Source organism: Solirubrobacter deserti, assembly GCF_027587175.1.
GTDB classification, from domain to species: Bacteria; Actinomycetota; Thermoleophilia; order Solirubrobacterales; family Solirubrobacteraceae; genus Solirubrobacter; species Solirubrobacter deserti.
In genome coordinates, this window is sequence record NZ_JAPCID010000013.1 from 1 (window position 1) to 56,383 (window position 56,383).

Here is a 56,383-nt window from a genome sequence, read left to right on the forward strand (position 1 = left end):
CGGCCGCCGCGCGGAGGCCCGCGCCCCGCTGCGCCACGCCCGCGAGCGGGCGCTCGCGATCGGCGCCCGCGGCGTCGAGCGGATCGCCCACGACGAGCTCGTGATCGCCGGCGCGCGGCCGCAGCGCGTCGCCCAGTCCGGGCCCGAGGGCCTGACGCCGTCCGAGCGCCGCGTCGCCGAGCTCGCGGCCGCGGGCCGGCGCAACCGCGAGATCGCGGAGGAGCTGTTCGTGACGCCCAAGACGGTCGAGGTCCACCTCGGCCGCGCGTACGGGAAGCTCGGCATCAACTCCCGCTCGCAGCTCGCTGATACCCTCAGGGGGTATGCAGCATGACCAATCACTGACCGGCTGGCCTTCAGGCTGATCTCACGCGGCAAGGGCCACGCGGTGGTCCACGAGCATCACTGAGCCAGGACGTGGACGGTCCCGAACTCGGGATCGCTCGCCCCGTGCAACCGCGCCCCGACCGCCTTCAGTGAGCGTAGGTACGCGACCACCTCGTCGGTGATCCGCTCGCCCGGCAGCAGCACGGGGATGCCGGGCGGGTAGCCGGCGATCGCCTCCGCGCTCACGCGCCCCACGGCGTCGTCGACCCCGACGATCTCCGACGCCCCGAGGAACGCCTCGCGCGGCGCGACCACGACCTCGTTCTCGAACGTACCCGTGGCGAGCGTGACCTCCTCGGTCTCGCCCGGCCGCTCCATCCGGCGCGCGATCCACGTCAGGTCGTGGATGAAGCGCTCGAGCTCGCGCGGCGGCTCGTCGAGCCCGAGCACCAGCACGATCGTCGCCTGCGTCGCCAGCTCCACCTGCGTGTCGAAGTTCGAGCGCAGCGCCGCGGCCATCTCGTAGCCGGTCGCGCCCGTCCCGCGCACGTCGATGACGATCCGCAGCGGGTCGCGCCCGGCCACGCCCGGCCGCCCGACCTGCTCGTCGCCGATCACGCGACAGCCGGGGATCTCGTCGATCGCCGCGCACGTGCGCCGCGACAGCGCGATCGTGTTCCCGAGCAACGCCTCGCCGTGCAGCACCAGCTGGCGCCGCGCGCCGTCCAGCGAAGCCATCAGCAGCGACGAGGGCGACGTGGAGCGCACCAACCGCAGCGTCCGGGCCACGGCCTCCGGGTCCACGCGCCCGGACGAGCTCACGTGCAGCAGCGCGGACTGCGTCAGCGACCCCGCGATCTTGTGCACGGACGTGAGCATCGCGTCCGCGCCCAGCTCCAGCGCGCCGGCGGGCAGCTCCTCGTGGAACCCGAGGTGCGGCCCCCACGACTGGTCCACGACCAACGGCACGCCGGCCGCGTGCGCCACCCGTGCGCACTCCTCGATGTCCGCCGCCATCCCGTAGTAGGTGGGGGAGACGATGAACACCGCTCGCGCGCCCGGTGTCGCCTCCAGGGCGCGCGCCACCGCCTCGGCCGTGACGCCGTGCGCCATGCCGAGCACCGGCTCGTACTCCGGCGCCACCCATGTGGGCAACCCGCCCGAGAGCACCAGGCCGTCGACCACCGACGCGTGCGCGTTGCGCTGTACCACGACCGGCGCGCCCAGCGGCGCCAGCGCCAGGCACAGCGCGTGGTTGCCCTGCGTCGCTCCGTTGGTCAGAAACCACGAGCGCTCGGCGCCGTAGGCCTCGGCGGCGAGCTCCTCGGCGCGCTCGTACGGCGTCGGGGACGGCCCGAGATCGACGCCGTGGATGTCCTGCGGGATGTCCAGCCGGTGCGTCTGCCAGCCGAACGCGGTGCGCACGCCGAGGTCGGCGGCGTTGCCGGCCTTGTGCCCCGGCACGTGGAAACGGGTGGAGCCGCGGAACCCGTACGCCACGACGGCGTCGAGGTAGGGCGCGGTCGGTTGGTCGGGGGAGGCCATGGCGCGCGTCAGCATGGCAGGATGCGAGCGTGGTCGTCACGCGCGAATTCGTCGACATCCCGGTCGCAGAGCGCAGCATGCGCACGTTCGTCACCGCCCCCAAGCCGGAGGGGCGCTGGCCGGGCGTCGTCTTCTACACCGACATCTTCCAGCTCACCGAGTCCTCTCTGCGGTGGGCCGTACGGCTCGCGAGCTACGGCTTCCTGGTCGCCGTGCCCGAGATCTACCACCGCGTCGAGCCGCCGGACACCGTGCTGGCCTTCGACGACGAGGGCAAGGCGCGCGGCCAGGCCGACGCCGAGGCGATCACGACGGCCGAGTTCGACGAGGACATCCGCGCCGCTGTCGACTGGCTCGCCGCGCGCGACGCGCGTGTCGGCGCCACCGGCCACTGCACGGGCGGCCACCTCGCCTTCCGGGCCGCCTTCGATACCCGCGTGGCCGGCACCGCGCTCTGGTACCCGACGGGCCTGCACGACGGCAAGCTCGGGAAGGACACGTCGGACGCGCTGCAGCGCGCGGCCGACATCCAGCACGAGCTGCTGCTGATCTTCGGCACGCGCGACCCGCACACGCCGCCGCCCGGCCGCGCCACGGTCAAGGACGCGCTGGACGCCGCCGGCTCGCGCTACCAGTGGCACGAGTACGAGGCCGAGCACGCGTTCGGGCGCGACGTCGGACCGCGCCACGACCCCGAGGCGACCGACCGGGCCTTCGCCGAGACCGTCACGTTCTTCAAGCGGGTGCTGCGATGAAGCTCTACGACCATCCGATGTCGGCCAACTGTCTCAAGCCGCGGCTGCTGCTCGCGCAGCTCGGCACGCCGTACGAGCGCGTCACCGTCGACATCTTCGACCGCGACCGCCACGGCCAGCTCGCACGCAACCCGACCAAGCTCGTGCCGGTGCTGGAGACCGACGACGGTGCGTTCATCCCGGAGTCCGGCGCGATCATGCTCTACCTCGCGGAGGGCACGCCGTTCCTGCCGCCGCCCGGCGTCGCGCGGGCGCGCGTGCACCAGTGGCTGTTCTTCGAGCAGAACCAGCTGGAACCGGGGCTCGCCGTCGCGCGCTTCATGAAGCTGATGGGCCTCGACGACCACGCGCCCGAGGTCTACAAGAACCGCCTGCAGCAGGGCCAGCGCGCGCTGAACGCGATCGCGCACGGGCTCTCGGACGGGCGTCCGTTCCTCGCGGGTGAGGACTACACCGTGGCTGACATGCAGGTCTACGCCTACTCGCACACGGCGGCCGACGTGGACCTCGAGCACGAGCCGGTCGTCGCCGACTGGCTGGCGCGCGTAGAAGCCACGCCGGGCTTCGTCAACGACTTGGAGCCGATTCCTCCGCGCGGCGCAGGAACCTGAACCAACGGCGCGGCGACTCGGGCTGCGGCTCGGCCTCCACCGGCTCGGGCTCCGGAGCCAGCAGGCTCTCGAGCCAGAGCGCCTCGTCGACTTTGCCTTGACTCATGCAGTCGAAGGTAGGCGGATGTCCGGCGACCGCACCTACCCGAGCGGTCAGTTCGTGCCCGCCACGAGCCGCTTCAGATGCGGCGCGGCGACGCCGAGCACAACCACGGCCAGCGCGCCGGAGGTGACGACGAGATCCCAGTTTCGAGTCAAGCGATTCATGTCGCGACACAAAGTGACACGGCGTCATTGGCGCAACCTTGGGGGAACCCCAATTTTCCGGGGTGTGGCTCTCCGCACGAAAGCTCGCCGGTTGCGCGCCGTCGGGCCACTGGGTGACCGCCATGACCGGGGTCCGGGCGGCCCGTAGCTTGCCCAGCCATGCGCTTCCGCCCCCTGCTGACGCTCGCTGCAGTTTCGACACTGATGACATTCGCCGCCGCTCCGGCGGCCAACGCGAACTGGCTCGGGCTTCCCGGGCTGAACTCCGGCGCTGCCAACTGGGTACGCGAGTACGCCACGGACAGCACGCTGAGCACGATGTACGCCGCGACCGAGGACGACGGCGTCTTCCGCTCGGTCACCAACGGCCTCACCTGGGAGGCGTTCAACGCCGGCCTCGCCGGCGTCCCGGGCGCCATGAACGTGCGCACGGTCTTCACCAGCGGTACGACGGTCTACGCCGGCACCACCGCCGGCCTGTTCAAGTCGGTCGCCGGCGGCGCGTTCCAGCCCGTTGCGCAGGGGCCTGAGCAGGACCCGAAGAACCCGAAGAAGCTCAACCAGGCCGTCCAGGCCGTCTTCACCGGCGCCCTGCCGGGAAGTCCGATGCTCGCGGCGGTCGCCAGCGGCGGCGTGTACCGCTCCACGGACGGCGGCGCGACGTGGCAGAAGCCCGCCCCGGGCAACGGCATGCTGGCCTCCGAGACGGTGTGGAGCCTCGGCTCGTTCAAGGACAACGGTGCCCTGATCTACGCCGCCACGCAGAGCGGGATCTACCTCTCCGTCAACGGCGGATCCACGTGGACGCTGTCCAACGACGGCATCACCGGCCAGACCATGCGCGCGTGGGCCGACGAGAAGTACCCGAACATCTACTACGCGGGCACCACCGACGGCCTGTACCGCTCGATCAACGCCGGCCTCACCTGGACCCGGATCAGCGAGGACACGACGGTCCGCGCGATCACGCAGTTCAACGGCGTCGAGAAGAAGCGCCTGTACATCGCCACCGACAACGGCGTGATCGCCGGCCAGACGGACCTGCACCCGGTGCCGGGCAAGCCGACGTGGCGCAAGCTCCCGCTGGACGGCCTGAGCCCCAACTCGGAGATCTGGGGCCTGAACAGCTACATCAACACGCCCGGCACGCTGCTCGCCGGCACGCACGGCGGCGGCGGCAAGGTCTTCACGATCACCCCGCCGGTGTGGGCCGGCGTGCTGCCCACGATCAACGACACGACGCCGCACAAGTCCCAGAAGCTGTGGGTCACCTCCAACGGCACGTGGGCCGGCTCCCCGACCGAGTTCACGTACCAGTGGGAGGACTGCACCGAGGCCAAGTGCGTCCCGATCACGGACGCGACCGACGCCACGTTCGTCGTCCCCGCCAAGGACCGCAAGTACCGCGTCGTGGTGACCGCGCACAACGACTTCCCGAACAGCCCGCTGCTGCCGGCCGAGAAGGCGAGCCTCACCACCGGCGCCGCGGCCGCCGAGCCCAACTCGCTGCCCGGTGACATCGGCGGCACCAGCACCGGCTCGATCAAGCTCACGCCCGCCGGCCAGCCGCAGCCGGGCGTGGTCCTGACCGCGCAGGACTGGAAGTTCAACAACCCGAACGCGACATCGGTCAGCTGGCAGTGGTACCGCTGTGTCGGCGTCAACAACTGCGAAAAGCTGCAGGGCGCTGACGAGATCAACTACACGCTCACTGACCAGGACGTGGGCAAGTACCTGTGCTTCAAGGCGACCGGCCACAACGCGTCGGGCTCCAAGACGCTGGACTGCTCGGGCCAGACGACGGAGGTCCTCGCGCCGGACCCGAAGCAGACCGGCCCGCAGTCGATCTCGGGCAACGCGTGGGTCGGCCACACGCTGCTGTCGGGCTCCGGCACCTGGGCCTACTCGGGGATGCGCTTCGAGCGCCGCTGGATGCGCTGCAACGCCGAGGGCGGCAGCTGCGAGTACATCTACAACGAGAAGAGCTCGACCTACGTGATCAAGCCTGCTGACCTCGGCAAGCGCATCAAGGCCGAGATCACCGCTGACTCGAACATCGCCAACAAGAAGCCGGACCCGGCCTTCGTCTACACGGCGCTGACCGCGGTCGTGACCGAGGCGCCGCCGGAGCCGGAGCCCCCGGCCCAGCAGGGCGGCGGCGGGAACGACAACGGCGGCGGTGGCGACGGCACGGGCGGCGGCGGCACCGGTGGCGGCGGCACGGGCGGCGGCGGCACGGGCGGCGGCCAGACCCCGCCGCCCCCGCCGGGCGACAAGATCGCGCCGGTGCTGTCGCTGAAGTCCGGCGCCCCCACCTCGATGAAGGTCACGCTGTCCGAGGCGGCCTCCCTGTCGGTCGAGTACCAGCGCGTCCGCGCGGGCCGCAAGGCCGGCAAGAAGTGCAAGGCCGGCGGCAAGAAGGGCTTCAAGTGCACGGTCGTGACGAAGGTCGCGACGGTGAAGGTGGCCGCGGCCGCCGGCTCGGCCACGGTCAAGCTCCCCAAGCGCAAGCTCGCGAAGGGCGAGTACCGGCTGGTGGTCACCCCGGTCGACGCCGCCGGCAACAAGGGCGCGGCGAAGACGGTGAAGTTCAAGGTCAAGAAGTAGGCAGGGCGGCGAGCCGGTCGCGCAGGAGCGCGCGCTCCGGCTCGCCCTCCGTCAGCTCCAACGCGGCCTGCAGCGCCTGACGCGCCTCGGCTCTCCGGCCGAGGCGCGTCAGCAGTTCGGCCCGCACGGCGTGGAACAGGTGGTAGCGCTCGAGCGCGAGCTCGTCCACCAGCGCCAGCGCCGCCTCTGGCCCGGACACCTCGGCCACGGCCACCGCCCGGTGCAGCGCCACCACCGGCGTCGGCGTGAACATCAGCAGCTGGTCGTAGAGCGCGACCACCTGCGGCCAGTCCGTCACGCCCTCGCCGTGGACGGCGTTGATCGCGGCCTGCACCTGGTAGGGACCGGGCTGGTTGCGGGCCAGCAGGCGCCGGACGATGGCCTGCCCCTCGTCGATCATCGCCCGGTCCCACAGGCGGCGGTCCTGGTCGCGCAGCAGCACGCCGCCCGCCCGCGCCTCCCGCCGCGCGTGCACGAGCAGCATCAGCGCGAGCAGGCCCCACACCTCCGGCTCGTCCGGCATCAGCGTCGCGAGCGCGCGGCCGAGCCGGATCGCCTCTTCGCACAGCTCCGCCCGCGGGCCGACGTAGCCCTGGTTGAAGATGAGGTAGACGACCGCGAGGACGCCGCTGAGCCGCTCGGGAAGATCGGCCTCGCGCGGGACGCGGTACGGGATCTTCGCGTGCCGGATCTTGCCCTTGGCTCGCACCAGCCGCTGCGCCATCGTCGGCTCGGGCACGAGGAACGCGCGCGCGATCTCGGCCGTGGACAGCCCGCCGAGCAGCCGCAGGGTGAGCGCCACCCGCGCCGGCATCCCGAGCGACGGGTGACAGCAGGTGAAGATCAGCCGCAGGCGGTCGTCCTGCACGGGACCCACCTCCTCCACAGGGCCGTCCTGCTGGGCGGCCAGCAGGACCGCCTGCGCGTGCCGGTCCTCGCGCGAGGCCTCACGGCGCAGGCGGTCGATCGCCTTCCGGCGCGCCGTCGTGATGATCCAGCCGGCCGGGCTGGGCGGGACGCCGTCCACGGACCAGCGCTCGAGCGCGACCGCGAACGCCTCCTGGACCGCTTCCTCGGCGACGTCGATGTCGCCGAAGACGCGGACCAGCACGGCGACGGCGCGCCCGTGCTCGGCGCGGAAGGCATGTTCGACGTCCGCGCTCACCCGTAGAAGGGGCGGACCTCGATCGGCAGGCCGTTGATCACCTGCGCTGACTTGCGGCCCCATTTCAGGGCGGCGTCGAGATCGTCGACCTCGATCACCGTCAGGCCGCCGATGTGCTCGTGGCCCTCGGGGTACGGGCCGTCGGTCGTGATCAGCTCGCCGTCGCGGACCTGCACGGTGGTGGCGGTGCTTGCGTCGTGCAGGCCGCCGGAGAACACCCACACGCCGGCGTCCCGCATCTCCTGCTCGAGCGCGCGCACGTCGCGCGTGATGCCGTCGAGGTCGAGATCGGCGGGCGGCGGGCCGTCGGGCTGGTGGACAATCAGTGCGTACCGGGTCATGGAGAGCCTCCTTCGGGGATGGTTTCACCCTCTACACGAACGGGATCCGCCCATATCGACATACGACGACCTGAGCTCGGTCTACGAGCAGCTCACGCCGGAGGGGCTGCGCACGCCGGAGGGCAACGTGGCGGCGTTCGCGGCGTTCATCGACCCCTTGCCCGAGGGCGCGCGCGTGCTGGACGCAGCGTGCGGGATCGGGCTGCTCGCGACCGGCCTCGCGCTGCGCGGGCTGCGCACCGAGGCCACCGACGCGAGCCCCGGCATGGTGGCGCGCACGCGCGCCACGGCCGCGCGCCACGGCGCCGAGGTTCGCGCCGGCGTGTGCGCCTGGGAGGAGCTTCCGCCCGGCCCGCGCTTCGACGCCGTCTTCTGCGTCGGCAACTCGATCGGCCACGCGCGCGAGCGCCGCCGGGCGATCGTCGCGCTCGCGAGCACGCTCAAGCCCGGCGGCGTGCTGGTCCTCACCACCCGCAACTGGGAGCGCGTGCGCGCGCTCGGCTCGCACACCGACGGCACCCACACCTGGGAGGTACCCGAGGCCTGGGACGCGCCGCACCACGTGACAGTCACGGTCGGCGACGTCTGCGAGCGCCTGACGTACTGGCCGTTCACGCACCAGCAGCTGGGTGAGGATCTGGCCGCCGCCGGCCTGGCCGTCCGCGAGGACACCTACACAGCGGAGCAGGATCGCTACCTGGTGGCCGGAACCGGGTACCCTCGGGACTAGATGCCCTACGTCCTCATGGGTCTGTCGCCGGGTTGGCTCGCGCTGGGCGTGGTCCTGCACCTGCTCAACCAGGTGGCCCGCGGACGCGGCTGGTGCGCGGTGATCCGCCGCACGAGCGAAGCGCCGCCGCGCACGCGCGACGCCGTCGCCGCGTGGGTGGCCGGCGCGGGCGCGGGCGGGATCGTGTCCGCGCGCGGGGGCGACGCGGTGCGCGTGCTCCTGCTCGCCCGAAGGATGCCGGGGCGCGGCAACCGCGCCCTGTTGACCGGCACGCTCGTGGCCGAGGCGGCGGGGGAGACGGCGTTGGGCCTCGGCCTGCTCGCCCTCGCGCTCGCGATCGGCGTCGGCCCGGACGTCTCACCCGGCGCGCAGACCGGGCTCATCGCCGCCGCGGCGCTGCTGACCGTCACCGGCGCGGTTCTCATCGGGCGCCGGCATGCGAAGACGCGCCGCTTCATCGCGCGCGTGAAGACGGGCTGCTCCGCGCTCAAGTCGCCGCGGGCCTACGCGCGCCACGTGCTGCCGTGGCAGCTGCTCAGCCGCGTCCTGCGGCTCGCCGCGCTGGGGTGCTTCCTCGCGGCGTTCCACCTGCCGGCGACGCTCGCCGCGGTCCTGCTGGTCACCTTCGCCCAGTGCAGCGGCCGGATCGTGCCGTTCTCGCCCGCGAGCGTCGGGACCGGCGCCGCGATCCTCGCCGCCACCTTCGGCCCCGTCACCGGCCAGCACGTGCCCGCGGCGCAGCTGGCCGCGTTCTTCGTCGGCACCAGCACGGTGCTGACCGTGGTCGGTACCGCGCTCGCGCTCGTGCTGTGCGCGACTCAGGCCTCGGCGAACGCCGGGCCCAGGCTGGTGCGCGTCGGGCGCTTCGCCCGCATCCGCACCGCCATCACGGCGAAGCCGTAGCCCGCGGCGCTCGCGGCCAGCCCGGCGACGGCGTCGAACAGGAAGTGGTTGCCGGTGGCGACGACCGCCAGGCCGACGATCGGGCCCCACAGCAGCGCCACCCAGCGCAGCAGCGGGTTCTTCAAGGCCCTGAACAGCGCGAAGCCGACCGCCACCGCGAACCCCACGTGCAGCGACGGGACCGCCGCGAGCTCGTTGAAGAAGCTCGTGGAGAAGTTCGAGGTCAGGCTCATGCTCGTCTGCGACGTGATCGTGTCCTCGATGCCGAGCCCGGCCAGGCGCGGCGGCGCGACCGGGAACAGGCCGTAGACCGGCACGGAGATCAGCCACGTCGCCAGGATCGTGTTGCGCAGCGTCGCGTAGATCGCCCACGAGCGGTTGTAGAGGAAGATCAGCACCGCCGGGATCACGCCCAGCTGCGCGATCAGGTAGAGCCGGTTGAGCACCCACATCGCCCAGCTGCCGTCGAGCGCGCTCTGGACCGAGGCCTCGACGCCGACGCCGACCGCGTTCTGCAGGTCGACGATCCAGTGCGCGTTGGCCGTCGCGTCGGCGAGGTCGCCGATGGTGAAGAAGCGCGCGACGGTGTAGACCGCGTAGGCGAGCAGGAAGAGCCCGATCTGCACGCGGGCCCGCCGGGAGAAAGGCAGCCGCAGCGCGCTCGTGGGGCGGAAGGTCGAGGCGGCGAGCATGCAGTGCAAGTTACGCGCGCCTCCCGGCCGCCACAGCCGTGGCTCCACCAAACTGCAGGTGGGGTCCAGAGCCGTTTCGCGGGGGGTTAACCCCACTCGCAAGTCGCTGACGCTTCATGAGCGACTTACTTTATACAAGTGGCACCGTGGGGCCCGCGCGAACGCGGGCCCCTCAGCGAATGATCTACGGCGCCGTCGTCGACAGCGTGAAGGTCAGCGTCTTGGCGTACGTGCCCGTCCGCAGCGGGTCCGTGCGCTTGATCAGCTGCTTGAACCGCACGTCGACCGTCTCGTTGGACACCGGAGCGGTCCAGGCGGCCTTCGAGAACTCGACGCGCAGCGGCTCAGCGAGCGTGAACGCGCCGTTGGCCAGGTGGCCCGGGGCCGACACGCTGAGCGCGGCGTTGCCGGCGGTGCTGACCACGGTCGCGGTCGTCTCGGCCGTGTAGTCCTGCTCGACACCCGGGACGAACGGGTCGAACCTCGCGGCGGCGCCGAGCGTCAGCGCCAGCGTCGCCGGCACGCTGCCGCCGACCGGGACGTCGACCGGCACGTCGTGGCGGACGACGACCTTGAACGTCTTCGGCGCCGACGCGTTGCCGTTGGCGTCCTTGGCGACACAGGTCACCGTCGTCGTACCGACCTGGAACTTGGAGCCCGAGGCCGGGTCGCACGTGACGAGCGGGCTGGGGTCCTCGTTGTCGGTCGCGGTCGGGAGGGTGTAGGTGACGGCCGCGCCGCTCGCGTCCGTGGTGCCCACGAGCACGTCGGCCGGGACGTCACCCAGCGTCGGGGCGACCGTCTCGGCGTCCGTCAGGCCGGCCGAGGCCGCCGCGGCGTAGCCGCCCTGGATCGGCAGCGTCACCTTGGAGGTGCGCGTGTCCAGCGTCACGTTGACGTTGTCGTTACCGCCGGCCGCGCCCATGAAGCTCGTGTTCGAGCCGCCGATGACGATGCCGATCTGATGCCCCGCCTTGAAGATGTGCTCGGTGGGGATCGTCGGGAACTTGAAGCGGTTGGTCTCGCCGATCTTGACCGCCGACGCGTTCGCGAACCACAGCGTGTCGCGGTTCGAGGAGTCGAGGATGCCGCGCGACACGCGCCATTGCGCGACGTTGGTGGTCGGCTTGCTGATGTTCTGGTAGCACGCGTGCTCGACCTCACGGGCCGGCGCGGTGCATGGGTCGCCGACGTTCGCGTTCTGGCAGGTCACGCCGTCGGACGACACGCCCCAGCAGGAGCGGGCGGCGACGAGATCGACGCCCTCGCTGCTGCGCGAGGTCTGGGTGAAGTTCTGCCGGGTGCCGTTCGCGTTCAGCACGCCGTAGTCGACGATCGTGACGCTGACGTTGCCCTGCGTCTTATCGAGCGCGGCGGCGACGTCGGCGAGCGGCGTGCCGGACAGGCGCACGTCCTTGGTCAGCGGACGCGAGAGGAACACGCGACGGTTGGTCTGCGCGCCGGTGGGCGAGTTCATGAGCGTGTTCTCGCTGCTGTTGTTGCGGGCGAGATACGTCAGCGAGTCCGCCGCGCCGCCGCCGGCCAGGCCGCCGAGCGTGCCGGCCGCGGCCGGGTTGTCGGTCGCGCGCAGGTACAGGTCCACGTCCTGCGTGCCGTCGATCGGCCAGCTCCCGTAGTCCTTCCAGACGTCCTTTTCTTCTTCGACCGTGACCGGCTTCTCGCTCATGATCCCGTTCTGGACGCCGTAGAGCCAGTGGTCGAACCAGCGGTGCAGGGTGTCGACCCACTCGGCGCGGCGCGACTCGAACGGGTCCTCGTGGCCCGCACGCAGCAGCCACAACTTGGTCGGGACGTTGTTGGCTCGCAGCGCGCGCCACCAGACGTCGACCTGGTCCATGCGGACGTTGTCGTCCTGGAAGCCGTGCGCGATGAGGACGGACGCCTTGACCTTGCCCGCATTCTTGACGTAGTCGCGCTGGTCCCAGAACGTGTTGATGTCGCCGTGCCGGTCTCCGTCGCCGGTGTCGATCTGGTTGTCGTCGTCGATCTCCGCCTGGTTGATGGGCGTGCAGACCGCGCGGCGGTTCGGCAGGTTGTAGACCGCGCCCGCGTGGCCGGTCGGCGCCGTGCCGGGGAACGTCACGAGGTTGTTGAGGTAGGCACCAGGATAGTTGGTGCTCTGGACGGTCCCGCCGTTGCGCGAGTACGTGTACCACTGGGAGATCGCGCTGATCGGGACGATGGTCTTCAGGCCCTCGACGCCCGTCGCCGCGACGCCGTTGGCCAGCGTGCCGTCATAGGACTTGCCGATCATCGAGGACGCGCCGTTGTGCCAGGCGGCGGTCACTTCCTCGGAGGTGAGGCTGGTGGACTTGTAGGCCTTCACGCGGCCGTTGAGCCAGTCGACGATCGACTTCTCGCCGGCGATGTCGCCGGTGCCGCCGTGCATCGGGCAGCCGTGCACGGACATGCCCGTGCCGTTCATCTGGCCCAGCACGTACGCGTAGCCGCGCGGGACGAAGTAGTTGTCGTAGAACAGCGGCCAGCGGTCGTTGACCCCGTCGCCGTCCCAGTCGGCCATGCACTGGCTCTCGGCGCCGCGGCAGAGCGTCGTGTAGTACGGGCTCGGGTCGATGATCGCCGGCATCTTGTTCGTCGCCGACGCCTCGGCGGGCCGGATGATGTCGACCGTGACCCAGTCGTCGGCGCCGTTGCGGTCCTGGTCGATGCCGGGCTGCGGGATGAAGACCCGTTCCTTGACGGCCTTCGTGTAGTCGTAGACGGCCTTGGTCTTGCCGTTCTCCAGAACGGGACCCTGCGCCTGCGCGGCGCCCGTCCCAACCGCGAGCATCGCCAGCGCCAGCACGCCCGCGATCAGCCCTCTCACCCCAATCCTCATGCAACCCTCCGTTGCCGTAGACCCGTGCCGTCCTCCGTTGACGGCGGATCAGGCAACGCTACGGCCTTCCACGCGCAAGCGCCCTGGACTTTGGACGCATTGCGCGTGGATGTGCCTCAACGTGCTACGGCTGCGTGGTGCTCAGCGTGAAGGTGAGCGTTTTGCTGTAGGTGCCGGTACGGAGCGGATCGTTGGCGCCGATGGCCTGGGTGAACGTGACGTCCACCTCGTCGTTGGAGACCGGGCCGTTCCACGTCGACTTCTCGAAGGCGACCTGGAGCGGGTTGGCGAGCGAGAACGCGCCGTTGGTCATGCGGCCCGGGTCCGAGACCGACAGCGTCGCGTTGCCCGCGGTGCTGATGACGTTCGCCGTCGTGGTCGCCGTGTAGTTCTGGGCGACGCCCGGGATGAACGGGTCGAACGTCGCCGCGCCGCGCAGGCTCAGCGACAGGGTCGCCGGCACGGTGCCGCTGACCGTGGTCTGGGGATCGGTGAAGGCGCCCGCGTCGAACAGCGCGACCGAGCCGCCGACGATCGGCAGCGAGATCTTGCTCGCCCGCGTGTCGATCCGGATCTCCTGCGCCGGGCTGATCGCCGACCCCACGTACCCCGGCGTGTCCGGCGTGCCGATCGTCCGGAACTCGCCGTACAGGTTCGCGGTCACGATGATCGAGATCCGGTTGCCGGCCTTGAAGATGTGCTCGGTCGGCTGCAGCGGGATCGTGTAGTCGTTGAACTGGCCCGGGACGACCTCCCCGGCCTTCGCGTCCGCGTACCAGTACGAGTTGCGCTGGCGCGAGTCCAGCGTGCCGCGCGTGACGCGCCACTGCGCGACGTTGGTGGAGATGTTCTTGCTGACCTCGAGGTAGCACGCGTTGTCGACCCCGATGCCGGTGGTCGTGCACTCGGCGCCGAGCGTCGGGCACGCGTTGTCGTCCGTGCTGGTCGCGCCCCAGCACGTGCGCTTGGTGGTGTCGGTCACGCCGTCCTGGTTGCCGCCGCGCAGGATCTGCGTCGTCGTCCCGATCTCGGCGACGACCGCCGAGAGGTTGCTGCGCTCGAGGCCGAGCGCGGCCCGCAGCTTGAGCACCGCGGTGCCCGAGAGCCGGACGTCCTTCTTGAGCGGCGGCGTGATGAACACGCGGCGGTTGGTCTGCTGGCCCTCGGGCGTGCCCATCAGGGTGTTCTCGGAGATGTTGGCGCCCGTGTTCTGGAACGTCAGCGTGTCCGCCATGCCGCCGGACATGCCGCCGATCGTGCCGGCGCCGGCCGGGTTCGCCCCAGCGCGCAGGTACACGTCGGTGTTCTGCGTGCCCGGGATGGGCCAGTCCGCGTAGTTGCCCCAGACGTCGGGCGCGTCCTCGATCGTCACCTTGGGTTCGCCGTCGATGCCGTTGGCGACGCCGTGGAGCTCCTGGTCGAACCAGCGGTGCAGCGTGTCGACCCAGACGGCCCGGCGCTGCTCGAACGGATCGACGTGGCCCGTGCGCAGGAGCCACAGCTTCGTCTTGACGCTGTTGGCCTTCAGCGCGTCCCACCACAGGCCGACGTGATCCATGCGGACGTTGTCGTCCTGGAAGCCGTGGACGATGAAGACGGACGCCTTGACCTTGTTCGCGTCCTTGTTGTGGTCGCGGTCGCGCCAGTACTCGTTGATGTCGCCGTGCTCGTCGCCGTCGAGCTGATCCATCGCGTCGCGCACCGGCCCGCACAGGGCCTGGCGGGTGACCGGCCCGGTGGGCGTCTGGACGAGCGGCGGCTTGACCCCGACGTCGTCGCGGACGCCGGCGATGCCGTTCGAGAGACCGCTGGGGTAGTTGTTGTTGTGACGAATACCCGCGGTGCGCGAGTAGTTGTACCAAGCGGAGATCGCGCTGATCGGGACGATCGTCTTGAGGCCCTCGACGCCGGTCGCGGCGACGCCGTTGGCGAACGTGCCGTCGTAGGACTTGCCGATCATCGACGAGGAGCCGTTGTGCCAGACGGCGGTGTTGGCCGTGGTGCCGTCCACGGACGTGTAGCCGGGCACGCGGCCGTTGAGCCAGTCGATGACGGCCTTGAAGCCGGCGATGTCGGTCGGGCCGCCGTGGTTGACGCAGCCCGTCGAGAACGCAGTGCCGAGCGAGTGGGCGGCGATGAACGCGTACCCGCGCGGGACGAAGTAGTTGTCGTAGTAGAGCGGGAAGCGGTCGAGCGTCCCGTTCTCGTTGGTGATGATCCGCTGGCCCTCGTTGCCACGGCCGTTCGCCGTGTAGTACGGGCTGGCGTCGATGATCGCCGGAACCTTGACGGTCGGCCCGGACTCCTTGGGCCGGACGATGTCGATCGCGATGCGGTCGATCACGCCGTTGCTGTCGGTATCGGTGTTCGCCACCGGGATCCAGACGCGTTCGCGGGTCGCCTGCACGTAGCTGAAGACCGGCGCGGTCTTGCCGTCGGCGCCGATCGTCACCTGCTGCGCCTGCGCGACGCCGCCTCCCGAGCCCAGCGTCGCAAGCGTCAGCGCGCCCGCGACGAGGCCCTTCACCCCAATTCTCATGAACCCTCCGTCGGTGGACCTGCTCCTCCGTGAGCAGACATACGGGAGGGCGCCGCGGAAGTCCACCCGCGGGGCGTGGAGACGCCTAAACGGCGCTAGTCGTCAGCCGGGGGCGGAGCGAAGACGATCTTCTTGAGCTCGTCGACGACCTTGCCGCCGAGCCGCAGCGACGTCATGAAGCCCTCCTGGCCGAGCTCGCCTGCGTCGAGGCGGTTGCGCAGCTCGGTCAGCGGCGCGCGATCGTCCTCGGCGACGCTGTCCTTGCCGGCCTCGACGAGGATGATGTGGCGCGCGCGGCGGTGCGCGGCCGCGAGCCGGACGTAGTGCTCGCGCTCCTCGGCGGAGAGCGTCGCGAGCGGGATCACGACCGAGGCGCCCGCGGCGAAGCGCTTGGCGACCGCGGCGTCCAGCAGCGCCTGGGCCTTCGCCTCGATCTCGTCCTCGGCGACCTTGCCCACGAGCAGCGTCTTGACCTTCTCGAGCGAGAAGATCGTGCTCTGCTCCTCGATCACGCGCTTGACGAACTTGTCGCGCAGCTCGTGGTCGGCGCACGCGACGACCAGCAGCGAGCCGGGGTTGTAGCGCATGCGGAACGCGGGGGAGAGCACCCGCCCGCGGACCGAGACGTCCTGCTTGCGCGGCGGCCGGTCGGGCTCGCCTGCGCGGCGCGGACGGTCCGAAGACCAGCCGCCCCGCTCGTTATCACCGATCTTGACGCTGCGCGGCTGGGACATGCGGGGTATTAAACGACCCCGTCCGGCGCGGCTAGTTAGAAAGTTGGACCAGGGCCCCGTCGGTCCAGTCCAGCGCCTCGCCGTACGCGTGCGCGATGTCGACGAGGCTCACCCCGGTCTGGACGCACTTGTCGAACTCGCCGGCCTCGTAGGCCAGCACGCCCGCGAGCACCTTGCCCTCCGGCCCCTCGTGCGCGCCGAGCGCGCGCGTGGTGCGCTCGTCGAAGGGCAGCTCGCCGAGCAGGTCGGGCATGCGCATGCCCATCAGCGAGTCCACGACCGAGAAGAGGCCGACGGTGAACCCGCGCTCGGCCTCGGCGCCCGCGGTGCGCGCCGCCACCAGCTCGCACAGGCGTGCGCGCAGCAACCCGGTCTCCAGCAAGTGGCTGGGCCGGTCGTTGACGCCCGCGAGCGCGAGCAGCGCGGCCCAGCGGCGGACGGTGGCCGTGCCGAGCGCCATCAGCGCCTGGCGGATCGTGCCGACGGGGTGGCGGCCGCCGTAGAACGCCGAGTTCGCGAGCTTGACGAGCTTCAGCGAGAGCCCCGGGTCCTCGGCGATCACGCGCTCGAGCTGTTCGAAGGTGGCGGCCTCGCCGGCGGCCAGCATGGAGAGCGCGCGCAGGCGGTAGGTCGGGACGGACGCGCCCTGCACGATGACGGGCTCGGCGAAGTACTGGCCCTGGAAGGCGTCGAACCCGAGCCCGCGGCAGAAGCCGTAGACCGCGCGGGTCGGGACGCCGTTGGCGATCACGGCCAGCCCGCGCCCGCGGGCGGCGTTGACGTCGGCCTCGATCTCCTCCTCGGAGCGGCCCGCGACGTCGATCTTCACGCTCTCGGCCAGGTCGAGCAGCGCGTCGTCCGCGCGTCCGGCGCGAAAGCTGTCGAGCGCGATCCGGAAGCCCGCGTCGCGGGCCTCGCGCAGCACCGCCACCAGCTCGGCGTCGGCGTGCTCGTCCGACGGGAGCTCGAGGACGACCCGCGCCGGGTCGAGCGGAAGCGGCGAGACGAGCACGAGGAACTCGCGCGTGACGTCGACGTGCGCCGGACGCTCACCGACGAGCCTGTGCAGCCCGATGTCCGCGATCGCCTGCGCCAGCACGCTCGCCGTGGCCTCGTGCGGGTGGGCCTCCGGCGGGGTCAGCAGCTCGAAGCCGACGATCCGCTCGACATTGTCGAGGATCGGCTGGCGGGAGACGACCACCGCGGCGGCGCCCTCCGCTTCCCTGGCAAAACGAGTGCTGTGGGACATGAACCACCTATCGACCGGTCGAGAAGTGGCCAGTGTAGGGTGCGGACCCCATCAAGCGGTCCGCACCCTTGATCCCCGACTACGGGTTGCTGGTCGCCAGCGTGAACGTGAGCGTCCGGCTGTAGGTGCCGGTGCGCAGCGGGTCGGTCCGCTTGATCAGCTGGTTGAAGGTCACGCCGACCTTCTCGTTGGAGACCGGGGCGCTCCACGCGGTCTTCGACAGCGCGACGCGCAGCGGCTCGGCGAGCGTGAACGCGCCGTTGGTCATGTGGCCAGGATCGGACACCGTGAGGCTCGCGTCACCCGCCGTGGAGACCACCGACAGCTGCGACGTCGCCGTGTAGTCCTGCTCGACGCCGGGGACGAACGGCTCGAACGCCGCCGGCGGGCCCTCGATCGCGAGCGACAGGGTCGCGGGGACCGAGCCGCCGACGGTCTCCTCGTCCTGCACCTGCACGATGCCGCAGGCGTCGTCCGGGACGACGCCCGCCGCGACCTTCAGGCCGCCCAGGACGTGCCCGAGGAAGACCGGGTCCAGATAGGAGGCCTCGGTGTGGCCCATGCCCGTGTACCAGGAACGGCCGCCGTCGAAGCGCCGGCACCAGGAGATCGGATGGTCGTCGTCGAGCGTGTTGCCGTCGGCCTCGTTGTAGGTCGTCTCGTCCATCGTCAGCAGCACGTGGACGCCGCTGGTGCGGGCGCTGTAGTCGATGCCGCCGCCGTTGACGACCGGGTTGATCGGGCTCTGGTAGTTGTACCACTCGTCAACACGTGTCCACCGCGCAGGGATTCCCGCGTTGGTGACGTGGTCGGCGTCCTCGTTGACGACGGTCGCGGTCGGCGTGCCGGTCGGATGGTTGCGGAAGTACGCGCCCACGAGCTGCCCGTACCACGGCCACGCGTACTCGGTGTCGGCTGCGGCGTGGATGCCGACGTAGCCGTTGCCGGCGCGGATGAAGCGCTCGAACGCCTCCTGCTGGGCGACCGCGGGCAGCGTGTCACCGGTCGTGGAGAGGAACACGACCGCGTCGTAGCGGGCCAGGAACGCGTCCGTGAACAGCGTCGGCTCCTCGATCGCGTCGACGTTGAAGTCGTTCTCGGTGCCGAGCTTCTTGATCGCCGCGATGCCCTCGTCGATCGAGGAGTGGCGGAAGCCCGCGGTGCGCGAGTACACCAGCACGTTGAACTTCTTGGACGGATCGACCTCGGGAGCGAGCACGGTGACCGGCACGACGCGGTTGGTCACGCCGCCGAACGGGTCGGTGACGCGCAGCGTGGGGGCGTGGGTCCCGGGCTGCGCGAAGGTGAACGAGCCTTCACGGCCCGCGGTCTCGAACGTGCCGTCGCCGTCGAGGTCCCACGCGTACGAGACGGTGTGGCCGTCCTGATCGTTGGCCGTGGCGGTGAAGCTGGTCGTCAGCGGCGCGATGCCGGCCGACGGCGTGGCGGTCGCGACCGAGATGCTGGGGTTGCGGTTGGCCTGGACCACGACCGGCAGCTCCGCCGTGGCGGTGCTCGTACCGTCGGACACCGTGACCTTCACCGTGCGCGTCGCGGCGGCGAGGAAGGTGTGCGTCGGGTTCTGCGCGGTCGACGTGTTGCCGTCACCGAAGTCCCACGCGTAGGTGAGCGTGTCCCCATCGGCGTCGGCGCCGGTCGCGGTGAACGCGATCGGCACACCGACGCGCACGTTGCCGGCCGGCGTTCGCCCGGCCGTGACCGTGGGCGGCGCCAGGGCGGCGGCCGCCTGCTCCTCCGAGGTCCCTGTGGCGTGTGCCACGCCGCTCCATCCGGAAGCGACCAGCATCGACGCCGACATCGCGGCGACCGCTGCTCTCATGCACCGACCCATATAGCTTGCTCCTTGCCATTGACTGGACACGCCTCGTGCAAAGGTCGGCCGGCCGCGACAGGTCTACGTGCGAGATGATACCTGCTGTCGGACTGTCAGACAAGCAGAACCGCCGGGTTCAATGGGTACTCTTGTGCGGCTGTGAGCGGACTGGCCGTCACTCCGATCTCTACGACCGAAGCCGTCGTGGCGTCGCTGCGGGAGAAGATCCTCGACGGCGTGATCAAGCCGGGCGCCCCGCTGCCGGAGGTGGATCTCACGCGCGAGTTCGGCGTCGCCCGCCCGACCGTGCGCGCCGCCATCCAGACGCTGTGCCACGAGGGCCTGCTCAAGCGCGAGCGCAACCGCAGTGCGTTCGTGCCGATCATGAGCCGCGAGGAGGTGCTGGACCTCTTCAGCGTCCGGATCCCGATCGAGACGCTGATCGTGCGCGAGGTGCTCACGCGCGGGGCGTCGCTGGCCGGCGTGCACGCCGCGCTCGGCCCGCTCACCCGCCTGCGCGTGGACTCGCGCTGGAGCGAGGTGGTGGACGCCGATATGGGCTTCCATCACGCGCTCGCGCACGCCGCCGGCAGCCCGCGGCTGGAGCGCCTGTACGGCTCGCTGAGCGGCGAGATCCGGCTCTGCATCGCGCAGCTGCGCCCGTCCTGGGCGTCACCGGCCGCGATGGGTGAGGAGCACCGCGACCTGCTCACGGTGATCGAGCACGGCGACGTCGCGGAGGCTGAGGCGCGCATGACCGCGCACCTCAGCCGCGCGCTTCACGACCTGACTGATTGAGAAGTCAAGGCGGACATCCCCTCCGCCCCACCCCGATCATCCGACCTTTCTCGGCTCAAGCGCGCCGGATCGCCGTGCCAGGCGGCGTCGAGGATCGCCTCGAGCGCGTCCTCGTCGAGCGGGCGCGGGTTGTTGTCGACCAGGCGCTTGAACTTGAACGAGGCCTCGGCCATGCCGCGCAGCTCCTGGCGCTCGATGCCGATGTCCGCAAGCGAGCCCGGGAGGCCGATCCGCTGCCCGAGCGCGTGCACGTGGTCGACGGCGCTGCCGGGTGAGCGCATCACACGGGCGAGCTCGGCCAGGTCGTCCGGGCGCGCCGGGCGGTTGAACTCCATCACGTAGGGGAGCAGCAGGCCCGTGCCGAGGCCGTGGGAGGTGTGCGTGGCGGCGCCGACCGCGAACTGCAGGGCGTGCGCGGTGGAGACGCCCGAGTTGCCGAACGCGATGCCGGCCAGCAGGCTGCCGTAGAGCATGCCCGTGCGGGCCTCCAGGTCGTCGCCGTCCTGGACGGCGCGCTCGAGGTTGGCGGCGATGTGGCCGGCGGCGGTCAACGCCAGCGAGTCGCTGATCGCGTTCTTGCCCACCTGCGGGCGGCCGAGCACCAGCTCCGCGTCGGGGTCGTCGGCCTCCGCGGCCATGTACCCCTCGATCGCGTGCGAGAGCGCGTCGATGCCCGAGTGCGCCGTCACGACGGGCGGGGCGCCGAGCGTCAGCCGCGGGTCGCAGATCGCGTGGCGCGGGATCAGGTGCGAGCTCGCGACGCCGATCTTCATGTCGCTCGCCGGGTCGGTGATGACCGCCACCGGCGTGGCCTCCGAGCCCGTGCCGGCGGTCGTCGGCAGCGCGATCAGCGGCAGGACCGGACCCGGCACCGAGTTGACGGCGTAGTAGTCCGACGGCGCGCCGCCGTGCGCGAGCAGCAGCGCGGTGACCTTGGCCAGGTCGATGACGCTGCCGCCACCGACGGCGACGATCGCGTCCGGCTGGGTCTCGCGCCCGAGCGCGACGGCGGCGTCGACGGCCGCGCTCGGCACGTCGACCTCGGCGTCCGTGGACACGGCGACGTCGAGGCCGGCGGCGCGCAGCGACACCTCGACGGTCCCGAAGCCGGGCGTCGAGGCGATCACGGGGTCGGTGATCAGCAGGACACGGCGGCCGTGGGTGGCCGCGACGGGGCCGGCGGCCTCCGCCATCCCGGCCCCGAAGAGGACCTGGGACGGTGCGCGTAGGACAGCGAACATCAGTCCTCCAGAAAGGTCAGAACGAGGCGGTTGAACTCGGCGGTGTACTCGAGCGGCGAGGCGTGCCCGCAGCGGCCGAAGATGTGGGCGCGGGCGTCGGGCAGCAGCTGCACCAGCCGGTGCACGCTGTGCTCGGGCGGGACGATCCGGTCCTCGGCCCCGTGGATCAGCAGAACCGGCGCTTGGATCGACGCCAGCTCGCCCGGCGTGAGCGACAGCGCGTCCACCCAGCGCTGACGCGGTTGCGGGAACAGCTCCCGGTAGTGCGGCTGCGCGCGCATCGCCGCCAAGCGGGCATCGACGGCTTCGTCCCCCGGCGGGTCATGGAACAGCAGGTCCAGCAGTGCGCGGGCCTCGGCGTGCGTCGGCCCGGTGCCCCAGAGCGCGTCCAGCCCGCGGGGCAGCGGCATCGGGTAGCCCATCGACCCGACGGCCACGACCTTCGTGGCGAGCCCACGGGCGGCGAGCATCAACGCGAGCGCGCCGCCCGCGGAGTTGCCCACGATCGCGCACGGCTCGTCCGGCGCGACGATGTCCTCCCAGTCTTCGATGGGCGCGCGCGGCGCGTCACCGAAGCCCGGCAGGTCCGGCGCGATGACCTCGAACCGCTCGCCGAGCGCGTCGACGAGCGGGTCCCAGGCCGCGGCCGTGGTCCCCGGCCCGGAGCCGTGCAACAACAGGACGGGGACCACGTGACGTTCCGGCTAGGCGGGGACGGCGGCGCGCTCGAGCACGTTCATGAACGCGCGCGACCACTCCGGCATGTCCGGCCAGCCCCGGCAGGAGACCATGTTCCCGTCGACGCAGTCCGGGGCGTCGACGATCGTCGCGCCGGCGTTCTCCATGTCGCCGTGCAGCGGCGGGAACGCAGCCGTCTTGCGCCCGCGCAGCAGGCCGTAGACGGCGGGTACCTGCGGACCGTGGCAGATCGTGCCGACGGGGAGGTCCTTCTCGAAGAAGTACTCCGTGATGCGGCGCACGTCGGCGTCGAGCCGGATGTACTCGGGCGCGCGCCCACCCGGGATCACGAGCGCGACGTACTCGGACGGGTCGACGTCCGCGAACGCGATGTCCACCGGCAGCTTGCGACCGTTCTTCTCGGTGTAGGCGTCCGAGTTCGGGTCGAAGTCGTGGATGACGAGCTGGACCTCACGCGTGGTGAGCGCGGCCACGACGGCGTCGTAGCCGGCCTCGCGCAGCCGGTAGATCGGGTACATCGCGTCGAGCTCCTCGGCGGCGTCGCCGACGAGGACCAGGACTTTCTGCTGTGACACGGTTCTCCCTCCTGACGTTTCAGTCGAACGCAAAGTACTTCGGCTCGAGGAACTCGAGCAAGCCGTGGTGTCCGCCTTCGCGCCCCAGGCCGCTCTGCTTCGCGCCCCCGAACGGCGCGGCGGGATCCGAGACCACGCCGCGGTTCAGACCCACCATGCCGGTCTCGATCCGCTCGCCGATCGCCATCGCCCGGCGCAGATCGCGGCTGCAGACGAAGGCCACGAGCCCGTACTCGGTGTCGTTGGCCATCTGCACGGCCTCGTCCTCGCTCGTGAAGGTCATGATCGGCGCCACCGGGCCGAAGATCTCCTCGCGCAGGAGCGCGCTGCCGGGCTGGACGGCGTCGAGCACGGTCGGCGGGTAGAAGAACCCGGGGCCGGGCAGCCGCTCGCCGCCGCAGCGCACGCGGGCGCCGCGCTCCACCGCGTCGGCCACCAACCGCTCGACCTTCGCGCGCGCGTCCGCGTTGATCAGCGGCCCGAGCTGCGCGCCCTCCTCGAAGCCGGGGGCCACGCGGACGGCGCTCATCGCGTCCGTGAGCCGCGCCGCGAAGGCCTCGGCGACCGACTCGTGCACGAGAAAGCGGTTCGCGGCCGTGCAGGCCTCGCCGCCGTTGCGCATCTTCGCCGCCATCGCCTCCCGCACGGCGACGTCGAGGTCGGCGTCCTCGAGCACGAGGAACGGCGCGTTCCCGCCCAGCTCCATCGAGGTGGAGATCACACTGCGGCCGGCCAGGCCGAGGAGGTGCCGGCCGACCGCAGTGGAGCCTGTGAAGCTGAGCTTGCGCACCCGCGGGTCCGCCAGGATCGCTTCACACAGCGGGCCGGGATCGTCCGTCGTGACGACGTTGACGACGCCCTCGGGGATACCCGCCTCGAGCAGCAGCTCGCCGATCGCGATCGCCGTCAGCGGCGTCTCCTCGGCGGGCTTGAGGATCACGGTGCAGCCCGCGGCCAGCGCTGGGCCGATCTTGCGCGTGGCCATCGCCGCCGGGAAGTTCCACGGCGTGATGAGCAGCGACACGCCGATCGGCGCATGGCCGACGAGCATCCGGTTGGTGCCGGCGGGCGCGAGCCCGTAGTCGCCCGGCACGCGCACGGCCTCCTCGGAGAACCAGCGCAGGAACTCGGCCGCGTACGCGGCCTCGCCGCGCGCCTCGGCCAGCGGCTTGCCCATCTCGCGCACGATCAGGTGCGCGATGGAATCGAGGCGTTCGGTCATCAGGTCGAACGCCCCGCGCAGCAGCTGGGCGCGCTCGCGCGGCGCGCGCGCTGCCCAGTCGGCGGCGGCCGCGGCGGCGGCGTCGACGGCCGCGATCCCGTCCTCGGCCGTGGCCGAGCCGACGGACTCGATGACCGAGCCGTCCGAGGGATCGAGCACTGGGAATCGACTACGCTCTGGGGCGAAGACCATGGTCTGACTGTATGACAGCGTGCAAGGCAATGCAAGAAATTGCCAGAGGTGTTGACAACGAATGCAAGGACCCCGTAGGTTTTTGCAAGCCTCGTGCAAGGTTCGCAGTGCCGCATGTCGGAGCAGTAGGACCAACCCTCGTGGAGGAGGAGCAATGAAGGGGAGATTCGCGGTCTCGGCATCGCTAATGGCGATGGCCGCCGCCGTCGTGTTCGCCGCTTGTGGCGGCGAGGACGGAGGCGACGGCGGAGACGCAACCAAGGCGCCCGCCAAGCAGGCGGCGCTGTCGGACAAGCCGATGGAGCTGACGTTCCTGTGGTTCGAGTGGCCGCCCGCCCAGGCCCTCGAGGAACTCGGCAAGGAGTACACGAAGACGCGTCCGAACGTGACCGTGAAGGTCAACACCGTGCCGAACCCGCAGTGGCACGACGCGATCTTCACCCAGTTCGCGGCGCGCAAGACGAACTTCGACCTGCCGATCCTGGACTCCCAGAACATCGGTGAGGCGGTCGAGAACGGCTCGATCCTCGACCTCACCGATTTCACGAAGGAGAACATCGACACGTCGCAGTACGACCCGTACTTCCTCGCGGCGTACGGCCAGTACCCGCAGAACACGACGGGCGAGCCCAACCCGGACGCCAAGACCTACGGTCTGCCGCTGCTGGGCGACACGTGGTCGATGATCTGGCGCAAGGACCTGATGGGCGACACGCCTCCCGCCACGTGGGAGGACATGATCGCCGCGGCCAAGAAGTGCCAGGACGAGAACGACGGCATGAGCGGCCTCGCGTTCCACCAGGCCGGCACGGGCGACGCGGCGGCCGTGACCTACAACGTCATGAACGCCCTCTACGGCGGCGAGCTGTGGAACCAGAAGGACCGCAAGATCGAGGGCGTCATCAACGACGCCGCCGGCAAGAAGGCGATGGACGTCCTCGTCAACCAGATGGTCCCGCTCACACCGAAGGGCTCGAGCAACTGGTTCATCGACGAGGTCAACGCCGCCATCTCGCAGGGCAAGGTGTGCGTCGGCTTCCAGTGGATCGCCGCCATGGGCGGCCTGGTCGACCCGGCCTCCTCGGAGCTCGGCAAGACCAAGGAGGAGATCCTCGAGAAGCTGGCCTTCGCGCCGCTGCCCAAGCAGGTCACCGACAAGAAGCCGCTCGGCGGCATGGGTCTGCACGTCTCCAAGTACATCCCGGAGGAGAAGCAGGCCGAGGCGCTGAACTTCATCAAGTGGTTCCAGACGCCCGAGGCCCAGAAGAAGTGGGCGCAGCTCGGCGGCGTCCCGGCGCGTAACGACGTGCTCAACTCGCCCGAGTTCCTCGAGGCGACGCCGTACAACAAGGTCTTCACGGACTCGGTCACCCAGCTGAAGGACTTCTGGAACCTGCCCGAGTACGCGAAGCTCCTGAACGTTCACTCGACGCAGGTCAACGCGGCCATCTCCGGCACCCAGCAGCCGGACGCCGCGCTCGACAAGCTCGCCGCGGACGAGCAAAAGATCCTCGACGAGAGCGGCGGTCTCTAGCCCCGCGAAGCGAATTGACGAGGCCGGCCGCCGTCGTGCGGCCGGCCTCGTCGCGCCGCACCCAGAGCAATGGCCAACACGCTTCAAACACCCCCCCAGAACGCGCCGCAGGCGCAGACGCTGGAGGCGCCACCCGCCGCGAGGCGCTTCGCGTTCCTGACGGACCGCAAGCTCGCGCTGCTCTTCATCCTCCCGGCGTTCGCGCTGCTGCTGTTCCTCTCGATCTGGCCGTTGCTGTGGTTGCTCGGCCTGTCGTTCACCGACTACTCGGCGACACGGGACAGCGGCTACGAGTTCATCGCGTTCGACAACTACGTCACGGTCCTCACCTCGGAGGTCGTCCACGCCCGTGCGCTCACGACGCTCATCTTCGTCGTCGGCGCCGTCGGCCTGCAGACCATCCTCGGCTTCACCATCGCGTTCCTGATCTCGCGGCGCATCAAGGGCCGCGGCGCGATCACGACGCTCTTCCTGATTCCGATGATGCTCTCGCCGATCGTCGTCGGCCTGTTCTGGAAGTTCATGCTCGACGTGCAGTTCGGCGTCGTGAACTCGTTCCTGGACAGCCTCGGCTTCGGCCGCGTGGAGTGGCTCACACAGCAGCGGCTCGCGCTGTTCTCGCTGGTGATCGTGGACACCTGGCAGTGGACGCCGTTCATCATGTTGATCGCCCTCGCGGGCCTGACGGCGGTCCCGAAGTACCTGTACGAGGCGGCGGAGATCGACCGCGCCTCCGAGTGGTTCAAGTTCCGCCGGATCACGTTCCCGCTCGTGTGGCCGCTGCTGCTGATCGCGGTCATGTTCCGGGCGATCGAGGCCTTCCGCCTGTTCGACCTGGTCTACATCCTCACCGGCGGCGGCCCCGGCGGCACGACCGAGACGCTGAGCTTCAACGTCTACAAGGTCGCGTTCTTCGGCTTCGACACCGGCCTCGCCTCCGCCTACGGCATTCTCATGGTGATCGTCGTCACGATCGCCGCGCAGTTCTACCTGCGCTACCTCAACCGGCTCCAGGAGCGCTAGCGATGGCGACCCACATCCAACCCGAGGGCCTGGCCGACAAGGGCATCGCGGGCGAGACCGTCGCCCCGCCCCCGCGCAAGGAGCGCAAGCTCGGCTCGGGCATCGAGATCGTCCTGCTCGCGATCTTCATGGTCGTGATGCTCTTCCCCGTCGTCTGGATGCTCGAGACGGCGCTCAAGGACACGCGCGACATCTACGCCGTCCCGGCCAAGGTGATCTCGTTCACCCCGACGCTGGACCACTTCAAGAACGTCTTCAGCAGCGACTCGCCCGTCTTCCAGGGCTTCATCAACTCGGTGATCGTCGCCGGGTTCTCGACGCTGATCGCGACCGTGCTCGGCGTGCCGGCGGCCTGGGCCTACTCGCGCTTCGCGCTGAAGGCCAAGAAGGACCAGCTGTTCTTCATCCTCTCGACCCGGTTCATGCCGCCCGTGGTGGTCGTGATCCCGGTCTTCCTGATGTTCCGCGACCTGAACCTGCTGGACACGCTCCCGGGCCTGATCCTGGTCTACTCGGCGTTCAACCTGCCGTTCACGATCTGGATGATGAAGGGCTTCATCGACGAGGTCCCGGCGGAGTACGAGGAGGCGGCGATGCTCGACGGCTTCTCGCGCTTCGAGGCGTTCTGGCGCGTGACGATGCCGCTGCTGATCCCCGGCATCGCCGCCACGGCGGTGTTCGCGCTGATCTTCTCCTGGAACGAGTTCGTGTTCTCGATCTTCCTGATCACCGATCCGGACACGCGCACGGCGCCGTCCGCGATCGCGGGCCTGATCGGCGGCACGACGATCGACTGGGGTTTGGTGGCCGCGTCCGCCATGACGTTCGCGGTGCCGGTGCTGGTGTTCGCCTTCCTCGTGCGCAAGCACCTGGTGGCGGGCGTGACCCTCGGGGCGGTGCGTCGCTGATGGCTGAAGTCCACGTCAACAAGCTCCATAAGGCGTTCCCGGACGGGACCGTCGCGGTGGAGGAGCTGTCGCTGGAGATCAACGACGGCGAGCTGTTCGTCATGCTCGGCCCGTCGGGCTGCGGCAAGACGACGACGCTGCGCTGCATCGCGGGCCTGGAAGAGGAGACCTCGGGCGAGATCCGGATCGGCGACGAGGTCGTCTCCGGGCTGCGCCCGTCCCAGCGCGACATCGCGATGGTGTTCCAGTTCTACGCCCTATACCCGCACCTGAGCGTGCGCGAGAACATGGCGTTCCCGCTGCGGGCCGCGAACGCGCCCGAGTCGGAGATCAACGAGCGCGTGGCCGAGGCGGCGCGCATGCTCCAGCTCGAGCCGTACCTGACGCGCAAGCCGAACAAGCTCTCGGGCGGTGAGCAGCAGCGCGTGGCCCTGGGCCGGGCGATGGTGCGCCACCCCAAGGCGTTCCTGATGGACGAGCCGCTGACCAACCTGGACGCGGAACTGCGCGCGGACATGCGCGCCGAGGTCAAGCATCTCCAGCAGCGGCTGGGCGCGACGATGGTCTACGTCACCCACGATCAGGTCGAGGCGATGGCGCTCGGCGACCGGATCGCGATCATGAACAAGGGCAACCTCGAGCAGCTCGGCGCGCCGATGGAGGTCTACAACCGCCCGGCCACGCTGTTCGCGGCGCGGTTCATCGGCTCGCCGCCGATGAACCTGATCGAGGCCGAGGTCACCAACGGCCACCTCACGGCCGCCGGTGACCTCAAGATCGCGGCGCCCGAGGGCCTGCAACGCGGCCAGAAGGTGATCGCGGGCGTGCGGCCCGAGGGTCTGACCGTCACGGAGTCGGGCGAGGGCGTCCGGGGCCGCGTGGTCTCGAAGGAGGCGCTGGGCGACGAGACCATCTACGTCGTCGAGTGCGAAGCCGGGCTCTTCCACATCCGCATGCCGGCGACGGCGCGGTTCCAGGAGGAGCAGGTCGTGTCGGTGCGCCACGTCGGCGCGGCGCCGCCGGCGTACGACCCGACGAGCGAGAAGGTGGTGAGCGCATGACCAGCGCGATCGTGGCCGAGGGGATCTCCAAGACGTTCGGTGACGTCGAGGCGCTCAAGTCCCTCGAGCTGGACATCCCCGAGGGGTCGTTCTTCGTGCTGCTGGGTCCGTCGGGCGCGGGCAAGACCACGACGCTGCGCGTGCTCGCCGGGCTCGAGAAGCCCGACACGGGCCGCGTGCTCCTGAACGGGATCGACGCGACGAAGGCGACGCCCGCCGAGCGCGACCTGGCGATGGTGTTCCAGAGCTACGCGCTCTATCCCAAGCAGACGGCGGCGCAGAACATCACGTCGCCGCTGCGGGCGCGCAAGCTGCCCAAGAGCGAGGTCGACGCCCAGCTCAAGCGCGTGTCCGAGCTGCTGCACATCGAGGAGCTGCTCAACCGCTACCCGGCGCAGATGTCGGGCGGGCAGATGCAGCGGATCGCGCTCGGGCGCGCGCTCGTGCGCGACCCGCGGGCGTTCCTGATGGACGAGCCGCTGACGAACCTCGACCTCAAGCTGCGCGTGGAGATGCGCACCGAGCTCACCCGCATCCACCGGTCGCTCGGCCGCACGTTCCTGTACGTCACCAACGACCAGGTGGAGGCCATGTCGATGGCCGACAAGGTCGCGGTGCTGCGGGAGGGCACGGTTCAGCAGGTGGGCGCGCCGACCGAGATCTACGACGGGCCGGCCAACCGCTGGGTCGCGACGTTCATGGGCTCCCCGCGTATGAACATGCTCGACTGCACGGCCAACGGGCGGCTCGAGGGCGAGGGCTGGTCGCTGCCGAACCCCGGGTTCGGGGTCTCCGGCGACCACCGCGCGGTGTTCGGCGTGCGCTCGGAGGACCTGTCGCTGGAGGTGCGCGACGAGGCCACGGCCCTGGAGGGCACGGTGTACGCCGTCGAGCCGCTGGGCGACCGGACGCTCGTGGACGTCGAGGTCGGTGGGCAGCGGATCGTCATCAAGGCGCCGCCGACGGCGACCTACAAGGTCGGTGAGCCGGTGCGGGCGGCGGTCGACATGGAGCGCGTGCACCTGTTCGACGCCGAGTCCGAGCAGGCGATCACGAGACGATGACCGAAGGACCGCTCCCTCCCGTCCTGAGGCGAGCGAAGATCCTCGAGCGCGTCTCGCGTGACGGCGGGGCGTCGCTCGCGGAGCTGGCGTCAGAGCACGCCGTGTCACCGGTCACGGTCCATCGGGACCTGGAGCTGCTGTCGGGGGAGGGATTGCTCGAGCGCGTGCGCGGGGGCGCGCGCTCGCTCCCCGACTCGCGGCCACGGTCGCCCGAGACGGCCTGGGACACGCGCGTGCACGAGGCCGCGCGCGAGAAGGAAGCGATCGCGGTGCGCGCGCGGGAGCTCGTGGAGGACGGGTCGACGATCTTCCTCGACGCGTCCTCGACCGGGCTGGCGCTGGCGCGGCTGCTGGAGCTGCGGCCGCCGAGCGAGCTCACGCTCGTGACCAACTCGCCCGCGATCGCGCACGGGCTCACGGCGGACACGATCCACGTGATCGTGCCGCCGGGCGAGCTCAACCAGCACATGCGCGTGCTGACGGGGCGCTGGACGATCGAGTTCCTGCGCGAGCTCAACATCGCGGTCGCGTTCATCTCGGCCGCGGGCGTGACGCTCGAGCACGGGCTCACCACGTCGCGCTCGGCGCTGGCGGACACGCTCAACGCGGCCGCCGCGGCGGCCGCCCGGACGGTCGGGATGCTGGACTCGTCCAAGTTCGGGCGCTCCTCGCTGCTGTCGATCCGGCCGGCGCAGGCGCTGGACCTGCTGATCACCGACGCCGGGCTGCCGGCGGCGGTGGCGGCGGAGTTCCGCGCGGCGGGCGTGCGGCTCGAGCGCGCCGCGCTACTCGAACGGGAGTATCTGTAGCGTCTGCGTGAGCTCCAGCAGGCGCTGGACGGCGGGCTGCAGCGGCCCGCGCAGCTTGACGTCCTCGTGCCGGCGCTGCAGGTCGAGCAGCGCCCGCAGGCCGGTGGAGTCCATGAACGCCAGCTCGGACAGGTCGATCCGCAACGGTTGGCCGTCGGCCTCCGCGAGCGCGTCCGCGAGCACCGGCTCGCTCACGAGGTCCAGCTCGCCGATCAGACGAAGCAGCACGGTTCCATCGGTGTGCTCCGCCGTCACCTCGAAGCGAGGCGGGCGGTAGCCGGTGGGGTCGGGCTCGCCGCTCATGAGCGCGAATGATCGCATCATGTGCGGGCATATGGACGAAACCGTCGAACTGCTTTCTCGACTGGTGGGCCTGGACTCCGTCAACCCGGCGCTGGTGCGGGGCGGCGCGGGGGAGGGGGCGATCGCGTCGTTCGTGGCGGACTGGGCGGCGGGCTGCGGGCTCGCGGTGACGCGCCTGGAGGCGGTCGCCGGGCGGCCCAGCGTGGTCGTGCGCGCGCCCGGGTCGGGTGGCGGGCGCACGCTGCTGCTGTGCGGGCACCTGGACACCGTCGGCGTGGGCGGGATGGCCGGTGATCCGTTCGCGGCGCGGGTGGACGGCGACCGCTTGCACGGTCGCGGCGCGTACGACATGAAGGCGGGCGTGGCGGCGGCGCTGCTGGCGTGCCGTGCCGCCGCCGAGCTGCAGTTGCGCGGCGACGTCCTGGTGGCGTGCGTGGCCGACGAGGAGCACGCGAGCCTCGGCGTGCAGGAGGTGCTGGCGGCCGGCGTGCGCGCCGACGGGGCGATCGTGACCGAGCCGACCGGCGGCGAGGTGATCGTCGCCCACAAGGGCTTCGTGTGGTCGAAGCTGACGTTCCGCGGGCGCGCGGCGCACGGCTCGCGGCCGGACGAGGGCGCCGACGCGATCGTGGCCGCCGGCCCGGCGCTCGTGCGCCTGGCCGAGCTGGACGCCGGGCTGCCGTCGCACGCGCTGCTGGGGCGCGCGTCCGTCCATGCGTCGCTGATCCGCGGCGGGGTCGAGCTCTCCAGCTACCCGGGCGAGTGCGTGCTCTCGATCGAGCGGCGGACGCTGCCGGGGGAGACCGTCGCGGACGTGGAGGCGGAGGTCGCGGCGCTGATCGGCAGCGCGGACGCGTCGGCGCGGACGCTGCTCGCGCGCGAGCCGTTCGCGATCGACCCGTCGCACGAGTTCGTGCGGCGCGTGCGGGGTGCGGCGGGCGAAGCGCCGGTCGCGGGCGCGGCGTACTGGACCGACGCGGCCTTCATCGCCGCGGCCGGCATCCCCACCGTGCTGTACGGGCCGGGTGGCGACGGCGCGCACGCCGACGTCGAATGGGTGAGCCTGAGCGACACCGCCGCCGTGACCCGTACGCTCGTCGCCGTGGCCCAGGAGTTCTGCGCGTGATCAACCCGGCGTACGCGCCGGAAGACGTCCCGGCACCTTCTGGCGAGGCGCTCGCGTTCCACCGGGCGCTGCCGGGCTACGCGCCGACGCCCGTGCACGACCTCGGCGGCGGCGTGTTCGTCAAGGACGAGTCCGACCGGCTCGGGCTGCCCGCGTTCAAGGTGCTCGGCGTGTCCTGGGCGGTGGAGCAGACGCTGCGTACGGAGCCGTCGGTGCGGACGCTCGTCGCGGCCAGCGCCGGCAACCACGGGCGCGCGGTCGCGCACGTCGCGGCCCAGCGCGGGCTGCGCGCGCGGATCTTCCTGCCGGAGCGGTCGCTGCCCGCGCGCCGCGAGGCGATCGCGGGGGAGGGCGCCGACGTGGTCGTCGTGAACGGCACCTACGAGGACGCCGTCCGGCTGGCGGCCGAGGAGGGCGCGCGGCCCGGGTTCGCCGAGCTCGCCGACGTCGGCTCCTCGCGGCCGGCGCACTGGGTGATCGACGGCTACGCGACGCTGTTCGCCGAGCTCGACGACCGCTACGACGCGATCCTGGTGCCCGTCGGCGTCGGCTCGCTGGCCGCGGCCGCGGCGCGCTACGGCGCCGCGACCGGAACGGCCGTGATCGGCGTCGAGCCCGACGTGGCCGCGTGCTTGACGGCGTCGCTGGCGGCGGGGGAGCCCGTCGCGGTGGACACGCCGGGCACGGCCATGGCCGGCCTCGACTGCGCGGAGGTCTCCGAGGCGGCGTGGCCGACCCTGCGCGCCGGGATCACCGGCACGGTCGCGGTCACGGACTCGCAGGTGGTCGAGGCGATGCGCGCGTTGGCTGCCCGAGGGCTGGCGATCGGCCAGTCCGGCGCGGCCCCGTACGCCGCGCTGCCCGTGCTCGAACACGAGCTGCGGCGCGAGCGGATGCTGCTCGTCGCCACCGAGGGGCCGACCGACCCCGAGGGCTACGCCGCCGCCGTCGCGTGAACGTCCGCCGCAACACGATCCTGCTGGCCGTCGCGATGGCGGTCTACTCGTCGGTGCTGCAGCTCGTCGCCGCGGTCTCCTCCATCACCTTCGTGCTCGTCACCGGGATCGAAGGGCTGCTCGGGCTCGGGCCGGCGATCTTCCTGGTCGCGTCGGGCCTGGCCGCGGTGCCGGCGGGCCGGCTGATGGACCGGCTCGGGCGCAAGCCGGTGATCCTCGGCGGGTACGTGATGTCGTCGACGGGCTGCTGCCTGACCGCGCTGGCGACGAACCTCGAGTCGGCGCCGATCCTGCTGCTCGGCTTCCTGCTCACCGGCGCGGCGAACGGGATCGCGTTGCTGATCCGCACCGCCGCGGGCGACATGTACCCGCCCGAGCGGCGCGCGCGCGGGATCTCGTACGTGCTGTTCGGGTCCGTGTTCGGCGCGATCCTCGGCCCGGCCGTGTTCGGGCCGCTGTTCAGCGACCGCGAGCTCGACGCCGCCGCGCTCACCGTGCCGTGGCTCGCGGCGGCGGGCATCAGCCTGATCGCGCTGGTGGTCGTCAGCCTCGTGCGTCCCGACCCGCGCGAGATCGCGCTGCACTTCGCCCGCGACGACGGCCCGCCGCCCCCGGCCGCGCCGCTGGGGGAGATCCTGCGCCGCCCGGGCGTGCGGCCCGCGATGGTCGCCGCGCTCGCGTCCTTCTCGGTGATGGTGTCGGTGATGAACCTGACGGGGTACGTCGTCGTCGACCACCACCAGCACCACCAATCGGACGTCTTCCCGATCATCGGCGCCCACGTGCTGGGCATGTACGCGCTGGTGCTGTTCGTCGGCGCGCTGATCGACCGCATCGGCCGCCCGGTCGCGCTCGCGGCCGGCCTGCTGGTGATGGGCGCGTCCACGATCGGCCTGCTGTGGTTCGAATCCGTCCCCGCGACCGCGGTGCTGCTGTTCGGGCTCGGCGTGGGCTGGAACGTGTCGTTCGTGGCCGCGACGGCGCAGATGGTCGATCTCACCAATGTCAGCGAGCGTGGGCGGCTGATCGGCTTCAACGACCAGCTCGCCGCCTTCCTGGGCGCGGGCCTCGCGCTGCTCGGCGGCTTCGCGCTGGATTCGATCGGCGTCGCGGCGCTCGCGATCGGCGCCACGGTGCTCGTCGCGCTGCCCGTATTCGGGTTAACCCCCGGCGTGACCACGCGAGGTGCCGTCCCCGATTAGTCTTTGGCGTCTCCCCACTCTCCTGCTCTCTCGGAGGCGTTCGTGTCACTGCTCCTCGCGCGCATCGCGCGCACCCTCACCACCCATTGGATACGCGGGCTCGTCGGCGCGCTCGTCGTCCTGATCGCCCTGATCGGCGTCTCCGCGGCCGCCGGCCCGGCGGCCGACGACTTCTCGACGCCAGGTACCGAGAGCCAGAAGGCGCTCGATCTCTTCACGGCGCACCAGAAGGAGCTGGCGGGCGCTGAAGCGACCGCGGTCTTCTACGCGACCAAGGGCAGGATCACCGATCCGGAGAACCAGGCGGTCGTCAGGGCCGCGCTGGACAAGGTCAAGGCGTTGCCGCTCGAGAAGACGGTCTCGGACCCGTTCGGCGAGGGCGCGCGGATCTCCGAGGACGGCAAGCTCGCGTCCGCGGACATCCGGTACACGATCGATCAGGCCGACATCAAGCCGGAGAACGGTCGCCCGCTGATCGAAGCGCTCGACAAGGACGATGGTAAGAACGGCGTCGAGATCTCCGCGCGCGGCACGATGATCGACATCGGCTCCGAGCAGGAGCTGCCCGTCGGCGAGCTCGTCGGCATCGGCATCGCGATCATCCTGCTCTGGGTCCTGTTCCGGTCCAAGGTCGCGATGCTCGTGACGCTGCTGGGCGCGCTGATCGGCGTGATCATGGGGCAGATGCTGCTGGCGGCCTTGTCGAAGCCGCTCGGCCTGCCGTCGTTCGCCGCGTTCATCGCCACCATGCTCGGCCTCGGCGCGGGCATCGACTACGCGCTGTTGATCGTCGGGCGCTACCGGGAGCAGGTGGCCAGGGGCGACAGCCCGCGCGACGCCGCCGCCAAGTCCGCGGCCACGTCGGGCGCGTCCGTGGTCGCCGCGGGCCTGATCGTGATGCTCGCGATCGCTGGCCTGCTCGTCATTGGCATCCCGTTCATCGGCAAGCTCGGCGTGGGCGCGGCGATCGCCGTCGGCGGCGTCGTGCTGTCCGCCCTGACCGTGCTGATGGCGCTGATCGGCGCCTTCAAGAAGTGGCTGACGCCCAAGGACCCGAAGATGGTCGAGCCCTCGCGCGCGTTCGAGCGCTGGGGCGAGCGGATCACCGCGCGGCCGTGGCTGTCGATCGCCGGCGGCGTGCTGATCATGCTCATCTTCGCCTTCCCGGTCACGCAGTTGCGCCTCGGGCAGCCCGACGACGGCAACCAGCCCGAGGGCAAGCTCCAGCGCGTCGCCTACGACCGGTTGACCGCGGCCTTCGGCGCGGGCTCGAACGGCCCGTTCATCATCGCGGTCGACACGGCCGGCGGTGCGCAGGCCGTCCAGGCCGACCTCGACAAGCTCCAGCAGGCGGTCGCCGGGACGCGGGGCGTCGGCCAGGCCGCACCGGCGACGCCGAGCCAGGACGGCGAGATGGCGACCATCTTCGCCATCCCGACGAGCGCGCCGCAGGACGTCGCCACGAGCGAGTTGCTGGACCGGCTGCGTGACGAGACGATCCCGCAGGCCACACAAGGGACCGCGCTGGCCGACAAGGTGTTCGTCGGCGGGGCCGTGCCGACGTTCGAGGACCTCTCCGACAAGGTCGCCTCGCGCCTGCCGATCTTCATCCTCACCGTGATCGGCCTGTCGGTGCTGCTGCTGATCATGGCTTTCCGCTCGTTGTGGATCCCGCTCGTCTCGGCCGCCTTCAACCTGCTCTCGGTGCTGGCCGCCTACGGCGTCGTGGTCGCGGTGTTCCAGATGGGCATCGGCGCCGGCCTGGTCGGCTCGGACTCCGACGTCCCGATCGTCTCGTTCATCCCGGTCATGTTGTTCGCGATCCTGTTCGGGTTGAGCATGGACTACAACGTCTTCCTGCTCAGCCGCGTGCACGAGGCCTACAACGAAGGTGACGGCCCGCGCGAATCCGTCATTCACGGCATGGCGCGGATCGGCAAGGTCATCCTGTTCGCCGGCCTGATCATGGCCGCCGTGTTCCTGGCCTTCGTCACCCAGCCGGACGTCATCGGCAAGATGATGGGTCTCGGCCTCGGCCTGGCGATCCTGATCGACGTGCTCTTCGTGCGCCTGGTGATCGCGCCGGCCGTGGTCACGCTGCTCGGCGACAAGGCGTGGTGGCTGCCGGGCTGGCTGGACCGGATCCTCCCGAACGTGTCGCTGGAGGGCCACCTCGTCGAGGGCCTCGACAAGGAGCTCACCCAGGAGCACGACGTGCCGCCCCCGACCAACGGCCACGGCGGCGGGACGCCCGAACGCGAGACGACCGGCACGCGCGACTAGCTACGACAGCGACCCGCGGGGCGCGAGCCAGACCGAGCCGAACGTCAGGTCGGTGCGCTCCGCGATCAGGTCGTAATCGCTGTCGTAGTGCAGGACGTCGAGCCCGTGGCGGTCGGCGACGGCGGCGACGAGCAGGTCCACCGGCGGGAGCCGGTGGTGACCGATCGCGGTGAGCTGGCGCTGGGCGTCTTCGGCGCGGCGTTCGACGTCGGCGTCGATCGGGAACCGCGGGAGGGCGTCGAGCTGCGCGCGGAGCTGTTCGCGGTCCGCGAGGTTGCGCGCGGAGTACCCCGCTTCGAGCAGGAACGGGAGGCAGGTGGCGATGCGGCCGGCCACGATCAGGTCGGCGATCTCGTTCGCGCGCTCGGCGGCGAGCGCGGCGAGGCGGACCCAGGCCGAGTTGTCGAGCAGCAGGGTCCGGGCGCTCAACGGGCCCAGCCGGAGCGGCGGACCTCGTCGGCGGCTTCGGGGTCGAGCGGGGGAAGCGTTCCGCGGCGGATGCGGTCGGCGAGCTCGCGCCGGCGCTCGACCAGGTTCTCGCGCTCGGCGCGCAGCTGCGCGAGCTTGGCGTTGGCGCCGAGGATCACCAGCTCGCCCAGGTCGGGGCGGTGGTCGCCGAGCTCATCGCGCAGCTCGTCGAGCGCCGCGCGCACGGGCGGCGTCTCGGTGATCGCGTGTCGCGGGTGCTTCGTCGGGATGCGCGCAGTGTAACACTGGTGTCGCACTCAGTCGCTGGACGTGGCGGCGACGAAGTGGATGCGCTTCGCCTCCCAGTCGAGCACGACCCACGTCCGGTCCCGGGCGACGTCGGCGAACACGCGTGCCAGGCCACGGCCGCGACGATATCCGCCGCGGCCGTGGCGCGCGGGCTCAGTGCGAGGCGGTCGCCTGCGGCACCGGGGTGGGGGCGAAGCGGCCGGTCGGGGCGGGGACGAACGCCGGCTCGGCCTCCAGCGCGCGGGCGGGTCCGTTGTAGACGGACTCGTCGAGCAGGCCCTCGCGGCGGGCGACGAGCACGGGCACGAGCGCCTGGCCGGCGACGTTGGTCGCGGTGCGCATCATGTCCAGGATCGGGTCGATCGCGAGCAGCAGGCCGACGCCCTCCAGCGGGAGCCCGAGCGTGGACAGCACGAGCGTGAGCATGACCGTCGCGCCGGTGAGGCCGGCGGTGGCGGCGGAGCCGACCACGGACACGAACGCGATCAGCAGGTAGTCCTCGACGCCGAGCGAGAGGCCGAACACCTGCGCGACGAAGATCGCCGCCAGCGCCGGGTAGATCGCGGCGCAGCCGTCCATCTTGGTCGTCGCGCCGAACGGGACGGCGAACGAGGCATAGTCGCGCGGGACGCCGAGGCGTTCGGTCACGACACGTTGGGTCAGCGGCATGGTGCCGACCGAGGAACGGGAGACGAACGCGAGCTGGATCGCGGGCCACGCGCCCTGGAAGAAGCGCAGCGGGTTCAGGCCGCGGCCGGCGAGCGCGAGCAGCAGCGGGTAGACGCCGAACATCACCAGCGCGCACCCGACATAGACGTCGACGGCGAACGTCGCCAGCGGCGAGAGCAGGTCCCACCCGTACTCGGCGACCGCGTTGCCGATCAGCCCGAGCGTGCCGATCGGGGCGAGCCGGATGACCCACCACAGCGCCTTCTGCACGAGCGCCAGCACGGCGCGGTTGAGCTCGATGAAGCGCTCCGCCGGCTCGCCGACGGTCAGCGCCGCCGCGGCGGCCGCGACCGCCAGGAACACGATCTGGAGCACGTTGGTCTCGACGAACGGCGTGATCGGGTCCTCGGGGACGATGCCCGTCAGGAAGTCGGTCCAGGAGCCGGTCGTCTCCGGCCGCTCGGCCGCGCCGAGGTCGATGTTCGCGCCCGCGCCCGGGTCGGTCAGCAGGCCGAGCGCGAGCCCGATGCTCACCGCGATCAGCGACGTGATCATGAACCACAGCAGCGTGCGCCCGGCCAGGCGCGCCGCGTTCGTCAACCCCCGCAGGTTGGCGATCGACACGACGACCGCCGTGAACACGAGCGGCGGTACGGCCAGGAACAGCAGCTGCACGAAGAGATCACCGACCTCGGCCAGCGTGTCGGCCAGCCAGCCGACGTCTCCTTCACGGGCGATGTAGCCCAACAGCAGGCCCAGCGCGAGGCCGGCCAGGATCTGCGCGCCGAACGGCACGCGGCGAAAGACAGTCATGGTTCCCCCTGCGAGAACGGTTGCGACCGCAACAGTCTAACAATCCCGACCGGCTTTCAAGTATTTGCCGGTGATCGGCGGATGTTCGATTGCCCGACCCTCCGGCAACTAGTTGATTGACCGCGATGCGCGGAGCTCCGTGGCGATGGGTCGTCGCAGTCAGCCTGATCACCGGGGCGATGACCGCGCCTGCGCACGCCGCGCCGCCGCGCGCGGGGGAGACCGCGCCCGCGGCCGATACGCGCGTCCCGCCGAGCCCGGACACCGACCCGGCGCTGCGCGCCGCGCGCGAGGACGCGCGCGCCGAACGGGCCGCGGCCGCCGCCCGCCGTGCTCGTCCGGCCGCCCGCGAGCGCCGTCACGCGTCGCGCGCCGCCTACACCGATCTCACCCGCGGCGAGATCGTCGCGCTCGCCCAGCGCCACTTCCCGGAGCTCGACCGCCGCGGCCACCGCGCCCTGGACCTCGAGGCCGGCGAGCGCGTGAAGGCCTACCTGGGCGCCAACGCCGCGCGCGTCGCCCGCCCGGGCCAGGCCGACGTCGTGGTCGAGAGCCAGCTGCCGCTGCGCACCGTCGGCGCCGACGGCGCGCCCACGCCCGTCGACCTCGGGCTGCGCGAGACCGCCGCCGGGTTCGCGCCGCTCGCGCCGATCGTCGCGCTGGCGGTCGGCGACCGCGCGCGCGAGGGCGTCGTGCTCGACGACATCGACGTCGCGGTCAAGCCCGTCGGCGTCGAAGACGCGGCCGGCACCGCCGCGCAGGACAAGGCGTTCTTCCCCGAGACCGCGCCCGACACCGACCACATCGTCACGCCGCTCCCGGCCGGGGTGGACCTCGGCGCCCAGCTGCGCTCGCCCGCCAGCCCCGAGCGCTTCCGCTGGCGGCTCGAGCTCCCGCGCGGCGCCCGGCTGCAGCTGAGCGCGGCCGCCCCGGGCGCGGAGATCATCGCCGCCGACGGGCGCAAGCTCGCCCACGTCACCGCGCCCGTGGCGTGGGACGCGGACGACCACGAGGTCAAGACCGACCTCGTCGTCGAAGGCGCGGACCTCGTCGTCAACGTCCGGCATCGCGGCGCTGACGTGCGCTACCCGGTCATGCTGGACCCGACGATCCTCGAGGACTCCTCGCAGTGGTTCGCCAACTCGTCGGTGGCGGTCGACGTCACGGGCTGGAAGTGGTCGGACCCGAACAACCGCTTCACCTACTTCTACGGCGCGGCCTACCTCGGCAACGGCGTCTACACGTTCAACCGCGGCAGCAAGCAGTTCAACGCCGGCGACTACGCGAACTGGTTCTTCAACGCGCCGGGCACCTCGCGGATCGTGCGCGCGGAGTTCAGCCAGGTCAAGCACGAGCCGCAGACCACCGGGACCTGGCCGGCGCCGTACAACGACGACCGCTCCTACCAGGGCATCTGGAGCTACGCGAACAACCGCTACGAGCCCGGCACATGGTGCGAGCCCGGCGGCGCGTGCGGGCCCTCGCCCTACAGCACCTACGGCGCGCTGCACTACAACACCAAGACGCACTCCAGCAGCGAGGCCACGCCCGGGAACGCCGCGATCTTCGGCACCGCGGTCTACTACACGGGCGCGCACGGCGCCTTCACGAACTTCCTCGGCGGCGCGACGGTGTGGATCGAGGACGCGGCGGTCCCCGCCGTCAGCGAGGACAACGGGCTCTCGGACGGCTCCTGGACCTCGTACCGCGCCTTCCAGGCGCGCGGCGTCGACAGCGGGCTGGGCATGCGCAGGCTCGTGCTCGACTCGCCCGGCAACCCGGACTGGGTCGGCGCCTACACCCACGACGCCAACTGCACGGGCGACCGGCGCTCGCGCTGCCCGCAGTCGGCCTACGTGAGCTCGGACTCCTCAGGGCTGCCCGAGGGCGAGGTGCCCGTGCGCTTCACGGCCACCGACGCCGTCGGCAACGTCTCCTCGCGCACCTGGACGCTGCGCATCGACCGCGGCGCGCCCGAGGTGCGCAGCGCGGAGGGGCGCCCGCCGTACCTCGACGCTGAGGCGACGGACTACGAGACGACCGTCGAGGCCCACGACGCGGGCGCGGGCGTGAGCACGCTGGACTTCGAGCTGCTCGACCCGGACGGGAACGTCGTCGAGCAGTCGCTCGACGCCGAGCCGCAGACGTGCGCGGCGAGCTGCTCGAAGACGCGCACGTTCCGAACCGAGCCGCAGTACCTCCCGGACGGCGAGTACACGCTGCGCATCACGGCGACCGACCGGCTCGGCCAGGTCGCCCTCGACGAGCGCGCAATCGTCGTCGCGCGCGGCGTCCCACCGCTCACGCACTGAGCTCCTCAAGAACCGGACGGGGCGGTCGAGTACCGGGGCCAACGGTGTGAAACCTCACGCCGACCCCGCAAACTTCACCGGCCACTCGGAGACACGATGGACACCGCCGCCAACGGCTGCCCTTGGGTGGCCAACCTCGCCAGCGAGGCGCCCGTCGCTTCCGCCGCGCCCGCGCGGCGCACGGACGGCCCGGACCCGCGTGAGGTCCGCGCGTTCTTCGAGCAGTACAAGGCCTACGTCGACATGGACGACGACGCGTTCCGCGCGCGCATCGCCGAGGTCGCGGCCGAGATCCAGGCCACGGGCACCTACACGCACACGACCGACGAGCTCACCGTCGGCGCCAAGCTCGCCTGGTACAACCACTCACGCTGCGTCGGCAAGCTCTACTGGCGGTCGCTGACCGTCCGCGACTGCCGCGACGTCACCACGCCCGAGGGCATCCGCGACGAGTGCTTCGAGCACCAGCGCGTCGTCCACAACGGCGGCCGCATCAAGCCGACGATCACGATCTTCGCGCCGGACGCGCCCGGCAAGCCCGCCGCACGCCTGCGCAACGGCCAGATCGTCGCCTACGCCGGCTACACGCATGAGGACGGCACCGTGCTGGGCGACCACGGCGCGACCGAGCTCACCGAGCTCGCGCTGAGCCTGGGCTGGGAGCCCGAGCAGCGCACCCGCTTCGACGTGCTGCCGCTGATCGTCGAGACGCCGGACGGCGAGCTCAGCGCGCACCCGGTGCCGGACGACGTCGTATGGGAGATCCCGCTCACGCACCCCGGCTTCCCGGCCTTCGACGACCTCGGCCTGAAGTGGTACGGGTTCCCGAGCATCGCGAACAAGGGCATGTCGATCGGCGGCATCACCTACCCGACTTCGCCGTTCACGGGCTGGTACCTGGCGCCGGAGATCAGCGCCCGCGACTTCAGTGACGAGTACCGCTACAACCTGCTGCCCGAGATCGCCGAGTCCTTTGGGATCGACACCTCCGACCGCCGCTCGCTGTGGCAGGACCGGACGGTGATCGAGCTCACGACGGCCGTGCTGCACTCCTACGACACGGCCGGCATGCGCATGGACGATCACTACACGGCGACCGAGAAGTTCCAGAAGTGGGTCGACGCCGAGGCCAAGCGCGGCCGGGTCGTCGACGCCGACTGGTCCTGGATGATCCCGCCGATCTCCGCCTCGCTGACGCCGGTCTTCCACACCGAGTACCAGAACGAGTACAAGCTGCCGAACTTCGTGCAGGTCCCGCTGCCGGAGACGGCGCCGGAGCCGGCCGCCGCCGTGTGCCCGTTCACGGGCGCGGCCGCTTCCGTGTAGGCACTCAACGAGCGTCCAGTTGCGCGACGGCCGCGCGCGCCTGTAGATTGCGCGCGGTCGATGTTGTCCTCTCGCCGCGTGTTCATGTTCGCCGGCGCCGCCTTCATGGTCGCGCTGTCGGTCGCGAACGTCGTCGCGGGGAACGCGAGCGCCATGGAGATGGCGCTCTACGCCGCGCCGGTGCTGGCCATCGTCGGCCTGCTCCTGAGCGGCCGCTACGTCGCCGAGGAACGCATCCTCGCGGTCTATCGCTCGCAGCCCCGGGTCCGGCGCAGCAAGCCGGCACGCCGCTGGGCGAGCATCGCCGAACTGCCCTTCAGCGCCGGTCTCGAGCGGGCGCCGTGGTCCCTGCGCGGACCACCGGCCCGCTGCGCCGCCTGAGGTAGTTCGCCGTTTCGCCTCCGCGCGGGTTCAGCCGCGCGTCGACGCGCCCCATCACGCATATCTCGACGGAGGACTCTCGTTCCGATGTTCCGTTCCGGGTCCCTCGCGGCCGGCGCACTGACGCTGGCGGCGTTCGCGGCCCTTCCCGCCACGGCTTCCGCGGTCCCGCCCGCGCCGTGCAACAACGCACCCCAGATCACCGACCCCAAGGCGGACGGGCACCACCCCAACACCGACGTGCTCGCCGCCTGGCTCACCGAGTCCGGTGGGCGCCTGCAGGCGGTGATCCAGGTCGACAACGCCGTCTGGGAGCCCGCCCACGACGACTCGGCGGCGGCCGGCGCCGCGCTGCTCTACGAGCTCGGCGGCCAGACGCGCTACGTCCGCGTGGTCATGCCCAAGGGCGCCGCCCCGGTCTTCGAGGCCGGCACCTGGACGCGCGCCGGCGGGTTCGCCAAGACGGCCGACACGACCGGCGCCGTCACGGCCGGGCCGGGCGGGAGCGCGACGATCGACCTCCCGGCGGTGCCCGCGGGCACGACGCTGGCGCGGCCGTTCGTGATCACCGACGACGGCTTCGACGGCCCCGGCGACCCGCACGAGGTGGACGTCGCGCCCGGCGGCAAGACGCTGGACGAGATCCAGTTCGGCGCCGACTTCGTCGCGGGCGCGTGCGCCCCGCCCGCGGGCGAGTCCCCGGTGGTGCGCACCACCGCGATCGCCGTCAGCGCACCGCGCACCCTCACGGGCAGCAAGCGGGCGACGATCAGCGGCAAGGTCACGCCCGCGCGCGGCGGCGTCCCCGTCGACATCACGGTGACGGGCGACAAGCCGGTCACGCGGCGGGTCACGACCGCTGCCGACGGCTCGTTCACGCTGGCCGTCACGGTCACGCAGACGAGCAAGGTCCGCGCGGTGGCCGAGGGCCTGGGCTCTGAGACCTTGACCGTCCAGATGCGCTCGCGCGTGCGGATCAAGGTCCGCCGCCTGAAGTCCGGCACTGTCGTGGTGTCCGGCACCACTTCCCCGAAGCTCTCCGGCCGGATCCTGCTGCTGCGCACCAACGCGGTGAAGGCGACCGCGCGCACGACCGCGCGCGACGGCCGGTTCGAGCTTCGCCTCAAGCGTCCTCAGCGCGGCCGCTACCAGGCCGTGTTCATCCCGAGCGGCGATCGCGCCGAGCGGTCCACATCCAACACAGGAGTCATCCGATGAAGCAGGTCCTCGGCCTCGCCGCCCTCACCGCCGCCGCCACACTCGCGGTCCCCGCCGCCGCCGCCGCGCACCCGTCGGTCTACACGTCCGACTCCTACGGCATCGCCCCGAACACGACCGACCAGCTCGCGCTGCAGACCCGCTACGTCGTGACCAACCACGGCTACACCATGGTCCTGCGCGAGACCAACGACCCGACCGCCGCCAACGCCGACCTCCAGAAGCAGGGCGTCGTCGGCTACAACCTCGCGCCGGGCGGCTGGCGCTCGGGCAAGTCGTTCGCCGCCGTCATGACGCAGGCGGCGACCGCCGCGCAGGCGCACGCCACCTGCCTCACGCCGGCGCTGCAGAGCGAGCAGGCGATCAAGGCGTGGCAGGACGCCGACGCGTTCTACAACTACGTGCCGTTCCAGGCGACGTCGGCCGGGCTGGAGGACGACCCGGCGCGCTGGCTGCCGGTGCTCACGAGCCAGAATTTCAATGTCGCCAACCTCGGCACCCCGGCCGCCGCCGAGGCCGAGTGCGAGAAGGTCCCCGGCGCCACCTACGTGCCCGCGGACACGGTTCAGACGACGGCCGACGCCCTCGCCTCCGGAACGGTGGCGCTGAAGACCACGCCGCTGAGCACCGAGATCAACTCGCTGAAGGCCGCGAAGGCCGCCGTCGACGCGCAGCTCGCCGCCGCGCTGGCGCCCAAGCCGGTCACGCCGCGCCCGCTGACGCTCAAGCTCAGCGCGAAGAAGTTCCAGCAGGCGGTCGCGATGGTCACCGGCGACCCGAACACCGCCGTCACCGTCCGCGCGCTGCTGTCCTCGGCCGACGCGAAGAAGCTGAAGATCTCGCGCACGATCTCGTCCAAGAAGGCGACGATCGACGGCCAGGGCGCCGCGCTGGTGGACCTCGGCCTCACCGCGAAGGCGGCCAAGGCCGTCGACAAGCACCTGCCCGCGCTGAAGGTCACGGTCGAGGCCACGGCGGGCGCGGCCAAGCAGACCGCCACGGGCTCGCTCACCCGCTAGCCGCACCGCGCACGCGCCGCGCTCGACCGAGCGCGGCGCGTTAGGCTCGCGCTCGTGGAGATCACGCCCGGAGTGCATCGGATCGGCCCGCTTCGCCGGGGCTGGAAGCTCGGCGGCTACGCGCAGTGCTACCTGATCGACGACGGCAGCGGCGAACTCGTGCTGGTCGACACCGGCTACGAGCACGACGCGCACCGGATCGTCGAGTACCTGTGGAGCATCGGGCGCACGCCGGCCGACATCCGGCACATCGCGCTCACGCACGCGCACCGCTCGCACCTCGGCGGGGTCGCGGCGCTCAAGCACCTGAACCCGGACCTGACGATCCACATCCACCAGTGGGAGGCCGACATCTGCGGCGGCCACCGGATGCCCCAGCCGATGCCGTTCCGCCCGCTGCGGCCGCTGACGATCTACCCGATGCGGATCGGGTCCTGGATCAACTACGACGCGCACGTCGGGTGCGACCCCGACGCGCTGCTCGCCGACGTCGAGGGCCAGCGGATCGGGCCGCTCGAGGTGGTCCTCACGCAGGGCCACACGCCCGGGAGCGTCTCCTTCTACTGGCGCGAGCGCGGCGTGATCGCGGTCGGCGACGCGGTCGCGACCTGGCCCAAGCTCGACGCGGGCTGGCCCGGCTTCAACCTCGACGAGCCGCGCTACCGGCGCTCACTGCGCAAGCTGGCCGAGCTTCAGCCGCAGGTGATCCTGACCGGGCACGGCCCGCCCGTGACGCAGGACGCGGCGCGCAAGCTGGCCGCGCTCGTCTAACCCGCCGGCCAGCGCAGGAACGGGTTCGCGGGCGGGACCACGCCCGGGTAGTGGCGGCGGATGACGTCGCCCATCGTGGTCCGCTCGATCCAGCGCAGGCCCTCCGGCGTGTAGACCTCAGGCGTGTAGTCGTCGGTGAAGAAGCGGTCGCTCTTGAGCCGGCGAGCGGCCATCAGCAGGAAGATCCGGAACGCGGTCTCGCTGAAGGCGAAGCCCTGCGGCTTGGGTTCGGCGTAGAGCCCGACGACGGCGTCGACGGCGTCGATGTCGCCGCCGTAGACGTCGCGGATCGCGGCCGCGGTGTGCGGGTTGCCGCCGGTGAGCGCGTCGAAGTCGGTGGGCACGGGCAGGCGCAGCAGCCGCCGGAAGGCCGTGTAGCGCGGGACTCCGGTCTCGCGCGCGCGGACGATGTCGGTGGCGGCGAGGTCGATCGGGTCCGGGCGGCCGATGCGCTTGAGCTTGCGCATGGTGTCTGGGTAGTTGAACAGCTCGATCTGGCCGGGCGGCTGCGTGCCGAGCGCGTCGAGGACGGCGCCGTTCCCGCCGAGCTCCTCGAGGCGCTGCCGCGGCTGGTCGACGGCGTCGGGCTGCACGGCGAGCGCGTCCAGGCGCAGCGCGCGGTCGCCGAAGCGGTAGTCGTCGGGCATCAGCGGGTGCAGCCGGTAGACCGTCACGAACTCCTCCGTGAGCGAGTACGGGACGCCGTGATGGTCCGCGCGCGAACCGGGGATGCCGTACAGGAGGTCGCTCCCGCCGTGGCGGCGGGGCACGTTCTGGCCCAGCAGCCCCCACCAGGTGGCCTTGATCGCGCGCACGGTCGTCGGGTGGCCGATGATCGCCGGCGTCCATTCGACGGTATGGATCTTCGCCATCAGCGCCGCGTTGATCAGCCGCGCCTTGGCGTACAGCCAGCGGTCGTCGCGGCACGGGTACGCGCGGCGCAGCTGGTCCACGATCGCGTTGTGCTCGTGCGCGAACAGCAGCAGCAGCGAGGCGAGGCCGACCCACAGGCTCGCCTCGGGCGAGTTGAAGGTCTCCGCGCGGGCCTCGAGCGCCTGCAGCAGCTCGTCGTCGACGGCGATGCGGCCGTCCTCGCGGCGGATCGCGGCGATGTAGTCCGGGTGCGTGCCGTACAGCTGGGACCCGTCCCACCAGTGCGGCTCGCGGCAGACGAAGCTCTCCGGGTCGGTGCCGGCCGGGATGACCTTCGGCAGCTGCATGTCGTCGGCCAGCCGCCACTCGCCGGCGGGCGGCTCCTTGGCGTGGCTCATCCAGTCGTGGACCTCGAATTGCAGCCACGCGGCGGTGAGGACGCTCAGGTGCTTGGCCGGCAGGAAGTGCCGGCGCTGCATCAGCTCGTCGCTGACCACGAGCGGGTGCGGGTCGTCGGTCGGGGCGGGTCCCGGCAGCGAAGGGCCGTTGCGGCCGAAGGACGCGCCCACGCGGCCCATCCCGGGGGAGGACAGGTCGTTCCAGGTGCCGTCCACCTGGCGCTCCTCCCGGGCGCCGGGCGGCATCGGACCGCTCACGCCCGGGACGCCCGGGCTGTAGAGGTTGCGTTCGCGCAGGCGCTCGCGCAGGCCGACCAGCGTCGCGAGACCCGCGTAGTACGGCAGTCGTTGCCAGCCGAACTTCGCGTCCAGCCATTCCGCGGGCTTCATCAGGGCCTTGGCGAGCATGGGTGGCATCCTTCCATGCGATGCCTGAGCTCGCCGTCGGCGCGGCCTTCGCCGATCACATCATCCGCGGCGTCGCGGGCCGCGGCGGCATGGGTGTCGTGTACCGGGCCGTGCATCTCGCGCTCAAGCGGGAGGTCGCGCTGAAGGTGATCGGGTCCGAGCTGTCGGCCCAGCCGGAGTTCCGCGTGCGCTTCCAGCGCGAGTGCGAGACGGCGGCGTCGATCCAGCACCCGCGCGTGGTCACGATCTACCACGCCGGCGAGGAGGACGGGCTGCTGTACGTGACGATGCGCTACGTCGACGGCACCGACCTCTCGCGCATGCTGATAGCCAAGGGCCGGCTCGACGTCGAGGACGGCGTGCGGATCGTCAAGCAGGTCGCCGACGGCCTGCAGGCCGCGCACGAGCAGGGGCTCGTGCATCGCGACGTCAAGCCCGCGAACATCCTGCTCGACGCCGACGGGTTCGCGCTGCTCGGCGACTTCGGCCTGACCAAGCACGTCGCGGGCGAGGAGCCGCTCACGCGCGAGGGCGTGTTCGTGGGGACGATCGACTACGCGGCGCCCGAGCAGTTCGAGGGCGGGCCGGTGGACGCGCGCACGGACGTGTACGCGCTCGGCTGCGTGCTCTACCAGGTGCTCAGCGGCCGCGTGCCCTACCCGGCCGAGAGCGACGCGGCGAAGATGTACGCGCACCTGCAGGCGCCGGCGCCGCGCCTGGACGTGCTCACCGAGGACGTGCCGCCGGTGATCGCCGACATCGTCGCGCGCGCGATGGTCAAGGACCCGGCGGACCGCTTCCAGGACGCGGGGGAGCTGGCCGCGGCGCTGCGCCAGGCGTCGGCGCGCCCGACCATCCCCGGCGACGTGACCGTGGTCAGCGACGCTCAGGGCGGTGACCGCGTGACGGAGATCCCGCTGCCGCCCGCGCTTTCGAGCGAGGTCGGCGGCGGCACGTTCGTGGGGCGGGAGGAGCCGCTGGAACGCCTGCGCGTGCGCTACCGCGCCGCCGAGCAGGGCACGCGGCAGTTCGTGCTCATCTCGGGCGAGCCGGGCATCGGCAAGACCCGGCTGGCGTCCGAGCTCGCGCGGCAGGTGCACGCGGGCGGCGCCACCGTGCTCTTCGGCCGCTCGGACGCCGAGTCGCTCGTGCCCTACCAGCCGTTCATCACCGCGATCCAGCACCGCGTCGCGCACCGCCAGACGCTCAGCTTCCCGCCCGAGCTGCTGCCCGACCTCGCCGAGCTCGGGCGCTTCATCCCGGCGCTGCGGCGGATGGCGCCAGAGCCCCCGCCGATCGAGGACGAGCCCGAGGTCGACCGCTTCCGGCTGTTCGCCGCCGTGACGCGGCTGCTGGCGTTCGTCGCGCGCGAGCACCCGGTGGTGCTGATCCTCGACGACGTCCAGTGGGCGGACGCGTCGACGGTCCTGCTGCTCGCGCACATGCTCGGCGACCCGGACCCGGTGAAGCTGCTCGTGGTCGCGACGATGCGCGACTCCGAGGAGCTCGGCGGCGAACTGCTCGACCTGCTCGCGCGCCTGCGCCGCCAGCCGTCGATGGAGCAGATCGCGCTCACCGGCCTGGACCCGGCCGAGACGGAGGCGCTCGTGCTCGCGCGGGAGGGCGTCGGCGTCCGCGACTCGGTCATCCGGCGTCTGCACGCGGACACCGACGGCAACCCGTTCTTCATCGAGGAGCTGCTGCGCGGGGGCGAGGAGGCGGTGCCCGAGGGCGTGAAGGCGATGATCTCGCGCCGGCTCGCGCGGCTGGACGAGCTGACGGTGCAGGTCGTCACCGCCGCGTCGGTCGTGGGCCGCGAGTTCCGGCTCGAGGTGCTCGAGGTGCTGATCCCGCAGCCGGTCGAACGGCTGATCTCGGCGCTGGAGGCCGCGATCGGCGCGGGGCTGATCCGCGAGGTCGAGGACGATGTGGACCGCTTCGTGTTCGCGCACGCGCTCGTCCGTGAGGCGCTCTACGAGCGCCAGAGCGCGTCCCGGCGCGTGCGCGCCCACTACGCGATCGCGCAGGCGCTGGAAGGGCTCGCGCCGCGCTTCACCGTGCCGTCGGCTGAGCTCGCGCACCACTACTCCGAGTCCCGCCACCTCGACCGCGCCGGAAAGGCGATCGACTACGCCGTCGCCGCCGCCCACCAGGCCGCCGCGATGCTCTCGTGGGAGCAGGCCGCCGGCCACTACCGCCGCGCGCTGGACGGCGACCTGCCGGCCGAGCGCCGCTGCGAGCTGCTGCTCGCGCTCGGCGACGCCGAGGCCCGCTCCGGCCATCCCGCCGCCCGGGATACGTTCGCGCGCGCGGCGATGCTCGCCCGGCGCTCGGTCGGTCCGGACGCGCTGGCGCGTGCCGCGCTCGGGTTCGCGGGCCGCTACGCCGAGGCGGGGATCGTCGACCGCGACGGGATCGCGCTGCTCGAAGAGGCGCTCGAGGCGCTCGGGGACGAGGATTCGGCGCTCGGCGCGCGCGTGCGGGCGCGGCTCGCGGACTCGCTGCACTTCGCCGGCGCGCCCGAGCGCACGTTCGCGCTCAGCCGCGACGCGCTCGAGATGGCGCGCCGCACCGGCGATCCCGAGGCGCAGGTGGCCGCGCTGCAGAGCCGTCACGCCGCGCTGTTGCACGTCTCGCACCTGGACGAGCGGCTCGTGCTCGACGAGGAGATCCTCGCGCTGGCCGAGCGGATCGGCGTGCGCGAGCTCGAGGCGCTCGGGCGCCACTGGCGCATCTACGACCTGCTCGAGGCGGGCTCCACGACGGCCGCCCGTGACGAGCACGAGGCGCTCGCGCGGCTCGCCGAGCAGCTGCGCCAGCCGCTGTACCGGCACTTCGCGCGCGGGTGGGACGTCGTCTGGGCGCAGATGAGCGGGCGGGTCGCCGAGGCCGAGCGGTTCGCGCGCGAGGCGCACGAGCTCGGCCAGCGCGCGCAGGCCCGCGACGCGGACACGATCTACGCGGCGCAGCTGCTGACGTTGCGCCGGCGCGAGGGCCGGCTGGCCGAGTACGTGTCCACGGTGGAGACGTTCGTCGAGCGCCACCCGGCGCTCGTCGCCTGGCGCGCCGTGCTGCCGCTCGCGCACCTGCTCAACGGGGAGCGCGAGGAGGGCATCGCCGCGTTCGAGGAGCTGTGCGAGGACGACTTCGCGGCCGTCCCGCGCGACATGTTCTGGTTCACCGCCATGTGCGTGCTGGGGGAGGCGTGCTCGCACATCGGCGACGCCGACCGGGCGAAGGAGCTCTACGGGCTGCTCCTCCCGCATCGCGACCGGATGGTGCAGGTCACGCAGGCGGCGTGCTTCGGGTCGGCCGAGCGCTTCCTGGGCCTGCTGGCCGCGACCTTCGGGGACATCGACCTCGCCTCCGAGCACTTCGAGGCGGCGCTCGTGCTCAACGCCGACCGCGGCGTGCTGCCGCTGATCCCGTTCATCCGCGCCGAGTACGCGCAGCGCCTGCTCGGGCGCGGCACGCCCGCCGACGGCGAGCGTGCGCGGGAGCTGCTGGTCACCGCCTACCACGAAGCCGAGGCGGCGCAGATCACAATGCTGGTTGCCCGGTTGCGACCGCTGCTCGACGCCACCGGCGCCGTGGCATAACCTCACCGCATCGAGGATTTGCTTGAACTGCCCGCCGGCACCACGGTCGGCCCGTACGAGATCCATTCGCTGATCGCGCACGGCGGGATGGGCTACGTGTACCGCGCGCGCGGCACGTTCGGCGACGAGGTCGCGCTCAAGCTGCTCAAGAGCGACCTGGCGCGCGACGAGACCGTCCGCCGGCGCTTCGAGCGCGAGGCGCGCGCGGCGCAGAAGATCGTCCATCCGCACGTGGTCCCGGTGCTCGACGTCGGCGAGCACGAGGGTACGCCCTACCTCGCGCAGGCGTTCGTGCGCGGCGGGACCGTGCAGGACAAGATCGACCGTGAGGGCCAGCTGTCGGTCGCGGGCGCGATCGCCCTGGCCACGGAGGTCGGCGGCGCGCTGGACGCCATCCACCAGATGGGCTTCGTGCACCGCGACGTCAAGCCCGCGAACATCCTGCTCGACGAGCAGGGCGCGTGCTACATCACCGACTTCGGGCTCGCCAAGGACTCCCAGGGCAGCGTGCTCACCCGTCCCGGCCAGGCCGTCGGGTCGCTCGACTACATGGCGCCCGAGCAGATCCGGGCGGAGGAGGTCGGCCCCGCGACGGACGTCTACGGGCTCGGCTGCGTGCTGCTGTGCGCGCTCACCGGCCAGCCGCCGTTCGCCGAGAAGACCGGCATGGGCGTCCTGTGGGCGCACCTGCAGGAGGACCCGCCCGACCCGCGGCTGGTGCGCCCGGAGCTGCCCGACGCGCTCGTCATCGCCATCCTCGCCGGGCTGGCGAAGGAGCCCGAGGACCGTCCGCAGTCCACGGCCGCGTACGCCGCCGGCATCGCCGCCGCCGTATGACGCCGCGCCGCCGCGCCGCGCGCGCACAGCTGGACGGGGTCGACGCGGAGGCGTTCCGCGACCGCGCGCGGGCGCTGGGCGTGCTGGGGTGGGTGCGCCCGACGGGCGAGCTGCACGCCGAAGGGCTGCCGGAGGCGCTCGACGAGCTGCTCGCCGGGCTGGAGAGCGAGCGGGCGAAGGTCGAGGGCCACGAGCAGTTCGCGATCCGCGGCGTGCCCGCGGGCGTGTTCGTCGTCCAGGAGCACCAGGCCACCGCTCACCACTACGACTTCCGGCTCGAGGTCGACGGGGTCATGAGGTCCTGGGCCGTGCCCAAGGGCCCGTCGCTGGACCCGGCCGTCAAGCGCATGGCGATCCAGGTCGACGACCACGGCATGGCCCACAACGACTACGAGGGCGACACCGTGATCATCTGGGACCGCGGGAGCTACGAGCAGGGCGGGCGCGTGGCCTGGCCCGAGGCGCTCGAGCGCGGCCACGCCGTGTTCGTCCTGCACGGCGACAAGCTCAGCGGCGGCTTCGCCCTCCAGCGCACCGGCCCGCCCGGGCCGAAGGCGCAGTGGCTGCTGATCAAGCGCAAGGACGACCACGCCCGCCCGGGCTCCGACATCACCGCCGAGCGCCCGGAATCGGTGGTCAGCGGTCGCCCGCTGGGCGCCGCTCGGCCCTGAGCCGGGCCTCGTGGACGTGCCGCTCGCCGTCCGTGAGCGCGTCGCGGATGGCCTTCTCGTGTTCGCGGAAGACGCTGTAGTAGCCGTCCTCGAACTCCTCGACGATCTGGAACGTCCAGCGCCCGGGCAGCACGTCGCGGCCGACGAGCTCGGACTCCAGCTTGTCGGCGAGCTCCGTCCGGCCCAGCTCGCGCAGGCCGTCCAGGACCTCGTCGAGCTGGAAGTCGGCCTCGCCGATCAGCTGGTGGAAGGAGAACAGGTGGCCGCGGGCGCGCTCGAGCGTCTCCAGGGCCTCGGTCATCGAGCCCGCGGTCTCGATCGCGGTCAAGTCATCTTCGTTCACATCGCGGCAGACTACGCGCCATGGGAAAGCTTGCGTTCCTGCTGCCGGGTCAGGGCTCTCAGAAGGTCGGCATGGGCAGCGACCTGCTCCAAGAGCGGCCGGAGCTGCTCGAGCCGTACTTCGAGCAGGCCGAGGCCGCGTCCGGGCTGCCGATCCGGCGGCTGTGCGTGGAAGGACCGATCGAGGCGCTGACGGCCACCGACGCCGCACAGCCCGCGCTGTTCTGCGTCGCGCTGGCGACGGCGGACCTGGCGCGCGAGCAGGGGGTGGTGCCCGACTTCGCCGCAGGGCACTCGCTGGGTGAATACACGGCGGCGGTCGTCGCGGGCGCGCTCTCGCCCGAGGACGGCATCCAGCTGGTGAGCGCGCGCGGCGCGCTGATGGCGGCCGCGCAGGACGAGGTCCCGGGCGGCATGGCCGCGGTGCTCGGCCTCGAGGCCGAGCAGGTGGCGGCGCTGTGCGAGTCGGTCGACGGGCGGGTGGCGCCGGCGAACTTCAACACGCCTTCGCAGATCGTGGTGAGCGGCGACCTGGACGCCATCGACGCGCTGGTCGAGGCCGCGCCCGGGGCGGGCGCGAGCCGCGCCGTCAAGCTGCAGGTCGGCGCCGCCTTCCACAGCGAGGCGATGGTCCCGGTGCAGGCCAAGATGGCCGAGAAGATGGCGGGCGTCGCGTTCAGCGACCCGACCATCCCGATCGTGTCGAACGCGTCGGGCGAGGTCGTGACGACCGCGGACGGCATCCGCGAGGCGCTGCTGGCCCAGATCGCGAGCCCGGTCCGTTGGGTCGACTGCGTGAACACGCTCGCCGACGCCGGCGTGGACACCTACCTCGAGCTCGGCCCGGGCAAGGTGCTGATCGGCCTGGTGCGGCAGATCCGCGACGGCGTGAACATCACCGCCGCGGACTCACCGAAGAAGGTCCAGAGGTTCGTCACGGGTTGAGGACGACCTTGAAGGCGCCGTCCTGCTTCTTCTGGAAGATGTCGTAGCCGTGCGGGGCCTCGTCGAGCGGGATGTGGTGCGTGGCGTACGTGTCGACGCCGAGCGGGTCGGCGTCGCCCGTCAGCAGCGGCAGGATGTCGTCGACCCAGTTCCACACGTTGGCCTGGCCCATCCGCATCGTGATCTGCTTGTCGAACATCTGCAGCAGCGGCATCGGGCTGGCGGCGCCGCCGTAGACGCCTGAGAGCGAGATCGTCCCGCCGCGGCGGACCAGCTCGATCGCGAGGTGCAGCGCGGCGAGGCGGTCGATGCCGGCGGTCTCGATCGCCTTCTGGGCGACCTTGTCGGGCAGGAAGCCGGCGAGGCGGTGAGCCAGCTTGCCGATCGGGGCGCCGTGCGCCTCCATGCCGACGGCGTCGATCACGGCATCGGGCCCGCGGCCGCCGGTGAGCTCGCGCACGAAGCCCGCGATGTCGTCGTGGTCCTCGATGGAGACCGCGTGGACACCGTGGGCGTTGGCGCGGGCGATGCGTTCGGGCACGAGGTCGAGGCCGATCACGGTCTCGGCGCCCAGGTGCTGGGCGATGCGCGTGCACATCTCGCCGATCGGGCCGAGCCCGAGCACGAGCACGTCCTTCTTGCGCGGGACGTCGGCGTACTGGACGGCCTGCCACGCCGTGGGCAACACGTCGCTGAGGTACAGGAAGCGGTCGTCCGGCGGGCCCTCGGGCACCTTGATCGGCCCGTAGTGCGCCTGCGGGACGCGCAGGAACTCGGCCTGGCCGCCCGGGACCTGGCCGTACAGCTTCGTGTAGCCGAGCAGTGCCGCGCCCGTGTCGAACTCCCGGACCTGGGTCGTCTCGCACTGCGACTGCAGGCCGCTCCCGCACATGAAGCAGTGCCCGCACGAGATGTTGAAGGGAATCACGACGCGGTCACCCGGCTTGATGTTGGTGACATCGGCGCCGACCTCCTGGACGATGCCCATCGGCTCGTGGCCGAGGATGTCGCCCGCGTCGAGGTACGGCCCCAGGACCTCGTACAGGTGCAGGTCCGAGCCGCAGATGCCGCTGGACGTGACCTTGATGATCGCGTCGGTCGGATGCTCGATGGTCGGATCGGGGACGGTGTCGACGCGAACGTCGTGCGTCCCATGCCAGGTCAAAGCCTTCATTGAACGGTTCGCTACCCGGGCTGGGTAGGCCACGCAACATGAGCCTGCGAGTGGTGGTGACGGGAGCGACGGGCAACGTCGGGACGAGCGTGCTCGAGGCGCTGGGCGCCGACGACCGGGTGGGCGAGATCATCGGGATCTCCCGCCGGATCCCGAACTGGACGCCGCCGAAGGTGACCTGGCGCTCGGCCGACGTGTCCCGCGACGAGCTCAGCGGCGCGTTCGCGGGCGCGCACGCCGTCATCCACCTGGCGTGGCTGATCCAGCCGAGCCGCGACGCCGAGCAGCTCGAGCGCGTCAACGTCGAGGGCTCGCGGCGGGTGTTCGAGGCGGCGGTCGCGGCCGGCGTCGAGGTGCTCGTGCACGCCTCCTCGATCGGCGTCTACTCGCCCGGCCCGAAGGACGCGCCGGTGGACGAGTCGTGGGCGCGCGAGGGCGTGGACACGCTGTTCTACGCCCGCCACAAGGCGGCGTGCGAGCACATGCTCGACGATCTGGAGGGGCGCGGGACGCGGATCGTCCGCCTGCGCCCGGGCCTCATCTTCAAGGCCGAGGCCGGTCCGGAGATCCGGCGCCTGTTCGCCGGGCCGCTCGTGCCGACCATGCTGCTCAAGCCGGGCCGGATCCCGGTGCTGCCGCTGCCGGACCGGCTCGTCGTCCAGGCCGTCCACTCCCGCGACGTCGCCGACGCGTACCGGCTCGCCGCGCTGGAGCCGCAGGCCGAGGGCGCCTACAACATCGCCGCCGATCCGGTCCTCACGCCGGACCGGATCGCGAAGGTGCTCGGCGCACGGCGGGTCTCGGTGCCGGAGAAGCCGCTGCGCGTCGCGGCCGACGGGGCGTGGCGCGCCCACGTGCAGCCGACGCCGCCCGGGTGGCTCGACATGGGCCTGGCGGTGCCGATCATGGACACCTCGCGCGCCCGCTCGCACCTGGGTTGGACGCCGACCGTCGACTCCGAGAGCGCGCTGCTCGAAGTGCTGACCGGCATGCGCGAGACGGAAGGCCTCGACACGCCGCCGCTCAAGCCCCACGCGGGCGGCCCGCTGCGCATCCGCGAGTTCCTGACCGGCGTCGGCCGCCGCCTCACCTAGCTATGAACACGACACAGACACGTCCGCTTGCCCTCGTCACCGGCGCTTCGAGCGGCATCGGCTACGAGCTGGCCAAGCAGTTCGCCAACAATGGCTTCGATCTCGTCATCGCGGCCGAGGACGACGCGATCAACACGGTCGGGACCGAGCTGGCCGCCGAAGCCGTGCAGGTCGACCTCGCCACCGACGAGGGCGTCGACGAGCTCTACGGGCGCATCAAGGGCCGCAAGGTCGACGCGATCGCGCTCAACGCCGGCATCGGCGCGGGCGGCGCATTCGCCACCGACACGGCGCTCGAGGACGAGCTCAAGCTGATCGACCTCAACGTGCGCTCGACCGTCCATCTGGCCAAGCACGTGGTCAAGGACATGGTCGCGCGTGACGAGGGGCGGATCCTGTTCACGTCCTCGATCGCGTCGACGATGCCCGGCTCCTTCCAGGCCGTCTACAACGCGTCCAAGTCGTTCGTGCAGTCGTTCGCGCTCGCGCTGCGCAACGAGCTCAAGGACACCAACGTCACCGTCACCTCGCTGATGCCCGGACCGACCGAGACCGAGTTCTTCGAGCGCGCCGACATGCTGGACACCAAGGTCGGCCAAGACGACAAGGACGACCCGGCCGACGTCGCCAAGGACGGGTTCGAGGCGCTGATGGCGGGCAA

General features: G+C 71.6%; 49 protein-coding genes (1 of these 49 cut by a window edge). 29 read left to right on the plus strand and 20 right to left on the minus strand.

The window, feature by feature from the left end; genetic code table 11:
* On the plus strand, positions 1-334 hold a 334-nt coding region (locus tag OJ962_RS10865), incomplete at its 5' end, for a helix-turn-helix domain-containing protein (RefSeq protein ID WP_270006336.1).
* A gap of 68 nt (positions 335-402) precedes the next feature.
* Here OJ962_RS10865 and OJ962_RS10870 read toward each other — a convergent pair.
* Positions 403-1,887, minus strand: a complete 1,485-nt coding sequence (locus OJ962_RS10870; protein WP_202954081.1) for an aminotransferase class I/II-fold pyridoxal phosphate-dependent enzyme — start codon at positions 1,885-1,887, stop codon at positions 403-405.
* 14 nt (positions 1,888-1,901) lie between these two features.
* On the opposite strand from OJ962_RS10870, the gene OJ962_RS10875 reads away from it, so the two are divergent.
* The 3 genes from OJ962_RS10875 to OJ962_RS10885 all read left to right on the plus strand — a co-directional run bounded on the left by OJ962_RS10875 (position 1,902) and on the right by OJ962_RS10885 (position 6,112).
* A complete protein-coding gene (locus OJ962_RS10875; protein WP_202954082.1) occupies positions 1,902-2,627 on the plus strand; it encodes a dienelactone hydrolase family protein in 726 nt (241 codons plus the stop codon).
* Positions 2,624-3,238 (plus strand): glutathione S-transferase family protein, encoded by a 615-nt coding sequence (locus tag OJ962_RS10880; protein ID WP_202954083.1) that lies wholly within the window; start codon positions 2,624-2,626, stop codon positions 3,236-3,238. Before OJ962_RS10875 ends, OJ962_RS10880 begins: the two co-directional genes overlap by 4 nt.
* 426 nt (positions 3,239-3,664) lie before the next feature.
* Positions 3,665-6,112 carry a WD40/YVTN/BNR-like repeat-containing protein gene (locus tag OJ962_RS10885; RefSeq protein ID WP_202954085.1) on the plus strand — a complete coding sequence of 816 codons (2,448 nt, stop codon included), beginning with the start codon at positions 3,665-3,667 and terminating at the stop codon, positions 6,110-6,112.
* Here the strand turns inward: OJ962_RS10885 and OJ962_RS10890 are convergent.
* Positions 6,102-7,277 (minus strand): RNA polymerase sigma factor, encoded by a 1,176-nt coding sequence (locus OJ962_RS10890; protein ID WP_270006337.1) that lies wholly within the window; start codon positions 7,275-7,277, stop codon positions 6,102-6,104. The genes OJ962_RS10885 and OJ962_RS10890 overlap by 11 nt on opposite strands.
* Positions 7,274-7,618, minus strand: a complete 345-nt coding sequence (locus tag OJ962_RS10895) for a YciI family protein (RefSeq protein ID WP_202954087.1) — start codon at positions 7,616-7,618, stop codon at positions 7,274-7,276. Before OJ962_RS10895 ends, OJ962_RS10890 begins: the two co-directional genes overlap by 4 nt.
* Here OJ962_RS10895 and OJ962_RS10900 point away from each other — a divergent pair.
* Both OJ962_RS10900 and OJ962_RS10905 read left to right on the plus strand, forming a co-directional pair.
* Positions 7,617-8,348: a class I SAM-dependent methyltransferase gene (locus OJ962_RS10900; protein WP_202954088.1), complete on the plus strand. Its 732-nt coding sequence runs from the start codon at positions 7,617-7,619 to the stop codon at positions 8,346-8,348. The genes OJ962_RS10895 and OJ962_RS10900 overlap by 2 nt on opposite strands.
* A complete protein-coding gene (locus tag OJ962_RS10905; protein WP_202954089.1) occupies positions 8,349-9,251 on the plus strand; it encodes a lysylphosphatidylglycerol synthase transmembrane domain-containing protein in 903 nt (300 codons plus the stop codon).
* On the opposite strand, the gene OJ962_RS10910 is transcribed toward OJ962_RS10905, so the two are convergent.
* From OJ962_RS10910 to OJ962_RS10935, 6 genes are all read right to left on the minus strand, one after another.
* On the minus strand, positions 9,167-9,943 hold the full coding sequence (locus OJ962_RS10910) for a phosphatase PAP2 family protein (protein ID WP_202954090.1): 777 nt from the start codon (positions 9,941-9,943) through the stop codon (positions 9,167-9,169). The two genes, OJ962_RS10905 and OJ962_RS10910, sit on opposite strands and share 85 nt — an antisense overlap.
* Before the next feature lie 184 nt (positions 9,944-10,127).
* Complete coding sequence (locus tag OJ962_RS10915; protein WP_202954091.1) at positions 10,128-12,791, minus strand: CocE/NonD family hydrolase; 2,664 nt, start codon at positions 12,789-12,791, stop codon at positions 10,128-10,130.
* Between the two features lie 136 nt (positions 12,792-12,927).
* Complete coding sequence (locus tag OJ962_RS10920) at positions 12,928-15,342, minus strand: CocE/NonD family hydrolase (RefSeq protein ID WP_202954092.1); 2,415 nt, start codon at positions 15,340-15,342, stop codon at positions 12,928-12,930.
* 95 nt (positions 15,343-15,437) lie between these two features.
* Positions 15,438-16,076 (minus strand): hypothetical protein, encoded by a 639-nt coding sequence (locus OJ962_RS10925; protein ID WP_202954093.1) that lies wholly within the window; start codon positions 16,074-16,076, stop codon positions 15,438-15,440.
* Positions 16,077-16,107: 31 nt separating this feature from the next.
* Complete coding sequence (locus OJ962_RS10930; RefSeq protein WP_202954094.1) at positions 16,108-17,325, minus strand: EAL and HDOD domain-containing protein; 1,218 nt, start codon at positions 17,323-17,325, stop codon at positions 16,108-16,110.
* 79 nt (positions 17,326-17,404) lie between these two features.
* The gene (locus tag OJ962_RS10935; RefSeq protein WP_202954095.1) at positions 17,405-19,165 is read right to left on the minus strand and encodes a ThuA domain-containing protein; all 1,761 of its coding nucleotides are present in this window, start codon (positions 19,163-19,165) and stop codon (positions 17,405-17,407) included.
* Positions 19,166-19,318: 153 nt separating this feature from the next.
* Between OJ962_RS10935 and OJ962_RS10940 the strand changes: the two genes are divergently transcribed.
* Positions 19,319-19,957, plus strand: a complete 639-nt coding sequence (locus OJ962_RS10940; RefSeq protein WP_202954096.1) for a GntR family transcriptional regulator — start codon at positions 19,319-19,321, stop codon at positions 19,955-19,957.
* Here the strand turns inward: OJ962_RS10940 and OJ962_RS10945 are convergent.
* The 4 genes from OJ962_RS10945 to OJ962_RS10960 are packed head-to-tail and all read right to left on the minus strand — an operon-like array spanning position 19,939 to position 23,886.
* A complete protein-coding gene (locus OJ962_RS10945; RefSeq protein ID WP_202954097.1) occupies positions 19,939-21,198 on the minus strand; it encodes an iron-containing alcohol dehydrogenase in 1,260 nt (419 codons plus the stop codon). The two genes, OJ962_RS10940 and OJ962_RS10945, sit on opposite strands and share 19 nt — an antisense overlap.
* Entirely contained in the window at positions 21,198-21,890 is a 693-nt protein-coding gene (locus OJ962_RS10950) for an alpha/beta fold hydrolase (protein ID WP_202954098.1), read from the minus strand. The genes OJ962_RS10945 and OJ962_RS10950 overlap by 1 nt, the downstream gene beginning before the upstream one ends.
* Before the next feature lie 12 nt (positions 21,891-21,902).
* On the minus strand, positions 21,903-22,472 hold the full coding sequence (locus tag OJ962_RS10955; RefSeq protein WP_202954099.1) for a DJ-1/PfpI/YhbO family deglycase/protease: 570 nt from the start codon (positions 22,470-22,472) through the stop codon (positions 21,903-21,905).
* 19 nt (positions 22,473-22,491) lie between these two features.
* Positions 22,492-23,886 (minus strand): NAD-dependent succinate-semialdehyde dehydrogenase, encoded by a 1,395-nt coding sequence (locus OJ962_RS10960; RefSeq protein ID WP_238931352.1) that lies wholly within the window; start codon positions 23,884-23,886, stop codon positions 22,492-22,494.
* Between the two features lie 154 nt (positions 23,887-24,040).
* Between OJ962_RS10960 and OJ962_RS10965 the strand changes: the two genes are divergently transcribed.
* The 6 genes from OJ962_RS10965 (at position 24,041) to OJ962_RS10990 (ending at position 30,285) form a co-directional block, all read left to right on the plus strand.
* Positions 24,041-25,420: an extracellular solute-binding protein gene (locus tag OJ962_RS10965; RefSeq protein ID WP_202954101.1), complete on the plus strand. Its 1,380-nt coding sequence runs from the start codon at positions 24,041-24,043 to the stop codon at positions 25,418-25,420.
* A gap of 69 nt (positions 25,421-25,489) precedes the next feature.
* On the plus strand, positions 25,490-26,443 hold the full coding sequence (locus tag OJ962_RS10970) for a carbohydrate ABC transporter permease (protein ID WP_202954102.1): 954 nt from the start codon (positions 25,490-25,492) through the stop codon (positions 26,441-26,443).
* A 2-nt stretch (positions 26,444-26,445) separates the two neighbouring features.
* On the plus strand, positions 26,446-27,351 hold the full coding sequence (locus OJ962_RS10975) for a carbohydrate ABC transporter permease (protein WP_202954103.1): 906 nt from the start codon (positions 26,446-26,448) through the stop codon (positions 27,349-27,351).
* Complete coding sequence (locus OJ962_RS10980) at positions 27,351-28,412, plus strand: ABC transporter ATP-binding protein (RefSeq protein WP_202954104.1); 1,062 nt, start codon at positions 27,351-27,353, stop codon at positions 28,410-28,412. Before OJ962_RS10975 ends, OJ962_RS10980 begins: the two co-directional genes overlap by 1 nt.
* Positions 28,409-29,476, plus strand: coding sequence for an ABC transporter ATP-binding protein (locus tag OJ962_RS10985; protein WP_202954105.1), 1,068 nt, complete (start codon positions 28,409-28,411; stop codon positions 29,474-29,476). The genes OJ962_RS10980 and OJ962_RS10985 overlap by 4 nt, the downstream gene beginning before the upstream one ends.
* Positions 29,473-30,285 carry a DeoR/GlpR family DNA-binding transcription regulator gene (locus tag OJ962_RS10990; protein ID WP_202954106.1) on the plus strand — a complete coding sequence of 271 codons (813 nt, stop codon included), beginning with the start codon at positions 29,473-29,475 and terminating at the stop codon, positions 30,283-30,285. The genes OJ962_RS10985 and OJ962_RS10990 overlap by 4 nt, the downstream gene beginning before the upstream one ends.
* On the opposite strand, the gene OJ962_RS10995 is transcribed toward OJ962_RS10990, so the two are convergent.
* Positions 30,262-30,588, minus strand: coding sequence for an STAS domain-containing protein (locus OJ962_RS10995; protein ID WP_202954107.1), 327 nt, complete (start codon positions 30,586-30,588; stop codon positions 30,262-30,264). The two genes, OJ962_RS10990 and OJ962_RS10995, sit on opposite strands and share 24 nt — an antisense overlap.
* Before the next feature lie 31 nt (positions 30,589-30,619).
* On the opposite strand from OJ962_RS10995, the gene OJ962_RS11000 reads away from it, so the two are divergent.
* Genes OJ962_RS11000 through OJ962_RS11015 form a run of 4 tightly spaced genes read left to right on the plus strand, consistent with a single transcriptional unit; the run spans position 30,620 to position 36,155 of the window.
* Complete coding sequence (locus OJ962_RS11000) at positions 30,620-31,714, plus strand: M20/M25/M40 family metallo-hydrolase (protein ID WP_202954108.1); 1,095 nt, start codon at positions 30,620-30,622, stop codon at positions 31,712-31,714.
* Positions 31,711-32,670, plus strand: a complete 960-nt coding sequence (locus OJ962_RS11005) for a pyridoxal-phosphate dependent enzyme (protein WP_202954109.1) — start codon at positions 31,711-31,713, stop codon at positions 32,668-32,670. The genes OJ962_RS11000 and OJ962_RS11005 overlap by 4 nt, the downstream gene beginning before the upstream one ends.
* Positions 32,667-33,872 carry an MFS transporter gene (locus OJ962_RS11010; protein ID WP_202954110.1) on the plus strand — a complete coding sequence of 402 codons (1,206 nt, stop codon included), beginning with the start codon at positions 32,667-32,669 and terminating at the stop codon, positions 33,870-33,872. Before OJ962_RS11005 ends, OJ962_RS11010 begins: the two co-directional genes overlap by 4 nt.
* Positions 33,873-33,914: 42 nt before the next feature.
* Positions 33,915-36,155, plus strand: a complete 2,241-nt coding sequence (locus OJ962_RS11015; protein WP_202954111.1) for an MMPL family transporter — start codon at positions 33,915-33,917, stop codon at positions 36,153-36,155.
* Here the strand turns inward: OJ962_RS11015 and OJ962_RS11020 are convergent, their stop codons facing one another.
* The 3 genes from OJ962_RS11020 to OJ962_RS11030 all read right to left on the minus strand — a co-directional run bounded on the left by OJ962_RS11020 (position 36,156) and on the right by OJ962_RS11030 (position 38,354).
* Positions 36,156-36,584 carry a PIN domain-containing protein gene (locus OJ962_RS11020; protein ID WP_202954112.1) on the minus strand — a complete coding sequence of 143 codons (429 nt, stop codon included), beginning with the start codon at positions 36,582-36,584 and terminating at the stop codon, positions 36,156-36,158.
* Positions 36,581-36,808 carry a hypothetical protein gene (locus OJ962_RS11025; RefSeq protein WP_270006338.1) on the minus strand — a complete coding sequence of 76 codons (228 nt, stop codon included), beginning with the start codon at positions 36,806-36,808 and terminating at the stop codon, positions 36,581-36,583. The genes OJ962_RS11020 and OJ962_RS11025 overlap by 4 nt, the downstream gene beginning before the upstream one ends.
* 217 nt (positions 36,809-37,025) lie before the next feature.
* Positions 37,026-38,354, minus strand: a complete 1,329-nt coding sequence (locus OJ962_RS11030) for a dicarboxylate/amino acid:cation symporter (protein ID WP_202954114.1) — start codon at positions 38,352-38,354, stop codon at positions 37,026-37,028.
* A gap of 179 nt (positions 38,355-38,533) precedes the next feature.
* Between OJ962_RS11030 and OJ962_RS11035 the strand changes: the two genes are divergently transcribed.
* The 6 genes from OJ962_RS11035 (at position 38,534) to OJ962_RS11060 (ending at position 45,381) form a co-directional block, all read left to right on the plus strand.
* Positions 38,534-40,666 (plus strand): hypothetical protein, encoded by a 2,133-nt coding sequence (locus OJ962_RS11035; RefSeq protein WP_270006340.1) that lies wholly within the window; start codon positions 38,534-38,536, stop codon positions 40,664-40,666.
* A gap of 96 nt (positions 40,667-40,762) precedes the next feature.
* Positions 40,763-41,992 (plus strand): nitric oxide synthase oxygenase, encoded by a 1,230-nt coding sequence (locus OJ962_RS11040; protein WP_202954116.1) that lies wholly within the window; start codon positions 40,763-40,765, stop codon positions 41,990-41,992.
* Between the two features lie 60 nt (positions 41,993-42,052).
* Positions 42,053-42,373 carry a hypothetical protein gene (locus OJ962_RS11045; RefSeq protein ID WP_202954117.1) on the plus strand — a complete coding sequence of 107 codons (321 nt, stop codon included), beginning with the start codon at positions 42,053-42,055 and terminating at the stop codon, positions 42,371-42,373.
* An 87-nt stretch (positions 42,374-42,460) separates the two neighbouring features.
* Positions 42,461-43,591, plus strand: a complete 1,131-nt coding sequence (locus tag OJ962_RS11050; RefSeq protein ID WP_202954118.1) for a hypothetical protein — start codon at positions 42,461-42,463, stop codon at positions 43,589-43,591.
* The gene (locus OJ962_RS11055; protein ID WP_202954119.1) at positions 43,588-44,610 is read left to right on the plus strand and encodes a hypothetical protein; all 1,023 of its coding nucleotides are present in this window, start codon (positions 43,588-43,590) and stop codon (positions 44,608-44,610) included. The genes OJ962_RS11050 and OJ962_RS11055 overlap by 4 nt, the downstream gene beginning before the upstream one ends.
* A gap of 54 nt (positions 44,611-44,664) precedes the next feature.
* Positions 44,665-45,381 (plus strand): MBL fold metallo-hydrolase, encoded by a 717-nt coding sequence (locus OJ962_RS11060; RefSeq protein WP_202954120.1) that lies wholly within the window; start codon positions 44,665-44,667, stop codon positions 45,379-45,381.
* On the opposite strand, the gene OJ962_RS11065 is transcribed toward OJ962_RS11060, so the two are convergent.
* The gene (locus OJ962_RS11065) at positions 45,378-47,060 is read right to left on the minus strand and encodes a peroxidase family protein (RefSeq protein WP_202954121.1); all 1,683 of its coding nucleotides are present in this window, start codon (positions 47,058-47,060) and stop codon (positions 45,378-45,380) included. The two genes, OJ962_RS11060 and OJ962_RS11065, sit on opposite strands and share 4 nt — an antisense overlap.
* A gap of 20 nt (positions 47,061-47,080) precedes the next feature.
* Here OJ962_RS11065 and OJ962_RS11070 point away from each other — a divergent pair, with 20 nt between their 5' ends.
* The 3 genes from OJ962_RS11070 to OJ962_RS11080 are packed head-to-tail and all read left to right on the plus strand — an operon-like array spanning position 47,081 to position 52,167.
* Positions 47,081-50,659, plus strand: a complete 3,579-nt coding sequence (locus OJ962_RS11070) for a serine/threonine-protein kinase (RefSeq protein WP_202954122.1) — start codon at positions 47,081-47,083, stop codon at positions 50,657-50,659.
* Positions 50,660-50,677: 18 nt separating this feature from the next.
* Positions 50,678-51,496 (plus strand): serine/threonine-protein kinase, encoded by an 819-nt coding sequence (locus OJ962_RS11075; RefSeq protein ID WP_202954123.1) that lies wholly within the window; start codon positions 50,678-50,680, stop codon positions 51,494-51,496.
* Positions 51,493-52,167, plus strand: a complete 675-nt coding sequence (locus OJ962_RS11080; protein ID WP_202954124.1) for an acylphosphatase — start codon at positions 51,493-51,495, stop codon at positions 52,165-52,167. Before OJ962_RS11075 ends, OJ962_RS11080 begins: the two co-directional genes overlap by 4 nt.
* On the opposite strand, the gene OJ962_RS11085 is transcribed toward OJ962_RS11080, so the two are convergent.
* Complete coding sequence (locus tag OJ962_RS11085) at positions 52,133-52,510, minus strand: hypothetical protein (RefSeq protein ID WP_202954125.1); 378 nt, start codon at positions 52,508-52,510, stop codon at positions 52,133-52,135. The two genes, OJ962_RS11080 and OJ962_RS11085, sit on opposite strands and share 35 nt — an antisense overlap.
* 20 nt (positions 52,511-52,530) lie before the next feature.
* On the opposite strand from OJ962_RS11085, the gene fabD reads away from it, so the two are divergent.
* Positions 52,531-53,454: an ACP S-malonyltransferase gene (gene fabD / locus OJ962_RS11090; RefSeq protein ID WP_202954126.1), complete on the plus strand. Its 924-nt coding sequence runs from the start codon at positions 52,531-52,533 to the stop codon at positions 53,452-53,454.
* Here the strand turns inward: fabD and OJ962_RS11095 are convergent.
* The gene (locus tag OJ962_RS11095; protein ID WP_202954127.1) at positions 53,444-54,628 is read right to left on the minus strand and encodes a zinc-dependent alcohol dehydrogenase; all 1,185 of its coding nucleotides are present in this window, start codon (positions 54,626-54,628) and stop codon (positions 53,444-53,446) included. The two genes, fabD and OJ962_RS11095, sit on opposite strands and share 11 nt — an antisense overlap.
* Positions 54,629-54,666: 38 nt before the next feature.
* Between OJ962_RS11095 and OJ962_RS11100 the strand changes: the two genes are divergently transcribed.
* Both OJ962_RS11100 and OJ962_RS11105 read left to right on the plus strand, forming a co-directional pair.
* The gene (locus OJ962_RS11100) at positions 54,667-55,722 is read left to right on the plus strand and encodes an NAD-dependent epimerase/dehydratase family protein (protein WP_202954128.1); all 1,056 of its coding nucleotides are present in this window, start codon (positions 54,667-54,669) and stop codon (positions 55,720-55,722) included.
* Positions 55,723-55,724: 2 nt separating this feature from the next.
* On the plus strand, positions 55,725-56,383 hold the 5' portion of the coding sequence (locus tag OJ962_RS11105; RefSeq protein WP_202954129.1) for an SDR family NAD(P)-dependent oxidoreductase. Its footprint extends 124 nt past the window's final position; only the first 659 of its 783 coding nucleotides appear in the window; its start codon is at positions 55,725-55,727; the stop codon falls past the right edge of the window.

What these genes read in the sequence shown, in the direction of transcription:
- fabD (WP_202954126.1), top strand. Translation starts at nt 52,531, where the DNA reads ATGGGAAAGCTTGCGTTCCTGCTGCCGGGTCAGGGCTCTCAGAAGGTC.
- OJ962_RS11100 (WP_202954128.1), top strand. Translation starts at nt 54,667, where the DNA reads ATGAGCCTGCGAGTGGTGGTGACGGGAGCGACGGGCAACGTCGGGACG.
- OJ962_RS11095 (WP_202954127.1), bottom strand. Translation starts at nt 54,628, where the DNA reads ATGAAGGCTTTGACCTGGCATGGGACGCACGACGTTCGCGTCGACACC.
- OJ962_RS10970 (WP_202954102.1), top strand. Translation starts at nt 25,490, where the DNA reads ATGGCCAACACGCTTCAAACACCCCCCCAGAACGCGCCGCAGGCGCAG.
- OJ962_RS10920 (WP_202954092.1), bottom strand. Translation starts at nt 15,342, where the DNA reads ATGAGAATTGGGGTGAAGGGCCTCGTCGCGGGCGCGCTGACGCTTGCG.
- OJ962_RS11030 (WP_202954114.1), bottom strand. Translation starts at nt 38,354, where the DNA reads ATGACTGTCTTTCGCCGCGTGCCGTTCGGCGCGCAGATCCTGGCCGGC.
- OJ962_RS10895 (WP_202954087.1), bottom strand. Translation starts at nt 7,618, where the DNA reads ATGACCCGGTACGCACTGATTGTCCACCAGCCCGACGGCCCGCCGCCC.
- OJ962_RS10990 (WP_202954106.1), top strand. Translation starts at nt 29,473, where the DNA reads ATGACCGAAGGACCGCTCCCTCCCGTCCTGAGGCGAGCGAAGATCCTC.
- OJ962_RS10905 (WP_202954089.1), top strand. Translation starts at nt 8,349, where the DNA reads ATGCCCTACGTCCTCATGGGTCTGTCGCCGGGTTGGCTCGCGCTGGGC.
- OJ962_RS11080 (WP_202954124.1), top strand. Translation starts at nt 51,493, where the DNA reads ATGACGCCGCGCCGCCGCGCCGCGCGCGCACAGCTGGACGGGGTCGAC.
- OJ962_RS10960 (WP_238931352.1), bottom strand. Translation starts at nt 23,886, where the DNA reads ATGGTCTTCGCCCCAGAGCGTAGTCGATTCCCAGTGCTCGATCCCTCG.
- OJ962_RS11065 (WP_202954121.1), bottom strand. Translation starts at nt 47,060, where the DNA reads ATGCTCGCCAAGGCCCTGATGAAGCCCGCGGAATGGCTGGACGCGAAG.
- OJ962_RS10885 (WP_202954085.1), top strand. Translation starts at nt 3,665, where the DNA reads ATGCGCTTCCGCCCCCTGCTGACGCTCGCTGCAGTTTCGACACTGATG.
- OJ962_RS11035 (WP_270006340.1), top strand. Translation starts at nt 38,534, where the DNA reads ATGACCGCGCCTGCGCACGCCGCGCCGCCGCGCGCGGGGGAGACCGCG.
- OJ962_RS10985 (WP_202954105.1), top strand. Translation starts at nt 28,409, where the DNA reads ATGACCAGCGCGATCGTGGCCGAGGGGATCTCCAAGACGTTCGGTGAC.
- OJ962_RS10995 (WP_202954107.1), bottom strand. Translation starts at nt 30,588, where the DNA reads ATGAGCGGCGAGCCCGACCCCACCGGCTACCGCCCGCCTCGCTTCGAG.
- OJ962_RS10965 (WP_202954101.1), top strand. Translation starts at nt 24,041, where the DNA reads ATGAAGGGGAGATTCGCGGTCTCGGCATCGCTAATGGCGATGGCCGCC.
- OJ962_RS11040 (WP_202954116.1), top strand. Translation starts at nt 40,763, where the DNA reads ATGGACACCGCCGCCAACGGCTGCCCTTGGGTGGCCAACCTCGCCAGC.
- OJ962_RS10975 (WP_202954103.1), top strand. Translation starts at nt 26,446, where the DNA reads ATGGCGACCCACATCCAACCCGAGGGCCTGGCCGACAAGGGCATCGCG.
- OJ962_RS11045 (WP_202954117.1), top strand. Translation starts at nt 42,053, where the DNA reads ATGTTGTCCTCTCGCCGCGTGTTCATGTTCGCCGGCGCCGCCTTCATG.
- OJ962_RS11050 (WP_202954118.1), top strand. Translation starts at nt 42,461, where the DNA reads ATGTTCCGTTCCGGGTCCCTCGCGGCCGGCGCACTGACGCTGGCGGCG.
- OJ962_RS11055 (WP_202954119.1), top strand. Translation starts at nt 43,588, where the DNA reads ATGAAGCAGGTCCTCGGCCTCGCCGCCCTCACCGCCGCCGCCACACTC.
- OJ962_RS11000 (WP_202954108.1), top strand. Translation starts at nt 30,620, where the DNA reads ATGGACGAAACCGTCGAACTGCTTTCTCGACTGGTGGGCCTGGACTCC.
- OJ962_RS10930 (WP_202954094.1), bottom strand. Translation starts at nt 17,325, where the DNA reads ATGTCCCACAGCACTCGTTTTGCCAGGGAAGCGGAGGGCGCCGCCGCG.
- OJ962_RS10870 (WP_202954081.1), bottom strand. Translation starts at nt 1,887, where the DNA reads ATGCTGACGCGCGCCATGGCCTCCCCCGACCAACCGACCGCGCCCTAC.
- OJ962_RS10880 (WP_202954083.1), top strand. Translation starts at nt 2,624, where the DNA reads ATGAAGCTCTACGACCATCCGATGTCGGCCAACTGTCTCAAGCCGCGG.
- OJ962_RS11070 (WP_202954122.1), top strand. Translation starts at nt 47,081, where the DNA reads ATGCCTGAGCTCGCCGTCGGCGCGGCCTTCGCCGATCACATCATCCGC.
- OJ962_RS10910 (WP_202954090.1), bottom strand. Translation starts at nt 9,943, where the DNA reads ATGCTCGCCGCCTCGACCTTCCGCCCCACGAGCGCGCTGCGGCTGCCT.
- OJ962_RS10980 (WP_202954104.1), top strand. Translation starts at nt 27,351, where the DNA reads ATGGCTGAAGTCCACGTCAACAAGCTCCATAAGGCGTTCCCGGACGGG.
- OJ962_RS10935 (WP_202954095.1), bottom strand. Translation starts at nt 19,165, where the DNA reads ATGAGAGCAGCGGTCGCCGCGATGTCGGCGTCGATGCTGGTCGCTTCC.
- OJ962_RS10900 (WP_202954088.1), top strand. Translation starts at nt 7,617, where the DNA reads ATGGAGAGCCTCCTTCGGGGATGGTTTCACCCTCTACACGAACGGGAT.
- OJ962_RS10945 (WP_202954097.1), bottom strand. Translation starts at nt 21,198, where the DNA reads ATGTTCGCTGTCCTACGCGCACCGTCCCAGGTCCTCTTCGGGGCCGGG.
- OJ962_RS10925 (WP_202954093.1), bottom strand. Translation starts at nt 16,076, where the DNA reads ATGTCCCAGCCGCGCAGCGTCAAGATCGGTGATAACGAGCGGGGCGGC.